Raw genomic sequence first — 56,252 nt, forward strand, 5'->3', positions numbered from 1 at the left:
CACGCCGATCAGCTTCTGCAGGCTGATGTCCTTGCGTGGCAGGCCCACCAGCCCGAAGTAGTCGATGATCAGCGAGATCAGCAACTGGCCGATGATCACCACCATGATGAAGTTCAGCGCCCCCAGGCGTGGCGCCATCAACAGGGCCACGGTGATGTAGAGCACTCCAGCCAGGCCGCCCATCCAGATCCACCAGGGGCCTTGCAGCGCGGCCATGAGATTGGGCTTGGGCACTTTAATGAACAGCAGCAGGACCCCCAGCACCAGCAGGCTGACCAGCAGGGAAACGCCGGTGGCCCACAGTGGATGCCCGAGCAGGGTGCCCAGGCGGGCGTTGGTCCCGGCCTGGAGGGGCACGGCGAAACCGGCGAGCAGGCTGAGCAGGATCGAAACGAACAAGGCCATGAAGCGACTTCCTTTTGCGGGTTTTTGCGCTGTTGTACGTTTATCCGCAGTCGGGCTCCAATTCGTTGTTTTGATGCGGGTTATTCGCCAGGCTGATTGCCGGTTGACGCTGCCAAACGCCGGGCAGATGCCCCGTGCGAAAAACTGACCCGCAGGTTTACAATCGGCCCACCTGATCAGGAGTAACACCGTGCTGACTCATCTCGATTCCCAAGGTCGCGCCAATATGGTCGACGTCACCGATAAGGCCGTGACCTTCCGCGAGGCAGTGGCCGAAGCCCGGGTGCGCATGCTCCCGCAAACCCTGCACATGATCGTCAGTGGTGGTCACCCCAAGGGCGACGTGTTTGCCGTGGCGCGCATCGCCGGAATCCAGGCGGCGAAGAAGACCAGCGACCTGATTCCCCTGTGCCATCCGTTGATGCTCACCAGCGTCAAGGTCGAGCTCAGTGCCGAAGGCGAGGACAGTGTGCGCATCGTGGCGCGTTGCAAGCTGTCGGGGCAGACCGGGGTGGAGATGGAGGCGTTGACCGCCGCCAGCGTCGCCGCGCTGACAATCTATGACATGTGCAAGGCCGTGGACCGCGGCATGACCATCGAAGGCGTGCGAGTGCTGGAGAAATCCGGCGGCAAGAGCGGCGATTACCGGGTGGCTGACGCATGAGGATCTCGGTGAAGTTCTTTGCCCGCTACCGTGAGGCCCTGGGGCTCGATGGCGTGCTTGTCGAGGGCGACTTTGCCTGTGTCGACGATGTGCGCCAGGCGCTGTTGTCCCGTGACGGGGCCGCCGTGCTCGCCGAACAGAACCTGATGTGCGCCCGCAACGAAGAGCTGTGCCAGCTGGACGAGCCCCTGGCGGACGGCGATGAAGTGGCGTTCTTCCCCACAGTGACCGGAGGCTGAGATGGCGATCCGTGTGCAATCAGCGGCCTTCGATCCCGGCGCCGAAGTCAACGCCATGCACGCCGCCGATACCGGGGTTGGCGCGGTGGTCAGCTTTGTCGGCTACGTGCGCGACTTCAATGACGGCCAGGACGTGCACGGCATGTTCCTGGAGCACTATCCGGGCATGACCGAAAAGGCCCTGGGCAAGATTGCGGCTGAAGCCGAGCAGCGCTGGCAGTTGTTGCAACTGGAGGTGCTGCACCGCATCGGCGCCCTGGAGCCGGGCGAGCCCATCGTGTTCGTCGGCGCAGCCAGTGCCCATCGCCAGGCGGCGTTCGAAGCCTGCGCCTTTGTCATGGATTATCTGAAGACCCGGGCGCCGTTCTGGAAAAAGGAAAACACCGCCGACGGCCCCCGTTGGGTAGAAGGCCGCGACAGTGATCACGCTGCGGCCGCGCGCTGGAAAGACTGAGCCCCTGATGCTGGCCGGCGGCGCCTGAGCCCGCCCCAATTCAACCTGTAATCGACTGCGACTGTTCCCGCCGACCGCTGGGGATAAGTCGCTGTGCGCGCCGTTGACGATATGTACGTAAAAGTCCAGTATGGATTTACAAGTACAAATACAGCGTCCTCCGTTTCATCCTTTCCTTCTGTCTTGCCAAACCAACAACAACCCGCGAGAGAACGAACATGAAAAAATTCCCCCTCATCAGTGGCCTGGCCTTGAGCCTGTTGGCGTGCAGCAGCCTGATGGCTGCCGAGAAAACCTTGCGCCTGGGCATCGAGGCGGCATATCCGCCGTTCGCCTTCAAGACCGCCGACGGCAAGATTGGTGGCTTCGACTACGACATCGGCAATGCCTTGTGCGCGCAGATGCAGGTCAAGTGCGAGTGGATCGAGGGCGAGTTCGACGGCCTGATTCCCTCGTTGAAAGTGAAGAAGATCGACGCCGCGCTGTCCTCCATGACCATCACCGCGGAACGGCGTAAATCCGTGGATTTCACCCACAAGTACTACTTCACTTCGTCGCGCCTGGTGATGAAGAAGGGCGCGGTGGTGGATGACCAGTACGCCAGCCTCAAGGGCAAGACCGTGGGCGTGCAGCGTTCCACCACCACCGACCGTTTCGCCACCGAGGTCTTCGAGCCCAAGGGCATCAAGGTGGTGCGCTACAGCAACAACGAAGAGATCTACATGGACCTGGCGGCCGGGCGCCTGGACGCGATCTTCGCCGACACCATTCCCCTGGAGGATTTCCTGTCGATGCCGCGGGGCGCCGACTACGCCTTTGTCGGGCCCGAGTTGAAAGATCCGAAATACGTCGGGGAAGGCGCCGGGATTGCAGTGCGCAAGGGCAACAGTGAACTGGTGGGCGAGTTGAACAAGGCCATCGATGATATTCGCGCCAATGGTGAATATCAGAAGATCCAGGCCAAGTACTTCAAGTCGGACATTTATGGGGATTGAGACGTTGCGGCGTTCTTGAGGACGCCTTCGCGAGCTCGTTCCTACGGGATATGTGTAGGGGCGAGCTCGGCAACCTTTATTGTCCCTTCAATTCCTTCAAGTGCTTGTACACCGTCGCCCGGCCCATGCTCAGTACGTTGGCCACGTAGTTGGAGGCGCTCTTGCCCTTGAAGGCACCTTCGGCGTGCAGAGCCAGTACCAGTTCGCGCTTGTGATCGCGGGTCAGCAGGTTCAGGCCCAGCTGGCGCTCGCGCAGCCAGTTGTGCAGGAAGGTGTTGATGCGTTCCTGCCAGTCGTCGCGAAACAGTGAATCGGGCTGGGGAATCAGCTTGCTGGGTGAGAGAAACAGGTCCAGCGCTGCCTTGGCATTTTCGAACAGCGAGATGTTCAGGTTGATGCACAGCACGGCCATTGGCTGGCCCTGGCTGTCGCGCAGCACGCTGCTGAGGCTGCGGATCTTCTGGCCGTCCCAGTTGAGCTTTTCATAGGGACCGATATTGCGTTCGCTGCTGTCGCCGCTGAGCAGGTCTTCCAAGGCCGCATCGTCGCCCACTTCGCGCTTGGACAGATTATTGGCGATGTAGTCGATCTTCTGGGTGCGCAGGTCGTGGAGCACCACCTCGGCATGGGGGAAGAACAGCGTGGCAATGGCGTCGGCAATCGCCCGGAAATTATCCAGGGCTGGGTCCTTTGCGGGTGAGGTCATGGGTCTTACTCCAGGCGGCTTCAGCGCCCGCCGTTAGCGGGCGCTGGGAGTGTGCCGCAATCGTTTGGGCGCGTCACCCCGCAGGCGGGTTCAACCGAGGCGGGCAGGGGAGAGCATGGCGGACTCCAGGCCGAAGCGGGTCAACTGCTCCGGCAGGGGGTGGCCACGCACCAGGGCGGCGCTGGCCTGGCCCATGGCCGGAGACGTCTGGATGCCATAGCCGCCTTGTCCGGCGACCCAGAACAGCCCGGGCACCAGTGGATCGAAACCGGCCAGCAGATCGCCGTCGCTGACGAAACTGCGCAGGCCGGCCCAGGTCCGGGTCGGACGACGAATGCTCAGGGTGGTGGCTTCTTCGATCTGGTAGATGCCCAGGGCAATGTCCAGCTCTTCGGGCTGCACATCATGGGGCTCCACCGGGTCGGCGTTGGCCGGCGAACCGAGGAACATACCGGCGTCGGGCTTCATGTAGAAGGACTCGTCCAGGCTCACCAACATCGGCCAGCGGTGAGTATCGACCCCTTCCGGACCGGCGAAGATAAAGGCCGCCCGGCGCTTGGGTTGCAGGCCCAGGGGGCGGGCACCGGCCATCGCGCCGATCTGATCGGCCCAGGCCCCGGCAGCGTTGATCAGCACCGGCGCGCTGAAGCCCTGGCCGCTGGTTTGGACCTGCCACAGCCCTTGTTCATCACGGTGCAGCCCCAGCACTTCATGGTCGGTATAGACCTGGCCCTGATGGCGGCGGATGCCCCGCAGGTAGCTCTGATGCAGGGCGTCGGTGTCGATGTCGCTGGCACTGGGGTCGTAGAGGGCGCCATGGACCTTTTCGCGACGCAGAATTGGCAGGCGAGCGCAGGCTTCGTCGGCACTGAGCAGTTGCATCTCCGGCACCGTGGCCTTGGCGCTCAGGTACTGGTTGTTCAGTTCGGCCGGATCGCCGGTGAAGTCCACGGTCATTTCCCCTCGTGGCGTCAGCAGTGGGTGGTCGCAGAAGCCCTCCGGCGGATGGTCGAAAAAGTCCCGGCTGGCCAGGGTCAGGGCCCGCACCTGGGCGGTGCCATAGGCGGCGGTGTAGAGCGCGGCAGAGCGGCCGGTGGAGTGATAGGCCGGATGGGATTCGCGCTCCAGCACGATGACGCGGCCGTGGCGCGACAGCCAGTAACCGGTGGAGGCTCCGGCGATACCGCCGCCGATGATGATGAAATCTGCCTGGATCATTCAAGGCTCCTGGAAAAGTGCAAGTGACAGGCCCTTAGTGCGGGTGCCGCAGGTGGTACAGGGCATTGGCCAGGGCGATGTCTTCCAAGCCCAGGCCGATGGAGCGGAAGAACACATGGCGCTTGGCGCTGGGACGTTGAGCCTGGTTGCTCAGCAGCTCCGGCAGGTCGCCGAGAATCGCCGCGTTGTCCCAGCCGTGCTGTTCACCGGCAATCAGCATCTCGCCGGCCGAGCCCGGGGTGGTACGGCGATAGTCACAATAGACCTGCATCTGCTGCAGTGCGGCGGGCGGCACTTCATGGGCCCGTGGCGCATTGGTGCTGATGGAGGTGATCAGCGCCGGCTTGTTGAGGGTGCGTGGGTCGATGACCGGTCCGGCGGACGAAGTGCAAAGCATGATCACGTCGGCATCTTCGACAGCCTCTTCAAGCTGCGGGACGATTTGCAGGCGCGGATCGAGGGCCTTGAGACGCGCAAGCTCCTCGGCGGATTTGCTCGCCAGGCTTGGGGAAAAGAGGCGGATGCTCTGCCAGGGGCGCAGGTCTTTCACGTAGTGCAGGTGAGCCTGGGCCACGGCGCCGCTGCCGATGATTGCCAGGTGCCGGGCCTCTGGCGTGGCCAGTGCATCGACGGCGACCGCCGTAGTGGCGGCGGTGCGTGCGGTGGTCAGTTCGGCGGCGTCGCACAGCAGCAGCGGCTGGCCGCTGTCCATGGACATCAGCAGGGTCCAGGCGGTGACCAGCGGGCCTTCGGCGCGAATGATGTAGGGCGAGGTCTTGACCCCGTAGACCCGATCTTCAGCCAGCACGCCCAGGTAGTTGATGAAGTCGCCGGCGCCCTGGGGAAACTCCACCAGCTGTTGTGGCGGTTGTGCGGCGTGTCCGGCGGCCAGGTCGCGAAACAGTTTGCGCAGGATCTGCGGGACGTCGATTTGCGCGAGCAATTGGCGGGCTTCGGTCTGGGCAATCAGGTAGGGCGTGCTGGGCATGTAGGCGTTCCCAAGGAATTAAACTTATTTGTCTATTATGGACTTTTAGTTTCCTTGAGCAACATCCAGGCGAAAAAAAACGCAGCCGGTGATGGGCTGCGTTTTTTCGGCGCGCCTGTTATCAGGCTTGCGGGCGTTTGCGCTCTACTGGGCGCAACAGCTCGGCCGGCGGCATCTCGCAGCTGATCTTGCGCCCCAGCAGGGCTTCGATCGATGGCAGCTGATAGGAGTCGTCCTCGCCGGCGAAGCTGATGGACACGCCGTCGGCACCGGCACGCCCGGTACGGCCGATGCGGTGCACGTAGTCGTCCGGCACTTCCGGCAGGGTGAAGTTGATCACGTGGCTGATGCCGTCGATGTGGATGCCGCGGCCGGCCACGTCGGTGGCCACCAGGACCCGGATCTTGCCTTCGCGGAAGCCTTCCAGGGTCTTGATCCGCTTGTGCTGGGGCACGTCGCCGGACAGCTGGGCGGCGTTCACGCCGTCGCGCACCAGGCGTTCTTCGATGCGCCGCACTTCATCCTTGCGGTTGGCGAAGACCATGACCCGTTCCCAGCCGTTGTCGGTGACCAGGTTGTACAGCAGCTTGTACTTGTCGGCCCCGGCCACGGCATAAATGTGCTGTTCGACGTTTTCGCTGGCGACGTTCTCGGCTTCGATCTCGACGATCGCCGGGTCGGTGGTCCACTGCTTGGCCAGGTTCATCACGTCTTCGGTGAAGGTGGCGGAGAACAGCAGGGTCTGGCGCTCGCTCTTGGGCGGGGTCTGGCGAATGATCTGCCGCACTTGCGGGATGAAGCCCATGTCGAGCATGCGGTCGGCTTCGTCCAGCACCATCACTTCGACCATGTCCAGGTGCACGTCACCGCGCTGGTTGAAGTCCAGCAGGCGGCCCGGGGTGGCCACCAGAATGTCGCAGTGGCGAGCTTCCAGGTGCTTGAGCTGCTTGTCGAAATCCATGCCGCCAACGAAGGTCATGACGTTGAGGCCGGTGTATTTGGTCAGGGCCGCGGCGTCCTTGGCGATCTGCACCACCAGTTCCCGGGTCGGGGCAATGATCAGTGCCCGTGGTTCGCCCATGTAGCGCTCTTTCGGCGGCGGGGTCTGCAGCAACTGGGTGATGATCGAGATCAGGAACGCGGCGGTCTTGCCGGTGCCGGTCTGGGCACGGCCGATGGCGTCTTTGCCCGCCAGGGTGAAGCCCAGTACCTGGGCCTGGATCGGCGTGCAGTAGGGAAAGCCCAGGTCCTGGATGGCGTGCATCAGTTCCGGAGCGAGCTTGAAGTCGTGGAAACGGGTCTTGCCTTCCTGGGGTGGCACCACGAAGTCTTCGAGTTTCCAGGTGCTGACCGCTGGTTTTGGCGGCCGCGGGCGCTGCGCTTGCTCAGGTTTGGGTTGCTCGGCCTTGGGCTTCTCTTGGCGCGGTGCTTTGGGAGCGGAAGGGGCGGCCGGTGTGTTCACCGGTTCTTTTTTAGCTGCGGTAGCAGGTGCGCTCCGCTCCGGCTGACGGCCGTCATTGCGGCTGCTGGAACTGGGGGAAGGGGCGCTGGGGCTTGGCGCGAGCGGCTCAGCCTCGCTTTTACCGAAGATTTTCTTGAGTGCTTTGAGCACGGTCATCTCATCAATTGGTTAAGGAATGTACGCCGGCCAGTGTAATGCAAGAAACGGGCGCGGCGTAGTCTGTTGCTTGTGGTCCTGGCGCGAGGCACTTTTTCTAGCGCAAACGCTCGCTCAGCCAGGTGCCGATATCACGGATTTCTTCCGGTAACACCTCGTGTCCCATTGGGTATTCCTGCCATGTCACGGTGACACCGTGCTGTTTCAGGTACTCGTATGCGGTGCGTCCCATGGCGTTCTGCACCACTTCGTCGTACTGGCCGTGCAGGGACAGCACCGGAATCCGCTGTTGGCTGGCGCAAAGTTGCAGTTCATCGCTGAAGGTCGGGGCATAGGTGGAGAGGGCAAGTACGCCACCCAAGGGACCCTGCCATTTGAGGAAGGCGGTGTGCAGTACCACGGCGCCACCTTGGGAGAAACCCGCGAGGAAAATGCGCGATGCGTCTATTCCGCTTGCGCGTTGCTCTTCGATCAGTCTGATGACCTCGTCAGATGATTCTTCGAGCTGTTCGCGACTGATCGCGCGAGCCGGGCTCATGGCCAAAATGTCGTACCAGCTGGGCATGGCGTATCCGCCATTGATGGTCACGGCGCGGGTCGGTGCCTGGGGCAGGACGAAGCGGGTGCTCAAGAGTTTTTCCTGCAGCATCTCGGCCACCGGCAGGAAGTCGTAACGGTCCGCTCCCAGGCCATGAAGCCAGATCACACAGGCATCTGCGGGCTTGCTGGGCTGAAGAATCAAGGGCTCGGTCATGGCTGCTCCATTTATGTGCGTGCGCGCCGATTGAGTGCGAGGTTAAGGGGCGCGCCCGGTTGATCGGTGAAGAAGATGTCGCACGGTTGAACGTTTTGCTATTGACCACTGGCTGAAACGCTTTAGCCGAAACTGTGGTACGGGCTTTGCTATGGCTCAGAAAGAGGAGCGGATGTGATAGCACGCTCTGCCGGCGGTAACACTAACAGGCTACCGCGGGCGATGGCATACCCCACCTCCTCTGATACCGGTTCGCCTACGGCCGCTACGGGCTCTGTGAACTGCAAAGGGCTAAAGCCCGTTCGGCCGATTGGTGAGATGTAGGTCCCCCATTACGTGGATTTCTCCTACTAGACTCATAGCGAAGGTCTTACGCCGCTTGACCCTATAAAAAGCCGACGCGGGTCAACAGCGCCTCATGAGGGTGCGGCAGGACTCAAGCTCCGACACAACAAGAGCAAAACTGGAGGTTTGAATGAAGATGTTGAAATCCACCCTGGCCGTCGTTACGGCGGCCACGGTACTGGCTACAAGCGGTTTCGCACAGGCGGGTGCGACCCTCGATGCAGTACAGAAGAAAGGTTTCGTACAGTGCGGCGTCAGCGATGGTCTGCCGGGCTTCTCGGTACCGGACGCTACCGGCAAGATTCTCGGCATTGACGCCGATGTCTGCCGTGCCGTGGCCGCAGCCGTATTCGGCGATGCGACCAAGGTCAAGTTCAGCCAGCTGAACGCCAAGGAGCGCTTCACTGCGCTGCAATCCGGCGAGATCGACGTGCTGTCGCGCAATACCACCTGGACCAGTTCCCGTGACGCGGGTATGGGCTTGATGTTCGCCGGCGTCACTTATTACGACGGCATTGGCTTCCTGGTGAACAACAAACTGGGTGTGAAAAGTGCCAAGGAGTTGGACGGTGCGACCATCTGTATTCAAGCCGGTACTACCACCGAGCTGAACGTGTCGGACTACTTCCGCGGCAATGGTCTGAAATACACCCCGATCACCTTCGATACTTCCGATGAAAGCGCCAAGTCCCTGGAGTCCGGTCGTTGCGACGTGCTGACCTCCGACAAGTCCCAGCTTTACGCACAGCGCAGCAAGCTGGCGACTCCGACCGAATACGTCGTACTGCCGGAAACCATCTCCAAGGAGCCTTTGGGCCCGGTGGTGCGTAAGGGCGACGAAGAGTGGTTCAGCATCGTCAAGTGGACCCTGTTCGCCATGCTCAACGCCGAAGAGGCGGGCATCACCTCGAAAAATGTCGAGGCTGAAGCCAAGTCCACCAAGAACCCTGATGTAGCACGTCTGCTGGGCGCGGACGGTGAATACGGCAAAGACCTGAAACTGCCGAAGGACTGGGTAGTACAGATCGTCAAGCAAGTAGGTAACTACGGTGAAGTGTTCGAGAAAAACCTCGGCAAGAGCACGCCACTGGCCATCGACCGCGGCCTGAACGCGCTGTGGAACAACGGCGGCATCCAATACGCACCACCTGTGCGCTGATGGTTCTATCACCCGGCGGGCCAACCGCCGGGTGATGTTCTGTTCCATTATTCCTGGGGCACTTCATGCAAAATTCAATCGGCGCACCCAAGCAGAGGCTTAGCCTCAGCGATCCGCGTGTGCGCGCCTGGCTGTTCCAGATCATCACCCTTGTGGCGGTGGTTTCGCTGGGCTGGTTTCTGTTCGACAACACGCAAACCAACCTCCAGCACCGGGGTATTACCTCGGGTTTCGACTTTCTTGAGCGCAGCGCCGGTTTCGGCATCGCTCAACACTTGATTGCCTACACCGAAGCGGACAGTTATGCCCGGGTCTTCGTCATCGGTCTGCTCAATACGCTGCTGGTGACCTTTATCGGGGTGATCCTGGCGACCTTGCTGGGGTTCATCATCGGGGTGGCGCGGCTGTCGCAGAACTGGATCATCAGCAAGCTGGCGACGGTGTATGTGGAAGTGTTCCGCAACATTCCGCCGCTGCTGCAGATCCTGTTCTGGTACTTCGCGGTGTTCCTGACCATGCCGGGGCCGCGCAACAGCCATAACTTCGGCGACACCTTCTTCGTCAGCAGTCGTGGCTTGAACATGCCGGCGGCGCAGATGGCTCCAGGGTTCTGGGCGTTCTTTGCGAGTGTGGTGCTGGCCATCGTCGCCATCGTGCTGATGTGCCGCTGGGCCAACCAGCGCTTTGAAGCCACCGGGGTGCCGTTCCACAAGTTCTGGACTGGCCTGGCGTTGTTGCTGGTGATTCCGGCGCTGTGCGCGCTGGTCTTCGGCTCGCCCGTGCATTGGGAGCTGCCGAAGCTGCAAGGCTTCAACTTCGTCGGCGGCTGGGTACTGATCCCCGAACTCTTGGCCCTGACCCTGGCCCTGACCGTCTACACCGCGGCTTTCATTGCCGAAATCGTGCGTTCCGGGATCAAGTCGGTCAGCCACGGCCAGACCGAGGCAGCCCGTTCCCTGGGCCTGCGCAACGGTCCGACCCTGCGCAAGGTGATCATTCCCCAGGCCTTGCGGGTGATCATTCCGCCATTGACCAGCCAGTATCTGAACCTGGCGAAGAACTCGTCCCTGGCCGCCGGTATCGGTTACCCGGAAATGGTTTCGCTGTTCGCCGGCACGGTGCTCAACCAGACCGGCCAGGCCATTGAGGTCATTGCCATCACCATGAGCGTGTACCTGGCAATCAGCATCAGCATTTCCCTGCTGATGAACTGGTACAACAAGCGCATTGCGCTGATCGAGCGGTGAGGAAGCGCCCATGACGACTCATACTTTCAAGCCCGATATGCCGCCGCCCAGCCGCAGTATCGGCGTGCTGGCGTGGATGCGCGCCAACATGTTCTCCAACTGGCTCAACACCCTGTTGACCCTGTTTGCCTTCTACCTGATCTACCTGGTGGTGCCGCCGATCCTGCAGTGGGCGATCCTCGACGCCAACTGGGTCGGCACCACCCGTGCCGACTGCACCAAGGACGGTGCCTGTTGGGTGTTCATCCAGCAGCGTTTCGGCCAGTTCATGTATGGCTACTACCCAGTGGAACTGCGCTGGCGGGTGGACCTGACCGTGTGGCTGGCGGTGATCGGCGTGGCTCCCTTGTTCATCTCGCGCTTCGCTCGCAAAGCGATCTACGGCCTGTGTTTCCTGGTGTGGTACCCGGTGTTGGCCTACACCCTGCTGCACGGCGGCTACCTGGGCCTGAGCACTGTCGCCACCAGCCAGTGGGGCGGCCTGATGCTGACTTTGGTGATTGCCACGGTGGGCATTGCCGGGGCCTTGCCCCTGGGCATCCTGCTGGCATTGGGGCGACGTTCCAACCTGCCGGCGATCCGCGTGGTCTGCGTGACCTTCATCGAGTTCTGGCGTGGCGTGCCGCTGATCACGGTGCTGTTCATGTCGTCGGTGATGTTGCCGCTGTTCCTGCCCGAGGGCATGAACTTCGACAAGCTGCTGCGGGCGTTGATCGGGGTGATCCTGTTCCAGTCGGCCTATGTGGCCGAGGTGGTGCGTGGCGGTTTGCAGGCCATTCCCAAGGGCCAGTACGAAGCGGCGGCCGCCATGGGCCTGGGTTACTGGCGCGCGATGGGCCTGGTGATTTTGCCGCAGGCCCTGAAGCTGGTGATCCCCGGGATCGTCAACACCTTCATCGCCCTGTTCAAGGACACGAGCCTGGTGATCATCATTGGCCTGTTCGACCTGCTCAACAGCGTCAAGCAAGCCGCCGCCGACCCCAAATGGCTGGGCATGGCCACCGAAGGCTATGTCTTCGCGGCCCTGGTGTTCTGGATTTTCTGTTTTGGTATGTCCCGCTACTCCATGCATCTGGAGCGTAAGTTGGACACAGGCCACAAGCGTTAGGAGTACCTCCATGAGTGAAGCGAACAAAAAGCCTGTGGGCCCTGAAGGCATTATTCAGATGCAGGGTGTGAACAAGTGGTATGGCCAGTTCCACGTGTTGAAGGACATTAACCTCAACGTCCAGCAGGGCGAGCGCATCGTCCTGTGCGGGCCTTCGGGCTCGGGCAAATCCACCACCATCCGCTGCCTCAACCGTCTGGAAGAGCACCAGCAGGGACGCATCGTGGTGGACGGGGTGGAGCTGACCAACGACCTCAAGCAGATCGAGGCCATTCGCCGGGAAGTGGGCATGGTGTTCCAGCACTTCAACCTGTTTCCGCACCTGACGATCCTGCAGAACTGCACCCTGGCGCCGATGTGGGTGCGCAAGATGCCCAAGCGCAAGGCCGAGGAAATTGCCATGCATTACTTGGAGCGGGTGCGGATTCCGGAGCAGGCCCACAAGTACCCGGGCCAGCTTTCCGGTGGCCAGCAGCAACGGGTGGCGATTGCCCGGGCGCTGTGCATGAAGCCCAAGATCATGCTGTTCGATGAACCCACCTCGGCCCTGGACCCGGAAATGGTCAAGGAGGTGCTGGACACCATGATCGGCCTCGCCGAAGACGGCATGACCATGCTCTGCGTGACCCATGAAATGGGTTTTGCTCGCACCGTGGCCAACCGGGTGATCTTCATGGACAAGGGCGAGATCGTCGAGCAGGCGGCACCGAATGACTTCTTCGACAACCCGCAAAATGATCGCACCAAGCTGTTCCTGAGCCAGATCCTGCATTGATCCTGATGCAGGGCCCGCGCTGACGATAAACCCGGACTGGTTCCGGGTTTATTTTTGTCCGGCGTTCAACCGCCGGCAGCGCCGAGCTGTTGTTCGGGTTGGTCGCTGGAGGCAGAAGGCGCCCGCTGTGGTGCGCTGAGTTCCAGTACGTCCTTCATCAACTGTGGGTGGCGATCCAGCAGGCGCATCAGCACGTACAGCGGTTGGGGCACGCCGACTTCGCCGCGCTCGTAACGGGAAAAGGCGTTGTGCCCGCCACCGGACAGCAGTTTGACCGCCTCTTTCTGCGAGAGGTGCAGCTGGCGGCGGATGCGCTTCATGTCGGCGGCGACGCTCTGCCGGTACTCTTCCAGCAATTGGTCGCCCGCGGCGGCGTAGCGTTGTGCACTGGCGGCGTCGAATTCGATTTCACCGCATTCCTGGCATTCCCTACCCGCCAGGCCATGAAGGTGACGCTGTAGGTGCCGGTAGTCGACGAGCTCGCTGCGCTGCTCGAACGCCAGCATGCCGGTCGGAGCGCCGCAGCTGTAGCATTGTTGTCGTTTCATGTCTCTGCCTCCTTGAAGGAGATCACGGGAGGCCCTGCACCGGGGCGGTAGGTGACCTTGATGTAGAGCGTCCAGTTAGCGATACGGGTGTAGTACACGTCCTGCCACAGCCGATGATCGCTATAGGTGGTCATCGATTTGTAGAACAGGCTGCCCTGGAGTCCGGCTACTACTCGTTGCATGGCGGCCAGGGACAATCCGAGTTCCCTGCCGCAGCGCAATGCGCTTCGAGTGAAGGCTTGTGCTCCTTGCCGAACGACCTGTGCCTTGATCAGCGACAGGTCGTAATGAGGTGTTTTCTTTTCCATGAGACACCCTTGAGGCTTGATCGAAATTACCCTTATAGGGTTTTTTGTCAAGGCCTGATTGCAATGGCGAAAGTGCCTCCTCCAGCCTAAATCGTTGAACTCTCGGAAAAGCCTGAATACCATGTCGGGCAATTCGTCCGATGATTGGATGAAAGAGTGAGTTCAATGAGCGAAATTTCCCCCCTGATCAAACGTTCCCTGGTCGACCAGGCCTTGGAACAGTTGCGCCTGCGCATCACCAAGGGCGCCTGGGCCGTCGGCCAGCGCCTGCCCACCGAGCCGGAGCTGGCCAGTGAGCTGGGCATCAGCCGCAACACCGTGCGTGAAGCCATGCGGGTGCTGGCGTTTTCCGGGTTGATCGAGATTCGCCAGGGCGATGGCAGCTACCTGCGAGCCGTGGCTGATCCCCTGGACATGCTCCAGGCCCTGTCCCAATGCTCTCTGGAGCAGGCCCGGGAAACCCGGCAGATCCTTGAAGTGGAGGCGGTTGGCCTCGCGGCCCTGCGTCGCACCGACGAGGACCTGCGCGCCTTGAGCGAAGCCTTGCAAGCCAGCGGCGGGCATTTTCATGGCGATCTGGAAAGCTACATCGCCTGCGACCTGGTGTTTCATCAGGGCCTGGTGGATGCCGCGCACAATCCGACCCTCAGCCAGCTGTACCGCTATTTCTCCAGTGTGGTGGGCGCTCAGTTGCGCCAGGCCTTGACGGTTACTCCGCGCCGCCAGGACGTCTTCGATCTCCATCAGCATCTGCTGGACGCCATCGAGCAGGGCGACCCCGAGCGGGCCAAGCACCTGTCCCGCCAGTTGATCAACGAATCCTGAATCCGAGACCTTTATGTCCAACCAGCAGTCCCCTCCGAACACCCCGTCGCCTCCCGAGTTGTTGATCGATGCCGAGGCCGATGACGAAGAAGTCCAGCAGGCCCCGCCACCTTTGCGGCGGCCCTGGCTGTTGCTGTTGGGGCTGATACTGGTGGCGTTGAACCTGCGTCCGGCGCTGTCGAGCATGGCGCCGTTGCTCAGTGACGTATCCCAGAGCCTGGGCCTGTCGGCGGCCAAGGCGGGATTGCTGACCACTTTGCCGGTGTTGTGCCTGGGGCTGTTCGCGCCTTTGGCGCCGCTGCTGGCCCGGCGTTTCGGCGCCGAACGGGTGGTGCTGGGGATTCTCCTGACCCTGGCCCTGGGCATTGTCCTGCGCAGCTCGCTCGGTGAGTTCGGGGTCTTTGCCGGGAGCATCCTGGCCGGGGCCAGCATCGGCGTGATCGGGGTGCTGCTGCCGGGCATCGTCAAGCGCGACTTCGCCCGGCATGCGGGAAGCATGACCGGGGTCTACACCATGGCCCTGTGCCTGGGGGCAGCCATGGCGGCAGGCGCGACGGTGCCCTTGAGCCACCACTTCGATGACAGCTGGGCCCTGGGCCTTGGCTTCTGGGTGGTGCCGGCGTTGATGGCAGCGCTGTTCTGGTTGCCTCAAGTGGGGCAGAAACACGGTGCCCACCATGTCGCTTTCCGTGTGCGCGGGTTGCTGCGTGATCGCCTGGCCTGGCAGGTGACCTTGTACATGGGCTTGCAATCGTCCCTGGCCTACATCGTGTTTGGCTGGTTGCCATCGATCCTGATCGGTCGTGGGCTGACTCCGACCCAGGCCGGACTGGTGCTGTCGGGTTCGGTCATCGTGCAACTGGCCAGCTCCCTGGCGGCGCCCTGGCTGGCGACTCGCGGCAAGGACCAGCGTCTGGCCATCGTGATCGTCATGTTGATGACCTTGGGCGGTCTGTTCGGTTGCCTGTATGCACCGCTTGATGGCTTGTGGGGCTGGGCCATTCTGCTGGGCCTGGGGCAAGGAGGCACTTTCAGCCTGGCCCTGACCCTGATCGTCCTGCGCTCACGGGATACCCATGTGGCCGCCAACCTGTCGAGCATGGCCCAGGGCATCGGCTACACCCTGGCGTCCATGGGGCCGTTTGCCGTGGGGCTGGTGCATGACTGGACCGGCGGCTGGAACGCCGTGGGCTGGATCTTCGCGGTGTTGGGCAGCGGGGCGATCATTGCCGGGCTGGGCGCCGGCCGCTCGCTGTATGTGCAGGCGCAAAGCGAGAGGATCTGAGGAGCGTCACTGTCGGTATTTGCACGGCAAATGCCGATAGTCTTCTCTGGGCGTGCGGATTATTGTGCTGGCATCCCTTTGTCCTTCCGGAGTCCGCCCATGAGTGATGCCCACCGCGTCCTGATCACTGAGTTCTACCAGGCCTTCCAGCGGCTCGATGCCGAGGCCATGAGCGCTTGCTATACCGAGGACGTTGTATTCAGTGATCCGGCCTTCGGCGAGTTGCGCGGACGTGACGCCGGCGACATGTGGCGCATGCTCACTTCCCGGGCCAAGGACTTTTCCCTGACCTTCGATCAGGTGCGTGCCGACGAGCGTTCGGGTGGCGCGCACTGGGTCGCCACCTACCTGTTCAGCCAGACCGGCAACACGGTGGTCAACGATATCCAGGCGCGCTTCGTGTTTCGCGATGGCAAGATCTGTGAGCACCACGACCATTTCGACCTGTGGCGTTGGGCGCGCCAGGCCCTGGGGGCCAAGGGGCTTTTGCTGGGCTGGACGCCGCTGCTGAAAAATGCCGTTCGCGCCCAGGCCCGTAAAGGCCTCAAGGCCTTCCAGAGCGGTCGCTGAAAGCCATCCTCTGCTAAGATCGCGGCTTGTTATCCACAGGCCCCGATGGTTTTTGTGAGCAGCCCCGATCCAAACCCCGTGATTGCCGGCGAACTGCCTGCGCCTGCCAGCAAACCCTGGTTTGTGTATCTGGTGCGCGCGGCCAATGGCGCCCTTTATTGCGGCATCAGCGACGACCCGGTGAAGCGCTTCGCCAAGCACCAGAGTGGCAAGGGCGCGCGTTTCTTTCTCTCCAGCCCGGCGGTGGCCCTGGTCTATACCGAAGCTTGTCGGGACAAGAGCGAGGCTCTGCGTCAGGAGCGGTTGATCAAGAAGCTCAGGAAAAGCGCCAAGGAGTGTCTGGTGGCGTCTGCCGGTGCAGCAGCATCAATCTGACTGATAGGTGCTCATCAGTCGGATCGGTAGGCCGTCCATGGATTGCGCGCTAAGCTCAGCGCTTTCCCTCTTCCGGCGGACCCCAGCATGTCAGAGTTGATCCTGCACCATTACCCGACCTCTCCCTTCGCGGAAAAAGCCCGTTTGCTCCTGGGCTTCAAGGGCCTGTCCTGGCGCTCCGTGAAGATTTCCCCGGTGATGCCCAAGCCTGATCTGACCGCCCTGACCGGTGGCTATCGCAAGACGCCGGTACTGCAGGTCGGTGCTGATATCTACTGCGACACGGCTTTGATCGCCCGGCGTCTGGAGCGGGAAAAGGCCTCGCCGGTGCTGTTCCCCGAAGGCCAGGAAATGATCAGCGCGACCTTTGCTGCCTGGGTCGACTCGGTGGTGTTCCAGCATGCGGTGACCCTGGTGTTCCAGCCCGAGTCTGCCGCAGCACGTTTCGGCAAGATGCCGCCGGAGGTAGTCAAGGCCTTCATGGCCGACCGCGCCGGGTTGTTCAGTGGCGGCAGCGCCAGTCGTCTGCCCCTGGAAGTGGCCAAGCATCAGTGGCCGACCATCATGACGCGTCTGGAGCAGCAACTGCAGCGCGAGCCGGGGGACTTCCTGTTTGGTGAGCCCTCGATTGCCGATATCGCCCTGGCGCACCCGCTGTGGTTCCTCAAGGGGACGCCGGTGACGGCGCCGCTGGTGGACGAGTATCCGGCGGTATCAGCCTGGTTGGCGCGAGTGCTGGGCTTTGGTCACGGCTCTTTCACCGAAATGAGCGCTGAAGAGGCCCTTGAGGTGTCGCGTGGTGCGACCCCGGCGCCGCTGCCGGATGAGCGGTTTGTCGATCCCAATGGCTTTGTGGCAGGGCAGCAGGTGGTGATTGCTGCGACCGACTATGGAGTCGATCCGGTGGCGGGCGAGTTGCTGTTTGCCGGTACTGAAGAGTTGATCCTGCGCCGTGAAGATCCACGTGCCGGCGTGGTCCACGTGCACTTCCCGCGGTTGGGTTTCCGTATCCAGGCGCAGTGACTCACACCTGTAGGAGCTGGCTTGCCAGCGAAGGCGTCCTCAAGATCGGTGCACGATCTGCCGGCCCCTTCGCCGGCAAGCGCCGCGTCGGCTCGCCGGTTCCTACGGTTGCAGCGCCGCCATGATGGCATCGGGATCATAGGTGCGGAGCAGGGTTCCATTCACATCCAGGATCGGAATCCCGGCACCGCCCAGAGCGGTATAGGCCTTACGCGCCTCTACGTCTTTCTCGATGTCGAACTCCCGATAGGGAATGCCCTTCTGATCGAGAAAGCGCCGGGTAGCCTTGCAGTAGCCGCACCAGTCGGTGGCGTACAGCACCACCCGGGCCTGGTTGCGGATATCTTCGCTGACCACCGCCGAAGGGTTGAACAGCCGCTCGATCTTGCCCCAGTTCTGATAGACCACAACCACCAGCAGGATCAGCAGGAACTTCTTCAGTACTCCCTGGAGCATCAGTTGCGGCGCTTGAGTTGGTCGGTCAGCTGGGTCGGCAGGCCCTTGATGATCAGGGTCCCGGCTTCTTCGTCGTACTCGATCTTCGAGCCCAGCAGGTGGGCTTCGAAGCTGATGGACAGGCCTTCGGCGCGACCGGTGAAGCGGCGGAACTGGTTGAGGGTGCGTTTATCCGCAGGAATTTCCGGCGATAGCCCGTAATCCTTGTTGCGGATGTGGTCGTAGAACGCCTTGGGGCGGTCTTCGTCGATCAGTTCCGAGAGTTCTTCCAGGCCCATGGGTTCGCCGAGCTTGGCTTGGCTGCTGGCGTAGTCCACCAGGGTCTTGGTCTTTTCCCGGGCCGACTCTTCCGGCAGGTCTTCGCTTTCGACGAAGTCGCTGAAGGCCTTGAGCAGGGTGCGGGTCTCGCCCGGACCGTCGACGCCTTCCTGGCAGCCGATGAAGTCGCGGAAGTACTCCGAGACCTTCTTGCCGTTCTTGCCCTTGATAAAGGAGATGTACTGCTTGGACTGCTTGTTGTTCTGCCACTCGGAGATGTTGATCCGCGCGGCGAGGTGCAGTTGGCCCAGGTCCAGATGGCGCGACGGGGTCACGTCCAGTTGGTCGGTCACCGCCACGCCTTCGCTGTGGTGCAGCAGGGCGATCGCCAGATAGTCGGTCATGCCCTGTTGGTAATGAGCAAACAGCACGTGGCCGCCCACCGACAGGTTGGATTCCTCCATCAGCTTCTGCAGATGCTCCACTGCCACCCGGCTGAATGCGGTGAAGTCCTGGCCGCCGTCCAGGTACTCCTTCAGCCAGCCGCTGAAGGGGAAAGCGCCGGACTCGGGATGGAACAGGCCCCAGGCTTTGCCCTGTTTGGCGTTATAGCTTTCATTGAGATCGGCGAGCATGTTCTCGATGGCCGCGGACTCTGCCAGTTCGGAGTCTCGGGCATGCAGAACTGCGGGGCTGCCGTCGGGTTTTTTGTCGATCAGGTGGACGATGCAATGACGGATCGGCATGGGCTTCTCGGCTGATTGAAGGGGGAGGGCGGACTCCCCGAAAAAGTGCCCAGTGTACCGCACCCGTTGGTTTTGGCGCGGTTTGCCAGGCGATGAACGGCCTGTCGGTAACGCTTATGCATTTTTTTACCGATTTAGAGCAATAAAGCTGACCAAATGGCTAGGTAGAGGCGGATATTTCCCCGTCTGTGTGCTAGTTTTGCCCCGTCTTACGCGATGTCTCAGCGTTAAGCGTGCATTCAGCATTTGTCGGGTCGAACCAAACCCTGATTTCGGTATCTATAACCCCGATCTGTCGTGGTTGTAACCGGGGTGCCAGATTCACAAGATCTGGCTCGATGGCTGACACTGCACTCTGCAATCCAAATGAATTTGATAGGGAAGGAACACCACAATGGCTATTACTAAAGACCAACTGATCGCTGATATCGCTGAAGCTATCGACGCGCCGAAAACCACCGCGCGTAACGCTCTGGACCAACTGGCCCAGATCGTTGCTGATCAATTGGAAAATGGCGGCGAAATCACTCTGCCAGGTATCGGCAAGCTGAAAGTGACCGAGCGTCCTGCCCGTACTGGCCGTAACCCATCGACTGGCGCTGCCATCGAAATCGCTGCCAAGAAAGTTATCAAGCTGGTTGTGGCTAAAGGCCTGACCGACGCTGTTAACAAGTAAGACTTGCAGTGAAACCGTGCTCAGAAGTACTCCGGGCACGGTTTGTGTGACACCGATTCACGCAAGGTGAATCGTCTTTGAATCTCCCGCCTCTCTAGCTCTTCCTAACCCAGCGTTCCTGACTCCAGGCCTGTTGCTGTGCCTTGTCCTTGAAGGTCCAGGCGACGAAGCGGCTCTGTTTCTGTCCCTGGGACATCTCCACCACCTGGCTTTCCAGGGCTCCGGCCTTTTTCAGCGCGCTTTCAATCGCCGGCAGGTTCGAGGCCTTTGAAACCAGGGTGCTGAACCACAGCACTTGCTGGCCGACGCCGGCGCTCTCGCTGATCAACTGGCTGACGAAACGGATCTCGCCACCCTCGCACCAGAGTTCCCGGGCCTGGCCGCCGAAATTCAGCACTGGCAGCTTGCGCTTGGGATCGGCCTTGCCCAGGGCTCGCCACTTGCGCTGGCTGCCGCGGGTGGCTTCGTCCAGGGAGGCATGGAAGGGCGGGTTGCACATCGTCAGGTCGAAACGCTCGGTGCTTTCCAGTAGACCGCTGAGGATCTGCTTGGGGTTGCCTTGCTGGCGCAGGTTGATGGCCTTATTCAAGCCGTTGGCCTGGACGATGGCCTTGGCCGCAGCCAGGGCGGTGCTGTCGATGTCCGAACCGAGGAACTGCCAGCGGTAGTCGCTGTAGCCGATCAGCGGGTAGATGCAGTTGGCGCCGACCCCGACGTCCAGCACCCGTACCGCCGCGCCACGAGGGATTTCACCCTGGTTGTGGCTGGCCAAGAGGTCAGCGAGAAAGTGCACATAGTCGGCGCGACCGGGCACGGGTGGACAGAGAAAGTCCGCCGGAATGTCCCAGTGGGCAATGCCGTAGAAGGCCTTGAGCAGGGCGCGGTTGAACACCCGCACGGCCGCCGGGTCGGCGAAGTCGATACTTTCCTTGCCGTAGGGATTGAGGATCACGAACTGCCCCAGTTCCGGGGTGCTCTTGATCAGTTGCGGGAAGTCGTAACGCCCCTGGTGACGATTGCGCGGATGCAGGCTGGCCTTTTCCCGGGGTGCGGCGTTTTTGGCCGGGGAGGCGGTTTTGGGCTTTTTGCGCGCAGGCTTTGGGGTGTTGGGGGCGGTCATGGGGGATCGATTCGGGGCTGGTTCAAAGTGGCGGGCATTGTCCCATATCTTGCGGCGTTGGGGCGGGAGGCTTCGCCGCCGGCAAGCCGGCTCCTGCCAAACCAACGCGTACCGGCAGGCGCTGGTTTGCCAGCGAAAGCGATCTGCCGCCAATAAAAAAGGGAGGCCTTTGCGGGCCTCCCTCTTTCACACTGCGCGAATCGCCGTTACAGGCTGGAGATCCGTGCGTGCTGCTCTGCCAGCTTGCCCAGAGCCTGTTCGGCCTCGGCCAGTTTGGCGCGTTCCTTCTCGATCACTTCGGCCGGAGCCTTGTCGACGAAGGAGGCGTTGGACAGCTTGCCGCCCACTCGCTGCACTTCGCCTTGCAGGCGCTGGATTTCCTTGTCCAGACGGGCCAGTTCCGCACCTTTGTCGATCAGGCCGGCCATGGGCACCAGCACTTCCATCTCGCCCACCAGGGCGGTGGCGGACAGCGGCGCTTCGTCGCCGGCACCCAGCACAGTGATGGATTCGAGTCGGGCCAGCTTCTTCAGCAAGGCTTCGTTCTCGGTCAGGCGACGCTGGTCTTCGGCGCTGACGTTCTTCAGGAACAGGGCCAGGGGCTTGCCCGGGCCGATGTTCATTTCCGCGCGAATGTTGCGAGTGCCGAGCATCAGGCCCTTGAGCCATTCGATGTCGTCTTCGGCGGCCTGGTCGATGCGGGCTTCGTTAGCCACCGGCCAAGGCTGCAGCATGATGGTCTTGCCTTCGGCGCCGGCCAACGGTGCCAGGCGCTGCCAGATTTCCTCGGTGATGAACGGCATGAATGGATGGGCCAGGCGCAGGGCCACTTCCAGCACGCGCACCAGTGTGCTACGGGTGCCGCGCTGGCGTTCAACCGGCGCGTTCTCGTCCCACAGCACCGGCTTGGACAGCTCCAGGTACCAGTCGCAGTACTGGTTCCAGATGAACTCGTACAGGGCCTGGGCGGCCAGGTCGAAACGGAACTGGTCGAGCTGACGGGTCACTTCAGCTTCGGTGCGCTGCAGTTGCGAGATGATCCAGCGATCCGCCAGGGACAGCTCATAGGCCTCGCCGTTCTGACCGCAGTCCTCGCCCTTATCCAGCACGTAGCGCGCAGCGTTCCAGATCTTGTTGCAGAAGTTGCGGTAACCCTCGACGCGGCCCATGTCGAACTTGATGTCGCGGCCGGTGGTGGCCAGGGAGCAGAAGGTGAAGCGCAGGGCGTCGGTGCCGTAGCTGGCGATGCCGTCGGCGAATTCGGCGCGGGTCTGCTTCTCGATGGCTTTCTGCAGTTTCGGCTGCATCAGGCCGGTGGTGCGCTTCTGCACCAGGGTTTCGAGGTCGATACCGTCGATGATGTCCAGCGGGTCGAGGACGTTGCCCTTGGACTTGGACATCTTCTGGCCCTGGCCGTCGCGGACCAGACCGTGCACGTACACGGTCTTGAACGGAACCTGCGGCGTGCCGTCTTCGTTCTTCACCAGGTGCATGGTGAGCATGATCATCCGGGCGACCCAGAAGAAAATGATGTCGAAGCCGGTGACCAGCACGTCGGTCGGGTGGAAGGTCTTGAGGAAGTCGGTCTGTTCCGGCCAGCCCAGGGTGGAGAAGGTCCACAGGCCCGAGCTGAACCAGGTGTCGAGTACGTCGTTGTCCTGCTGCAGGGCAACGTCCGGACCGAGGTTGTGCTTGGCTCGCACTTCGGCTTCATCGCGGCCGACATAGACCTTGCCCGATTCGTCGTACCAGGCCGGAATCCGGTGGCCCCACCACAGCTGGCGGCTGATGCACCAGTCCTGGATGTCGCGCATCCAGGAGAAGTACATGTTCTCGTACTGCTTGGGCACGAAGGCGATGCGGCCGTCTTCCACAGCAGCGATGGCAGGTTCCGCCAGCGGCTTGGTGGAGACGTACCACTGGTCGGTGAGCCACGGCTCGATGACGGTGCCGGAGCGGTCGCCCTTCGGCACTTTTAGGGCGTGGTCGTCGACGCTGACCAGCAGGCCGGCAGCGTCGAAGGCGGCCACGATCTGCTTGCGCGCCTCGAAACGATCCAGGCCCACGTACTCGGCCGGGATCTTGCCGTCGACGGTTTCGTTGAGGCTGCCGTCCAGGTTGAACACCTGGCAGGCCGGCAGCACGGCGGCGTTCTTGTCGAAGATGTTGAGCAGCGGCAGGTTGTGGCGCTTGCCGACTTCGTAGTCGTTGAAATCGTGGGCCGGGGTGATTTTCACGCAGCCGGTGCCGAATTCAGGGTCGCAGTAGTCATCGGCAATGATCGGGATGCGCCGGCCGACCAGGGGCAGTTCGACGAACTTGCCGATCAGCGCCTTGTAACGCTCGTCTTCAGGGTTCACCGCGACGGCGGAGTCGCCGAGCATGGTTTCCGGACGAGTGGTGGCGACGATCAGGTAGTCGTTGCCTTCAGCGGTCTTGGCGCCGTCGGCCAGTGGATACTTCAGGTTCCACAGGAAGCCTTTCTCGTCGTGGTTTTCCACTTCCAGATCGGAAATCGCCGTGTGCAGCTTGGTGTCCCAGTTCACCAGGCGCTTGCCGCGGTAGATCAGACCATCTTCGTGCAGGCGCACGAAGGCTTCCTTCACCGCTTCCGACAGGCCGTCGTCCATGGTGAAGCGCTCGCGGCTCCAGTCCACGGAGGAGCCCAGGCGACGGATCTGGCGGCTGATGTTGCCCCCGGATTGATCCTTCCATTCCCAGACTTTTTCGAGGAATTTTTCCCGGCCCAGATCATGGCGATTCTGGCCCTGGGCTTCGATCTGACGCTCCACCAGCATCTGTGTGGCGATACCGGCGTGGTCGGTACCCGGCTGCCACAGGGTGTTGCGACCCTGCATGCGGCGGAAGCGGATCAGGGCGTCCATGATCGCGTTGTTGAAGCCGTGGCCCATGTGCAGGCTGCCGGTGACGTTCGGCGGCGGGATCATGATGGTGTAGGAGTCGCCCGCGCCTTGCGGGGCGAAGTAGTTCTCGGACTCCCAGGTCTGGTACCAGGAAGTTTCAATGGCGTGCGGCTGGTAGGTCTTATCCATGCGCGGCGGGACCCTATTGGCATTTATTCAGGAAAAGCCGGGAAGTATAGCGGAGGGGGGCAGCAGCAAGCCACAAGCGACAAGATGGCCATGCCCGGCTTTTGCGTGTGGCTTATGGTTTGCCGTTGGTGGCTGCTGCGAGCAGGCGTTCCAGGCGGGCGTCGAGGCGGCGCTTGATTTCGGTTTCGATGTGCGGGGCGAAATCGTCGATCACGTCTTGCATGATCAGCTGGGCAGCGGCACGCAGTTCGGTATCCAGGTGCAGCAGGGCATCGGCGCTCTTGCTGGCAGGGGCGGGTTTGGCTGCGGGAGTGGTCGCTGGAGCTGGAGCAGGGGCTGGTGCCGTCACTTGAACTGGTGCCGGTGCAGCTTGCGGTTTGGCTTGCGCTGCGGGTGCAGCTTCGGTTTCGTCAGGTTGCTGGCTGCCCACCATGTCGAACAGCAGGGGGATTTGCACTTCGCCGCTCACGGTTTCGGTCAGCAGTGGCGGTTGCAGATTGTCATCGCCGAGCAGTTGACGGATCGACTCGAGGTCGTCCAGCAGATGCGCGGGCTTTTGCAGCGGGTTGGGAGTGTCCATCGGGTGCTCAGAGTCGCTGTAAACGGTGATCTTGCAGAGGATAGCCCTGTTCGCGATAGAAACGGAAACTCTCGCGGGCCGCCTGACGAATAGTCGGGTCTTCCACCACCACTTCGGCAATTCGGGCAAAGCGCGGTGCAAAGGCCGGTACTTTCAGGGCCAGGTTCACCAGCAGGTCGTTGTGTTCGCCAGGGTCCTGGCCTAAGCCAAGCACGATCAGGCCGTCGGCTTCGCTTTCTGCCGGGCCGTGGGGAACGAAGGCTTCGCCCTTGAAGCGCCACAGGCGGGCATCGAGCTCGTCCCGTTGTTGGGCGTCGCTGCAATGCAGGTAGATGCGATGGCCCATGCGCCAGGCCTTGTCGGTGAGCTTGCAGGCAAAATCCAGGCGCGCCGCAGGGTCCGCGCTGGGAAGAATGTAGAAGTCGACTTTGGTCATTGGGATTCCTGAGCCGGAAAGGGCGCCGCCTTCAAGCGACACCCTCCGCGGTCATGGTTTTCAGGCTTTGGCGCGGTCCAGCAGGTATTGGGTCAGCAGGGGTACGGGGCGGCCGGTGGCGCCCTTGTCCTTGCCGCCGCTGGTCCAGGCGGTGCCGGCGATATCCAGGTGCGCCCAGTTCAGGTTCTTGGTGAAGCGCGAGAGGAAGCACGCGGCAGTGATGGTCCCGGCCTTTGGCCCGCCAATGTTGGCGATATCGGCGAACGGGCTGTCCAGTTGTTCCTGGTACTCATCGAACAACGGCAGTTGCCAGGCGCGGTCGTCGGCTTGCTGGCCGGCGCTGAGCAGTTGGCCGATCAACTCGTCGTTGTTGCCCAGCAGGCCGGACGTATGGGCGCCCAGGGCGACCACGCAGGCACCGGTCAGGGTGGCGATGTCGATCACAGCCTGGGGCTTGAAGCGTTCGGCGTAGGTCAGGGCGTCGCACAGCACCAGACGGCCTTCGGCGTCGGTATTGAGGATTTCCACGGTCTGGCCGCTCATGGTGGTGACGATATCGCCAGGCCGTGCAGCGCCGCCGCTGGGCATGTTCTCGGCGCAGGCCAGGATGCATACCAGGTTGATCGGCAGTTGCAGTTCGAGCACGGCGCGCAGGGTGCCGAACACGCTGGCGGCGCCGCCCATGTCGTACTTCATTTCGTCCATGCCGGCGCCCGGCTTGAGGCTGATGCCGCCGGTGTCGAAGGTGATGCCCTTGCCCACCAGGGCAAACGGCTTCTCGGATTTCTTGCCGCCGTTGTATTGCATGACGATCAGGCGCGGCGGCTGGTCGCTGCCCTGGCCTACGGCATAGAACGAGCCCATGCCCAGTTCCTTGATCTTCTTCTCGTCAAGGACTTCGACTTTCAGGCCCTTGAACTCCTTGCCCAGGGCCTTAGCCTGTTCACCCAGAAACGTCGGGTGGCAAACGTTCGGCGGCAGGTTGCCCAGGTCACGGGTAAAAGCCATGCCTTTGGCGATGGCTTGGGCGTGGGTCACGCCGCGCTCGACTTCAGCCTGGGCGGCCTTGATGGTCAGCAGGGTGATTTTCTTCAGGGCGCGGGGTTCGGCTTTCTGGCTCTTGTAGCGATCGAATACGTAACCGCCGTCCACCAGGGTTTCGGCCAGCAGACGGGTCTTGCCATAGCTGTCGCGGCCTTTGACCACGACTTCGTCCAGAGCCAGCACGGCATCGCTGCCGCCCAGGCCCTTGAGGGTGGCAAGTACACCGCTGATGATCTTGCGGAACGGGCGGTCGCCCAGTTCCTCATCCTTGCCGACGCCCACCAGCAGCAGGCGTTCCGCCTTGAGCTTGGCCACGCCGTGCAGCAGCAGGCTCTGGCCGACCTTGCCGGCCAGATCGCCGCGCTTGAGTACGGCGCTGATGGCGCCGCCGCTGAGTTCGTCGAGTTGCTTGGCCACGTTGCCGAGTTTGCGGCCTTCGCCGACGGCGACCACCAGGGTGGCGGTCTTCAACGTTTCCGGGCTAGCGCTTTTTACAACCAGTTCCATGTCTGGGTCCCTGAATGAATGGTCAAAGAGCGCAGGAAAGACTCCGGCGCGGGGCTTATCTATATAGAAGAAGGCGTCGCGTGCTGCCGACGACAAAGCCGCCAGTTTGAACCTCGCCCGTTGCGGCTGACAACCCTCGTCTTGGCCAAGTTCGCTGCTTTAGAAGAGCGTCGGGTGAGCATCCTCCGTGACAGGCGCGCGCAATCACAGGATAATGCGCCATCTTTTTTTCGGCGGCCCTGTCTCTGGGGCCGGCTCGATACGTTTGCTTGTTCGGCCGCCTTAGCCTGACAACCCTGGAGTGTCTGGTTTGATCGTCTTTCGTTATCTATCCCGCGAAGTCCTGTTGACCCTGAGTGCCGTGAGTGCGGTGCTGCTGGTCATCATCATGAGCGGACGCTTCGTCAAGTTCCTCGCACAAGCCGCCTCGGGCGCCCTGGACCCGGGCTCGCTGTTCCTGATCATGGGCTTTCGTCTGCCGGGCTTTTTGCAGCTGATCCTGCCATTGGGACTGTTCCTGGGCATTCTCCTGGCTTACGGCCGGCTCTATCTCGAAAGCGAGATGACCGTGTTGTCGGCTACCGGTATGAGTCAGCAGCGTTTGCTGGGCATGACCATGATCCCGGCGGCCCTTGTGGCCCTGCTGGTGGCCTGGTTGAGCCTGAGTCTGGCGCCGCAGGGGGCCAATCAGTTCCAGTTGCTGCTGAACAAACAGGATGCGCTGACCGAGTTCGACACCCTGGTGGCCGGGCGCTTCCAGGCGCTCAATGATGGCACTCGGGTGACCTATACCGAGCAGCTTTCCGAGGACCGCACCAATCTTTCCGGAGTGTTCATCTCCGAAAAACGCCTGAGCCGGGAGAAAAAGGACCAGGGCATTTCGGTGCTGGTGGCCGAGAAGGGGCACCAGGACATTCGTCCCGATGGCAATCGCTACCTGATCCTGGAAAACGGCTATCGCTATGACGGCAATCCAGGTGAGGCCAACTACCGGGTGATCAAGTACGACACCTACGGCGTGCTGCTGGAGCGGCCTGATGTCAGCGACGAAGTCACCGATCGCGATGCCATGCCCACTGCTGATCTGATCGGCAAGGATGACCTGCGGGCCCGTGCCGAGCTGCAATGGCGCCTGTCTCTGCCATTGCTGGTGTTTATCGTGACCTTGATGGCGGTGCCGTTGTCTCGGGTCAACCCGCGCCAGGGCCGCTTCCTCAAGCTGATCCCGGCCATCCTGCTGTATATGGCGTACCTGACTATCCTGATCGCGGTACGTGGCGCCATGGAGAAAGGCAAGATCTCGCCGGCCCTGGGGCTGTGGTGGGTCCACCTGATGTTCCTGGCGATTGGTCTGGGTTTGATGTACTGGGAACCGTTGCGTTTGAAGATGGCGAGTCGTCGCAGCATGAAGGAGATGGCTCGTGGTTAAGCTCGATCGCTACATCGGTAGCAGTGTGTTCATGGCTATTCTCGCGGTCCTGGGGATCATCCTCGGGCTGGCTTCGCTGTTTGCCTTCATCGATGAGATGGGCAGTGTCAGCGATACCTACACCGTGATGGACGTGATGAGCTACGTGGCGCTCACTGCTCCGCGCCGGGTCTATGAAATGTTGCCGATGGCCGGCCTGATCGGCTGCCTGATCGGTCTTGGCTCCCTGGCCAGCAACAGCGAGCTGACCATCATGCGTGCTGCCGGCGTTTCTGTCGGTCGTATCGTCTGGGCGGTGATGAAGCCGATGCTGGTGCTGATGCTGGTGGGCGTGCTGGTGGGCGAGTACGTCGCGCCGGCCACCGAGACCCAGGCCCAGGCCAGTCGCGCCCTGGCCCAGGGTTCCGGCGATGCCCAGAGCTCCAAGCGCGGCCTGTGGCACCGCCAGGGCGAGGAGTTCATCCATATCAACGCAGTGCAGCCCAATGGCCTGCTGTATGGCGTGACTCGCTATCACTTCGATGACAGTCACCACATGTTGTCGTCGAGTTTTGCCCGTCAGGCACGGTTCCACGAGAACTACTGGCAGTTGACTGATGTCACCACCACCTATTTCCGTGACGGTCACACCGAGGTCATCAGCGTGCCCGATGAGCGTTGGGATGTGGCCCTGAGCCCGCAACTGCTGAGTACTGTGGTCATGGCGCCGGAGTCCCTGTCCATCAGCGGTCTGTGGGGCTATATCCATTATCTGGCCGACCAGGGTTTGAACAATGGCCGCTACTGGCTGGCGTTCTGGGTCAAGGTGCTGCAGCCGTTGGTGACGGCGGCCCTGGTGCTGATGGCGATTTCCTTCATTTTCGGACCGCTGCGTTCGGTGACCCTGGGGCAGCGGGTATTCACCGGCGTATTGGTGGGCTTCACCTTCCGTATCGCCCAGGACCTGCTGGGCCCTTCGAGCCTGGTGTTCGGTTTCTCGCCGCTGTTCGCGGTGCTGGTGCCGGCGGGTATCTGTGCCATTGCTGGTTTCTGGCTATTGCGCCGAGCCGGTTGATTCATTGGCTCTACCAGGCGATTAGCGCAACGCCCCGGTCCTAGAATCGGGGCGTTTTTGCATTTGACAAACGCTGATAGGCGAACGTGACGCTCGTGCCGAGTATCAGGTACAATTCCCGGCTATTTTTCGGCGGGCCCTGCCTGCAGCCTTTTTGAGTGTTCATCCGTGAGTGATTTGAGTCATATCCGCAATTTCTCCATCATCGCCCACATTGACCATGGCAAGTCGACTCTGGCCGATCGTTTTATCCAGATGTGCGGCGGCCTGGCCGATCGCGAAATGGAAGCCCAGGTTCTGGACTCCATGGACCTTGAGCGTGAGCGCGGGATCACCATCAAGGCCCACAGCGTCACCCTCTATTACAAAGCCAAAGATGGCATCACCTACCAGCTGAACTTCATCGATACCCCGGGCCACGTGGACTTCACTTATGAAGTCAGTCGCTCCCTGGCGGCCTGTGAAGGTGCTCTGCTGGTGGTGGACGCCGGTCAGGGTGTTGAGGCCCAGTCGGTAGCCAACTGCTACACCGCCATTGAGCAAGGCCTGGAAGTCATGCCGGTGCTGAACAAGATCGACCTGCCACAGGCCGATCCGGAGCGGGTCAAGGAAGAGATCGAGAAGATCATCGGTATCGATGCCACCGATGCCGTGACTTGCAGCGCCAAGACCGGCCTGGGTGTGGACGAGGTGCTTGAGCGCCTGGTAGCCACGATTCCGGCTCCTACCGGCAATATCGAAGACCCACTGCAAGCACTGATCATTGACTCCTGGTTCGACAACTACCTGGGCGTTGTGTCCCTGGTGCGTGTGCGTCACGGCCGGGTGAAGAAGGGCGACAAGATCCTGGTGAAATCCACCGGCAAGATCCACTTGGTGGACAGCGTCGGCGTCTTTAACCCGAAACACACCGCCACCACTGACCTCAAGGCCGGTGAAGTGGGCTTCATCATCGCCGGCATCAAGGACATTCACGGAGCACCGGTGGGTGACACCCTGACCTTGAGTTCGACCCCGGACGTGGAAGTACTGCCAGGCTTCAAGCGCATTCAGCCGCAGGTCTATGCCGGCCTGTTCCCGGTCAGCTCCGACGACTTCGAGGATTTCCGCGAAGCCTTGCAGAAGCTCACCCTCAACGACTCGTCGCTGCAGTATACCCCGGAAAGCTCCGACGCCCTGGGCTTCGGCTTCCGTTGCGGGTTCCTCGGCATGCTGCACATGGAGATCATCCAGGAGCGCCTGGAGCGCGAATACGACCTGGACCTGATCACCACCGCGCCGACGGTGATCTTCGAGCTGCAGTTGAAGAACGGTGAAACGATCTATGTCGACAACCCGTCCAAACTTCCGGATCTGTCGGCGATTGAAGACATGCGCGAGCCGATCGTGCGGGCCAATATTCTTGTGCCGCAAGAGCACCTGGGCAACGTCATAACCCTGTGCATCGAGAAGCGTGGCGTGCAGCACGACATGCTGTTCCTTGGTAGCCAGGTCCAGGTGACCTACGATCTGCCGATGAACGAAGTGGTACTGGACTTCTTTGACCGCCTGAAATCCACCAGTCGCGGCTATGCTTCGCTGGATTACCATTTCGATCGCTACCAGTCGGCTAATCTGGTCAAGCTGGATGTATTGATCAACGGTGAGAAAGTCGACGCCTTGGCGTTGATCGTCCACCGTGACAACGCCCACTACAAAGGGCGTGCGTTGACCGAGAAGATGAAGGAACTGATTCCTCGGCAGATGTTTGACGTGGCAATCCAGGCCGCCATTGGCGGGCAGATTGTGGCGCGGACAACCGTCAAGGCGCTCAGAAAGAACGTACTGGCCAAATGCTACGGTGGCGACGTCAGCCGTAAGCGCAAGCTGTTGGAAAAGCAGAAGGCCGGTAAGAAACGCATGAAGCAAGTGGGCAACGTGGAAATTCCACAAGAAGCCTTCCTTGCCGTGCTCAGGTTGGATAGTTAGGTCCTATGTCACTAAATTTCCCGCTGTTGCTGGTCATCGCTGTCTTTGTCTGCGGTCTCTTGGCGTTGCTCGACCTGGTGTTTCTGGCACCGCGTCGGCGCTCGGCCATCGCCAACTATCAGGGCAGCGTCAGCCAGCCGGATGGGCTGGTGGTCGAAAAGCTGAGCAAGGAACCGCTGCTGGTTGAGTACGGCAAGTCGTTCTTTCCGGTGCTGTTCATCGTCCTGGTGCTGCGTTCGTTCCTGGTGGAACCGTTCCAGATTCCGTCGGGCTCGATGAAGCCGACCCTGGATGTGGGCGACTTCATCCTGGTCAACAAGTTTTCTTACGGGATTCGCTTGCCGGTGATCGACAAGAAAGTCATCGAAGTCGGTGATCCGCAGCGCGGCGATGTGATGGTGTTCCGCTACCCAAGCGACCCGAACGTCAACTACATCAAGCGTGTGGTCGGCCTGCCGGGCGATGAAGTGCGCTACACCAGCGACAAACGCTTGTTCGTCAATGGTCAGCCGGTGGCGGAGCAGTTGGTCGGGGCTGAACCCGGCACCCTGGGCAGCGCTGAGCTGTACAAGGAAAAACTCGGTGCCGCCGAGCACTTGATCCGCAAGGAAATGAGTCGCTATCGGCCCGCTCCGGACGGGCGCTGGGTGGTTCCCGCCGGGCACTACTTCATGATGGGCGACAACCGCGACAACTCCAACGACAGTCGCTACTGGGACGATCCAAGTATTCCCAAGGATCTGCTGGGCATGGTTCCCGACAAGAATATCGTCGGCAAGGCCTTCGCAGTCTGGATGAGCTGGCCCGAACCGAAACTCAGCCACCTGCCGAATTTCTCGCGGGTTGGCCTGATCAAGTAATCACACACGGCGCTGTTGAACACAGCGCCGAATGCTTTTCTGGCTCTTGTATAAAACGCCCTTGCCCTCGGGCATCGCGTAACAGCTTTGTGACCAGAAGCATGCAGTCAACGATATTCAGGATGTGGATTTGAACACAGCGTTAATTGCCACCCGCACCTCGTGCGCGGCCCCTAGGATGGTGAGTTTCGGCAACGAAATCAGCGTGGGTAAACCGTGAGCGTTTCTTTGAGCCGTCTCGAGCGTCAGCTCGGTTATACCTTCAAGGACCAGGAACTGATGCTCCTGGCCCTCACCCATCGCAGCTTTGCCGGGCGCAACAATGAACGCCTGGAATTCCTCGGTGATGCCATCCTCAACTTCGTGGCCGGCGAGGCGTTGTTCGAGCGCTTCCCTCAGGCCCGCGAAGGCCAGCTGTCGCGTTTGCGCGCACGCCTGGTGAAAGGTGAAACACTGGCAGTACTGGCCCGTGGTTTCGACCTGGGCGAATACCTGCGCCTGGGCTCCGGCGAATTGAAGAGCGGCGGTTTCCGTCGTGAGTCGATCCTCGCCGATGCCCTGGAAGCCCTGATTGGTGCGATCTACCTGGACGCCGGCATGGAAACCGCCCGTGACCGCGTGTTGTCCTGGCTGGCCTCGGAGTTCGAGAGCCTGACCCTGGTGGACACCAACAAGGACCCCAAGACCCGGCTGCAGGAGTTCCTCCAGTCTCGCGCCTGTGAACTGCCACGTTATGAAGTGGTGGATATCCAGGGCGAACCGCACTGCCGGACATTCTTCGTTGAATGTGAAGTCACCTTATTGAATGAAAAAAGCCGAGGTCAGGGTGTGAGCCGTCGTATTGCCGAACAGGTAGCGGCCGCCGCAGCACTGATTGCCCTGGGCGTGGAGAATGGCCATGACTGATTCAACCGCAACACGCTGTGGCTATGTCGCCATCGTCGGCCGCCCCAATGTGGGCAAGTCGACGCTGCTCAACCATATCCTCGGCCAGAAGCTGGCGATCACCTCGCGCAAGCCTCAGACCACACGCCACAACATGCTCGGGATCAAGACCGAAGGCGCCATCCAGGCGATCTACGTCGACACCCCCGGCATGCACAAGAGCAACGAGAAGGCGCTGAACCGCTACATGAACAAGACCGCTTCGGCGGCCTTGAAAGACGTGGACGTGGTGATCTTCGTGGTGGACCGCACCAAGTGGACCGACGAGGACCAGTTGGTCCTTGAGCGTGTCCAGTACGTGCAGGGGCCGGTGATCTTGGCGATCAACAAGACCGACCGCATCGAGGACAAGGCCGAGCTGATGCCGCACCTGACCTGGCTGCAGGAGCAACTGCCGAATGCCGAGATCGTGCCGGTTTCCGCGCAGCAGGGGCACAACCTCGAAGCCCTGGAAGGCCTGATCGCCAAGCATCTGCCGGAGAACGACCACTTCTTCCCGGAAGACCAGATCACCGACCGCAGCTCCCGCTTCCTGGCGGCCGAACTGGTGCGCGAGAAGATCATGCGCCAGCTGGGTGCCGAGCTGCCGTACCAGATCACCGTGGAAATCGAAGAGTTCAAGCAGCAGGGCAAGACCCTGCATATCCATGCCTTGATTCTCGTCGAGCGCGACGGACAGAAGAAAATCATCATTGGCGACAAGGGTGAGCGGATCAAACGCATCGGCATGGAAGCGCGCAAGGACATGGAGCTGCTGTTCGACTCCAAGGTCATGCTCAACCTCTGGGTCAAGGTCAAGGGCGGCTGGTCCGACGACGAGCGCGCCTTGCGCTCCCTGGGCTACGGCGACCTCTGATGCCCTTCGCCGGCCAGCCGGCTCCTACACCTTCCTGTAGGAGCCGGCTGGCCGGCGAACAGCTACAACCCCTTCTTCGGACCCGGTTCCCTCTCTGCCCCTGAGATCCCTCGCAACCATGTCCAGCACCGCTCCAGTCGGCCAACTTGCCTACGTCCTGCACAGCCGCGCCTACCGCGAAAGCAGTGCATTGGTGGATTTCCTTACCCCCCAAGGTCGCCTGCGCGCTGTGCTGCGCAACGCACGGGGCAAGGCCGGTACCCTGGCGCGACCCTTTGTTCCTCTGGAAGTCGAGTTTCGCGGCCGCGGCGAGCTGAAGAACGTCGGGCGCATGGAAAGTGCCGGCATCGCATCCTGGCTCAATGGCGAAGCGCTGTTCAGTGGTCTGTATCTGAATGAACTGCTGATCCGCCTGCTGCCGGCGGAAGATCCCCATCCGGCGGTATTCGACCACTACGCCGCCACCTTGCTGGCCCTGGCCGAAGGCCGGCCCCTGGAGCCCCTGCTGCGGGCCTTTGAGTGGCGCCTGCTGGACGATCTGGGCTACGGCTTCGCCCTGGACAGCGACATCCACGGCGCGCCCATCGCTGCCGATGGGCTGTATCGCCTGCAGGTGGATGCCGGACTGGAGCAGGTGTTCCTGCTGCAACCGGGCCTGTTCAATGGCACCGAGCTGTTGGCCATGGCCGAGGCCGACTGGAGCGCTCCTGGCGCGTTGTCGGCAGCCAAGCGCCTGATGCGCCAGGCCCTGGCAGTGCATCTGGGCGGCCGGCCCCTGGTCAGTCGCGAGCTGTTTCGCAAGCCTTGAGCCTGGCTGTTGTTTGGCCGTCGGCATCGGTAGTCCATCTGGCGCCGCCATTGTGCGTTCGCGCAAATGGCAACGGACCCTGTTCTCCCCGTATGCTGTGCGCCGAATCTTCATTTACTCAGGAGCGCTTTCGTGACCACCAGCAATCGCATTCTTCTCGGCGTGAACATCGATCACGTTGCCACCCTGCGTCAGGCCCGCGGCACTCGTTACCCGGACCCGGTCAAGGCCGCGCTGGACGCTGAAGAAGCGGGCGCCGACGGCATCACCGTGCACCTGCGCGAAGACCGTCGGCATATCCAGGAGCGCGACGTGCTGCTGCTCAATGACGTGCTGCAGACCCGCATGAATTTCGAGATGGGCGTTACCGAAGAAATGATGGCTTTTGCCGAGCGCATCCGCCCGGCGCATATCTGCCTGGTGCCGGAAACCCGCCAGGAGCTGACCACTGAAGGCGGACTTGACGTGGCCGGACAGGAAGCGCGGATCAAGGCAGCGGTGGAGCGCTTGTCGAAAATCGGTGCCGAAGTGTCCCTGTTTATCGACGCTGACGAGCGTCAGATCGAGGCCTCCAAGCGCGTTGGCGCGCCGGCCATCGAGTTGCACACAGGGCGTTATGCCGATGCCCAGACCCCGAGTGAAGTGGCCGATGAGCTGCAGCGTATCGTCGACGGGGTTGCCGTAGGTTTGGCCCAGGGGCTGATCGTCAATGCCGGCCATGGCCTGCATTACCACAACGTTGAAGCGGTGGCGGCGATCAAGGGCATCAATGAGCTGAACATCGGCCATGCCCTGGTGGCTCATGCCCTGTTCGTCGGTTTCAAGGGCGCGGTAGCCGAGATGAAGGCGCTGATCCTGGCGGCTGCAGCCAAGGCCTGAGTGCTCTTTGCTGGCAAGCTGATTCCTGCAACCTCTGTAGGAGCCGGCTTGCCGGCGAAGGCTTTCAGAGCGGCGGATTGTCTTCCGTCGGCTTGGTCTTGTTGACCCCGGGGACGTGCAGGTTGCCCTCGGCGACCTGATCGCCTTCCAGCTGCGGCTGGGTCACCCAGGTCAGGATGTCGTAGTAGCGCCGTATGTTGGCCACGAAATGCACCGGCTCGCCGCCTCGGGCATAGCCATAGCGGGTCTTGCTGTACCACTGCTTCTGCGACAGCCGCGGCAGCATCTTCTTCACATCCAGCCACTTGTTCGGGTTCAGGTCTTCCCGTTCCGCCAGCTTGCGGGCGTCGTCCAGGTGGCCGGTGCCGACGTTGTAGGCGGCGAGAGCGAACCAGGTACGGTCCGGCTCCTCGATCTTGTCGTCCAGTTGTTGCTTGATGTAGGCCAGGTACTTGGCGCCGCCGCTGATGCTCTGCTTGGGGTCCAGGCGGTTGGACACGCCCATGGCCTGGGCGGTGTTCTGGGTCAGCATCATCAGTCCGCGCACGCCGGTCTTGGAGGTGACCTCGGCCTGCCACATGGATTCCTGGTAACCCACGGCCGCCAGGAGTCGCCAGTCGACCTTTTCCTGTTTGGCCGAGGCCTTGAAGTGCTTCTCGTACTTGGGCAGGCGCTGCTGCAGGTGCTGGGCGAAGGTGTAGGCGCCGACATAGCCGAGCACGTCCACGTGACCGTAATAGCGGTCCTTGAGGCGTTGCAGGGTGCCGTTCTTCTCGACTTTGTCGAGGAAGCTGTTGATTTCGTTGAGCAGGCTATTGTCGTCACCGGCGGCCACGGCCCAACTCTGGCTGCGGGCGTCGCCGAGGTCGAAGGCCACCCGCACCTTGGGGAAGTACACCTGGTTCATCGCCAGTTCGTTGGAGTCCACCAGGGTCAGGTCGATCTGTCCCTCGTCCACCATGCGCAGCAGGTCCACGACTTCCACGGCGTCGGACTCTTCGTATTCGATCCCGGGGTACTTGAGCTTGAGCTCCGCCAGTTGCTCTGCGTGACTGCTGCCCTTGAGCACCATGATGCGCTTGCCCACCAGGTTCTGTGCGCTGGTGGGCCGGGACTGGCCATTGCGATAGATGACTTGCGGGGTGACTTCCAGATACGGATGGGAAAACCGGACTTGCTGCTTGCGCTTTTCGCTGCCGACCAGGCCGGCGGCGGCCAGTACCGGGCCCTTGGGTTGACCCAGCTGGTTGAACAGATCGTCGAGGTTGTCGGCGGTCTCGATCTTCAGCTCCACCCCCAGATCATCGGCGAAGCGCTTCACCAGCTCGTACTCGAAGCCGGTTTCGCCGTTGCGGTCCTGAAAGTAGGTGGCGGGGCTGTTACGGGTGATCACCCGCAGCACGCCATCCTCCTTTACGCGCTCAAGGGTGCTGGGTTTCTCAACACAGGCGCCGAGCATCAGGAAGAGTCCGGTTACGATGAGCCACTTGGCGCAGCGCGGACGTAAAGCCATAGGGGAAAACATTGGCGCAGTATACGCAAAGGATAACGGCCGCCATATCTCGACAGCGAAGGGCTTGTCTGCTAGCGCCGGGTGGCCTGGGCTGGAGGCCTCAAGAATGGGGCTTCGGCCGTCTATATGACGATTAAAATAACCTACGGCAATGACCTTGATGAGCCTTTGTTATAGGCCGTCGGGTCTGGGCCGACGTCCGGGGGCACCCCGGTTTGCGTTTCGAGTGCCGATGCCAACGGTTTACGTTAGAATGCACGGCCTCAAAGCACACCCCCCTTCCCGAGGCTGTCCCGAAGATGTTGATCCTGCGCGGCGCTCCTGCCCTTTCTGCCTTTCGCCACAGCAAACTCCTTGAGCAACTGAGCCAGAAGGTTCCGGCTGTCAGTGGCTTGTATGCTGAATTCGCTCACTTCGCCGAAGTCACCGGCGTCCTGACCGGCGACGAACAGCAGGTGCTTGCGCGCCTTCTGAAGTACGGCCCAAGTGTTCCGGTACAAGAGCCGACCGGCCGTCTGTTCCTGGTCCTGCCGCGTTTCGGCACCATCTCGCCCTGGTCGAGCAAGGCCAGCGACATCGCCCGTAACTGTGGCCTGGCGAAGATCCAGCGCCTGGAACGTGGTATCGCTTTCTACGTCGCCGGTGAGTTCAGCGACGCTGATGCGCAGTTGATCGCCGAAGCGCTGCACGATCGCATGACTCAGATCGTCGTGGGTAACCTGGAGCAGGCTGCCGGCTTGTTCAGCCACGCCGAACCCAAGCCGCTGACGGCCATCGACATTCTCGGCGGTGGTCGCGCCGCGTTGGAAAAAGCCAACAGCGAACTGGGCCTGGCCCTGGCCGAAGACGAAATCGATTACCTGATGAACGCCTTCCAGGGCCTCAAGCGTAATCCCCACGACATCGAACTGATGATGTTCGCCCAGGCCAACTCCGAGCACTGTCGCCACAAGATTTTCAACGCCAGTTGGGACATCGACGGCCAGAGCCAGGAAAAAAGCCTGTTCGGCATGATCAAGAACACCTATCAGATGCACAGCGAAGGTGTGCTTTCTGCTTATAAGGACAACGCGGCGGTAATCGTCGGTTCCGTTGCCGGGCGTTTCTACCCGAACCCTGATACCCGCCAATACGGTGCGGTGCAGGAGCCGGTGCACATCCTGATGAAGGTCGAGACCCACAACCACCCGACTGCCATTGCTCCATTCCCTGGCGCCTCCACCGGTTCCGGCGGCGAAATCCGTGACGAAGGCGCTACCGGTCGCGGCGCCAAGCCGAAAGCCGGCCTCACCGGTTTTACCGTGTCCAACCTGCAAATCCCGGGCTTCGAGCAGCCGTGGGAAGTGCCGTATGGCAAGCCAGAGCGCATCGTCACCGCCCTCGACATCATGATCGAAGGCCCGCTGGGCGGCGCTGCGTTCAACAACGAATTCGGCCGTCCGGCCCTGACCGGTTATTTCCGTACCTTCGAGCAATCCATTACCACGCCTCGTGGCGATGAAGTTCGTGGTTACCACAAGCCGATCATGCTGGCAGGCGGCATGGGCAATATCCGTGACGAACACGTGCAGAAAGGCGAGATCACCGTCGGCTCCAAGCTGATCGTCCTCGGCGGCCCGGCCATGCTCATCGGCCTGGGCGGCGGCGCGGCATCCTCCATGGCCACTGGCACCAGCTCGGCGGACCTGGATTTTGCTTCGGTACAACGTGAAAACCCGGAAATGGAACGCCGTTGCCAGGAAGTCATCGACCGTTGCTGGCAGCTGGGGGACAACAACCCCATCAGCTTCATCCACGACGTGGGTGCCGGCGGCCTGTCCAACGCCTTCCCGGAACTGGTCAACGACGGCGGCCGTGGCGGTCGCTTCGAACTGCGCAACATCCCCAACGACGAGCCGGGCATGGCCCCGCACGAAATCTGGTCCAACGAATCCCAGGAGCGTTATGTCCTGGCGGTGGGCGCAGCAGACTTCGAGCGCTTCAAGGCCATCTGCGAGCGTGAGCGTTGCCCATTCGCGGTGGTCGGCGAAGCCACTGCCGAGCCACAGCTGACCGTGACCGACAGCCACTTCGGCAACAGCCCGGTGGACATGCCGCTGGAAGTGCTGCTGGGCAAGGCCCCGCGCATGCACCGTTCGGCGGTTCGGGAAACCGAGTTGGGTGATGATTTCGATCCAAGCACCCTGGATATCGCCGAGAGCATCGAGCGCGTCCTGCACCACCCGGCCGTGGCCAGCAAGAGCTTCCTGATCACCATCGGTGACCGCACCATCACCGGCCTCGTGGCTCGCGACCAGATGGTCGGCCCATGGCAGGTGCCGGTGGCCGACGTGGCCGTGACCGCCACCAGTTTCGACGTCTACACCGGTGAAGCCATGGCCATGGGCGAGCGCACTCCGCTGGCCCTGCTGGATGCCCCGGCGTCCGGCCGCATGGCCATCGGCGAGACCCTGACCAACATCGCGGCGTCGCGGATCAACAAGATCAGCGACATCAAGCTCTCCGCCAACTGGATGTCGGCTGCCGGCCACCCGGGCGAAGATGCGCGTCTGTACGACACCGTCAAGGCGGTGGGCATGGAGCTGTGCCCAGAGCTGGGCATCACCATCCCGGTGGGCAAGGACTCCATGTCCATGGCCACCCGCTGGAATGAAGACGGCCAGGACAAGAGCGTCACCTCGCCGCTGTCGCTGATCGTCACTGGCTTCGCACCGGTCGCGGACATTCGTCAGACCCTGACCCCGCAACTGCGCATGGACAAGGGCACCACCGACCTGATCCTGATCGACCTCGGTCGCGGTCAGAACCGCATGGGCGCCTCGATCCTGGCCCAGACCCACGGCAAGCTCGGCAAGCAAGCGCCGGACGTCGATGACGCCGAAGACCTGAAAGCCTTCTTCGCGGTGATCCAGGGCCTCAACGCCGACGGTCACCTGCTGGCCTACCACGACCGTTCCGATGGCGGTCTGCTGGTCACTGCCGTGGAAATGGCCTTCGCCGGTCACTGCGGCCTGAACCTGAGCCTCGACGCTGTCGCGGAAAACGCTGCGGAAATCCCCGCCATCCTGTTCAACGAAGAACTGGGTGCGGTGATCCAGGTGCGTCAGGACGCGACCCCGGACGTGCTGGCCCAGTTCAGCGCTGCCGGCCTGGGCGACTGCGTGGCCGTGATCGGCCAGCCGATCAACAACGGTGAAGTGAGCATCTCCTACAACGGCGAAAGCGTATTCACCGGCCAGCGTCGTCTGCTGCAGCGTCAGTGGGCAGAAACCAGCTACCAGATCCAGCGCCTGCGGGACAACGCCGAGTGCGCCGAGCAGGAATTCGACGTCCTGCTGGAAGAAGACAACCCGGGCCTGAGCGTCAAGCTGGGCTTCGACGTCAACCAGGACATCGCCGCGCCGTACATCAAGAAAGGCGTGCGTCCCCAGGTGGCGGTGCTGCGTGAGCAGGGCGTCAACGGCCAGGTGGAAATGGCCGCGGCTTTCGACCGCGCCGGCTTCAACGCTATCGACGTGCACATGAGCGACATCCTCGCCGGTCGTGTCGACCTCAACGACTTCAAGGGCATGGTTGCCTGCGGCGGCTTCTCCTACGGCGACGTACTGGGTGCCGGTGAAGGCTGGGCCAAGTCGGCGCTGTTCAACAGCCGCGCGCGGGATGCCTTCCAGGGCTTCTTCGAACGTACCGACAGCTTCACCCTGGGTGTGTGCAACGGTTGCCAGATGATGTCCAACCTGCACGAGCTGATCCCGGGCAGCGAGTTCTGGCCGCACTTCGTGCGCAACCGCTCCGAGCAGTTCGAAGCCCGGGTGGCCATGGTCCAGGTCCAGGAGTCGAACTCGATCTTCCTGCAGGGCATGGCCGGTTCGCGGATGCCGATTGCCATCGCCCACGGTGAAGGTCATGCGGAGTTCGAAAGCGAAGAGGCGCTGCTGGAAGCCGATCTGTCCGGTTGCGTGGCCCTGCGCTTCGTCGACAACCATGGCAAGGTCACCGAGCGTTACCCGGCCAACCCGAACGGCTCGCCGCGCGGGATCACCGGCCTCACCAGCCGCGACGGTCGCGTCACCATCATGATGCCGCACCCTGAGCGGGTGTTCCGTGCCGTGCAGAACTCCTGGCGTCCGGATGACTGGAACGAAGACGCGGCGTGGATGCGCATGTTCCGCAACGCTCGCGCCTGGGTGAACTGAGGCTGATGTACAAGCTCAGCTTCTTCGTGCCTCCCAGCCATGTGGAGTTGGTCAAGAGTGCCGTGTTTGCCGCCGGTGGCGGACGTATCGGCGCCTATGACCAGTGCGCCTGGCAGGTGCTCGGCCAGGGCCAGTTTCGCCCGTTGGACGGCAGCCAGCCGTTTCTCGGGCAGACCGGGCAGGTGGAGCGAGTGGAGGAATGGAAAGTCGAGCTGGTGGTGGCCGATGAACTGATTGCTGATGCAGTGGCGGCTCTCAAGCAGAGCCATCCCTACGAGACGCCGGCCTATGAAGTCTGGCGTCTGGAAGCGTTCTAAGGTTATCCACCGATAAAAAGCCCGCTGCACCGGAGACGGTCAGCGGGTTTTTTTGTGGGCCTTTTCAGGCAAGCCGGCACCTGTAGGAGCGGTGTAGGTGCCGGCTTGCCGGCGAAGACGGCTTCAGGCGCTCGCCTCCACCTTCTTGTGCAGCAGCGTTTGCAGAGCGGCCTGCAATCCTTCGGCCTTCTCGCCAATCAGCACGTGCCAGACATCCCCCTCCAGGCGCCGCGTACCCTGGCAGCCCAGGGCATTGAGCGCCGACTCCGACAGGCTGCGGCTGTCACTGAGTTGCACCCGCAACCGGGTCAGGGCCACGCAATCCATCTGCAACAGATTTTCCCGACCACCCAGAGCGCTGAGCCACTGCTGGGCTTCCTGGTTGGAAATGTCGATCTGCTGTGCGGCTTCTACAGGCGTCGGCGTCACCCTGACAGTGGCCGAGGTTGGCAGCGCCAGGCGGATCTGGTCGGCAATGCTGTCGGCCATCGGTCCCACCACCACCTGCAAACTGCCGCCCTTGCCGGGGCGTACCACAGCCATGGCGCCCAAGGTTTTCAGTTCGGCGTCCATAGCCAGGCTGCGATCCGCCAGTTCCAGGCGCAGGCGCGTGGTGCAAGCGCCGACAGTGATCAGGTTGCTCGCGCCGCCTAGGGCCTTGATGTAGGCCGCGGCACGCTGATCGGCGTTAAGTTCGGATTTCTCGCCGGAGGGGCTGTCTTCGCGTCCCGGTGTCTTCAGGTTGAAGCGGCGGATGCAGAAGTCGAACACCAGGTAGTACACCACCGCATACAGCAGCCCCACAGGAAACACCTTCCAGCCATTGGTGGAGCGGCCCCAGCCCAGGGCCATGTCGATGGCGCCACCGGAGAAGGTGAAGCCCAGGTGGATGTTCAGCAGATTGGTCAGGGCCATGGCCACGCCCGTCAGCAGTGCATGCACCAGATACAACAGGGGCGCGAGGAACATGAAGGCGAATTCGATGGGCTCGGTGACCCCGGTCAGAAAGGAGGTCAGGGCCATGGACAGGAAGATCCCGCCCATCACTTTGCGCCGCTCCGGCCGGGTGTTGCGGTACATCGCCAGGCAGGCGGCGGGCAGGCCGAACAGCATCACCGGGAACATCCCGGTCATGAACTGGCCGCCTTTGGGGTCGCCGGCGAAATAGCGGGTCAGGTCGCCAGTGACCACCGCGCCGGTGCTCGGGTCGGTGAAACTGCCAAAGATGAACCAGGCCATGTTGTTGAGGATGTGGTGCAGGCCGGTGACGATCAGCAGGCGATTGAACACACCGAAGACGAAGGCGCCGAAGCTGCCGCTTTCCAGCAGCAATTGGCCAAAGCTGTTGATGCCTTGCTGGATTGGCGGCCAGATCAGACCGAACGCCACCCCCAGGCCCACGGCGGTAAAGCCGGTGGCGATGGGCACGAAGCGCCGACCGCCGAAGAACGCCAGGTACTCCGGCAGTTTGATGTCCTTGAAGCGGTTGTACAGCGCGCCGGCCATCAGCCCGCTGATGATCCCGGCGAGCATGCCCATGTTGATGCTGGCGTCCAGCACCTTGAGGGTCGAGATCATCACCAGGTAGCCAATGGCCCCGGCGAGTCCGGCGGTGCCGTTGTTGTCCTTGGCAAAGCCCACGGCGATGCCGATGGCGAAGATCAGCGCCAGGTTGCCGAAGATCGACTGTCCGGCATCGTGGATGATGGGAATGTTCAGCAGATCGGTGTCACCCAGGCGCAGCAGCAGGCCGGCAATCGGCAGGATGGCAATGGGTAGCATCAGCGCCCGGCCGAGGCGTTGCAGGCCCTCGATGAAATACTGGTACATGGCGTCTCTCCTGGAATTCTTGTTATGAGTGCAGAGGCCAAAGCCGTTCGCAGGCCTGACGGACTGCGGTGGCGCCGGGCAGGTTGAGCAGCGGTTGGCTGAGGTGGCGGCATTGGCCGGCGTCCAGTTGGCGAACCCGGTCCTTGATCTCGCCGACCTGAGGCGGGCTGACCGACAGCTCGCTGACCCCCAGGCCAATCAGGACGGGGGTGGCCAGCGGATCGGAAGCCAGTGCGCCGCAAACCCCGACCCAGCGTCCGTGGCGCTCGGCGCCGGCACAGGTCTGAGCGATCAGCCGCAGCAGGGCGGGGTGCAGGGCATCGACCCGGGCTGCCAGGCCAGCGTGGTCGCGGTCCATGGCCAGGGTGTACTGGGACAGGTCGTTGGTGCCGATGGACAGGAAGTCGGCGTGTTCCGCCAGTTGCTCGGCCATCAGCGCGGCAGCCGGTACTTCGATCATCACCCCCAGCTCCGGGCGCTGGCTCAGTCCCAGCTCCACCGCGAGCCGATCCAGGCGCTGACGGATATGCAGCAGTTCGGCCACTTCGGTAACCATTGGCAGCATGATCCGGCAGCGCTGCACTGGGCTGACCTGGAGCAGCGCCCGCAGTTGCTGGTCCAGCAGTTCCGGGCGGGCCTGAGCCAGGCGGATGCCGCGCAGGCCCAGCACCGGGTTGGCTTCCACTGGCAGAGGCAGGTAGTCCAGTTGCTTGTCGCCGCCAACATCAATGGTGCGGATGATCACCGGCTTGTCGCCCATGGCATCCAGCACCGCCTGATAGGCCTTTAGCTGCTCGGCTTCATCCGGAGCGGTCAGGCGATCGACGAACAGGAACTCGGTGCGCAGCAGGCCGACGCCATCGGCGCCCCCCAGGTGGGCGTCCCGGGCTTCATTGCTGGAAGCCACGTTGGCTGCCACCTCGATCTGCTGGCCGTCCTGGGTCAGGGCGGACTCATGGGCTTTTTGCTGTTGCAGTGCACGGCGCTGGCGTAGGGTTTCACCAGCCTGTTGCACCTGTGCGATGCGCTGCGGGCCGGGTGCCAGTTCCAGGCGCCCGCCGTCGGCATCCAGCACCACCTGGCGGTCGCCGTCCAGGCCCAGCACTTCTGGACCCATGGCCACCAGACAGGGCAGGCCTTTGCCGCGGGCGAGGATCGCCACATGGGAGGTGGCGCCGCCGGCGGCCATGCACAGCCCGGCCACGCCCTGGGCGCTGAGTTGCAGCAGGTCGGAAGGGGTCAACTCCTCGGCGGCGACGATCGCTCCGGGTGGCAGGTCGTAGTGCCAGGCTTCGCCCAGCAAGGCCCGCAGAACGCGTTGCTGCAGGTCCCGCAGGTCGTTGGCGCGTTCGGCCAGCAGTGCACTGCCCAGTTGCTGCAGGATCTGGCATTGCTCGGCAATCGCTGCGCTCCAGGCATGGGTGGCTGCGCGGCCCTGGGCAATGGCGGCTTCGGCGGCGTCCAGCAGGGTCGGGTCTTCGAGCAGGGCCAGGTGGGCGCTGAAGATGTCCTGTTCCTGCTGGTCGCGGCGTTGCCGGGCCTGCTCCAGGGTGTGGCGGATTTCTCCGCGCACCTGCTCCAGGGCAGCACTCAATGCTTGCCGTTGGGGCTCGGGCGGATGCTGGTCATGATCCTCTGCCAGGACCATGGCGTTGAGCCGCACCAATGGCCCGCACACCAGGCCCGGTGCGGCGCAGACGCCCGGCAGCACGCCCTCTTCCACGGGGCGTTTGGCGACCGGTGCCGGTGCCGGGGTTTCGCCATGGGCATCCGCGGCCATGGCGGTACCGAGGGTCAGCAGCATCGCCTGCAAGGCGTCCTGGCAATCAGCGCCCTGGCAATTGACCAGCACTTCATCCTGTTCACCGATACCCAGGCTCATCAGGGCGATCAGGCTGGTGCAGGGGGCGCTCTTGTCCTTGAAGGTCAGTTGCGAATGGCTGTTGAAACCCAGGGCGGTCTGGCGCACCAGGGCGGCTGGGCGGGCATGCAGGCCGCCGCGATGGGCTACCTTGATCCGGGCGCTGGCCTGCTGTTCGGATGGCTCTTGCGCCAGCGGTTGCGGGCCAGCGTTGGCGCGTCGGCTGATGTGCAGCAAGGGCTCGCCCACCTTGACCGCGGACAGGGGCAGGGGGCGCAGGTCGAAGCTCTCGCCGTTGGTCAGGATCAACAGGCTGATCAGGCTTCGGCAATGCTGCGCCACATGGTCCAGGTCAACCCGCAGCAGGGGCTGGCCGGCGCTGACCTGCTGGCCTTGCTCCACCAGCAGGGCAAACCCTTCACCTTGCAGTTCGACCGTGTCCAGGCCCAGGTGCAGCAGCAGTTCGGCACCATTGGCTGCCCGCAGGGTCACGGCGTGCCCGGTGCGCGCCACTTGGATTACTTCACCGGCGCAAGGGGCGTGCAGGGTGTCGTTGAGCGGGTCGATGGCAATCCCGTCACCCATGGCGCCACTGGCGAATACCGGGTCGGGGACGCTGTGTAGCGGCAGGACAGGCCCGCTGAGGGGGGCACTGAGCGTCAGGTCGTTATTGTTGTTGTGCATGGCGCAGTACTCATCGATCAAAAGGGCTTAGTGCGTGCGGGTCACTTTGCTCAGGTGACGCGGCTGGTCGGGGTCCATGCTGCGGGCTTCGGCCAGGCCGGCGGCCATCACATAGAAACTCTGGATCGCCAGGATCGGGTCCAGCGCCGGGTGTTCCGCGCGGCTCAGGGTCAGGTCCCGTTCGCCGATGTCATCCGGTGCCGCCAGCAGCACCTTGGCGCCGCGCTGGCGCATGTCGGCGGCCAGGCTCAGCAAGCCGCCCTGTTCGGCGCCACGTGGGGCGAACACCAACAACGGGTAGTCCTGGTCGATCAATGCCATCGGGCCGTGTCGGACTTCGGCGCTGCTGAAGGCTTCGGCCTGGATCGCCGAGGTCTCCTTGAGCTTGAGCGCGGCCTCCTGGGCGATGGCGAAGCCGGCACCGCGGCCGATGACCATCAGCCGCTGGCAATCGCGCAGGGTGTTGACCGCCAGGTCCCAGTCCTGGGTCGCGGCCTGCTGCAAGCCTTCGGGCAGCGCCAGGCCGGCTTCCAGCAGGTGGTTGTCCTCGTTCCAGTGACCGATCAGGCGGGCGCTGGCGCTGAGGGTGGCAATGAAACTCTTGGTAGCGGCCACGCTCTGTTCGGCACCGGCGTACAGCGGCAGGGAGAATTCGCTGGCGGCCTCCAGAGGGCTGTTTTGCGCATTGACCATGGCCACGCTCAGGGCACCGCGCTTGCGCAGCAGGCGCACGCTGTTCACCAGGTCTGGGCTCTGGCCCGATTGCGAGAAGGCGAACACCGCCTGGCCGCTGACCCGCAGGGGGGCCTGTTGCATGGTCACCACGGACATCGGCAATGAGGCCACCGGGATGCCCACCTGTTGCATGGTCAGGTAGGCGAAGTAGCTGGCGGCATGGTCCGAACTGCCCCGGGCCACGGTCATGGCCACTTGTGGCGGCTGGCGACGCAGGCGGCCGGCGACTTCGAGCAGCGACGCATCCAGCTGCTGCAGTTGACTGCTTACGGCAGCGTGCGAGGACAGGGCCTCTTCAAGCATTTTTGAAGTCAATGTCTTCTCCTTCGACCATGACGGCGGTCAGTGTGAGTGCGCGGTCCAGGCGCACGCTGTCGGCCCAGCTGCCAGGTTGCAGACGGCCGCGTTCAGGGATGCCGAGGTAGTCGGCGGGAAATTGCGACAGGCGTTGGGAAGCGTCCGCCAGGGGCAGGCCGATCTTCACCAGATTGCGCAGGGCCTGGTCCATGGTCAGGGTGCTGCCGGCCAGGGTGCCGTCCGGCAGGCGCACGCCGCCCAGGCACTTGGTCACGGTGTGGCTGCCCAGCTTGTACTCACCGTCGGGCATGCCGGCGGCCGCGGTGGAGTCGGTGACGCAATACAGACAGGGGATCGAGCGCAGGGCCACGCGCATGGCACCGGGGTGCACGTGCAGCAGGTCGGGGATCAGCTCGGCGTACTGGGCGTGGGCCAGGGCCGCACCGACGATGCCGGGTTCGCGGTGATGCAGCGGGCTCATGGCGTTGTACAGGTGAGTGAAGCTGGTGGCGCCGGCGGCGAGGGCGGCCACGCCTTCTTCGTAGCTGCCCAGGGTGTGGCCGATCTGCATGCGCACGCCACGCGCGCTGAGGGCACGGATCAGGGCGTCGTGGCCGGCGATTTCCGGGGCAATGGTGATCACCCGGATGGGCGCCAGTTGCAGGTACTTCTCCACTTCCGCCATGAGCGCGGTGTGGGCGAAGTTGGGTTGTGCACCGAGCTTGCCGGGATTGATGTACGGGCCTTCCAGGTGCACGCCGAGGACCCGGGCACAGCCCTGGGGGCGCTGCTCGGCGTAGGTTCCAAGCTCAGCCAGAACCTGGCTGATTTCTTCGCTGGGGGCGGTCATGGTGGTGGCCAGCAGCGAGGTGGTGCCGAAACGCACATGGGTACGGGTGATGGTCTCGAAGGCTGTGCGGCCTTGCATGACGTCCTTGCCGCCACCGCCGTGGACGTGCAGGTCGATAAAGCCCGGCAGCAGGTAGGGCAGGTCGTTGTCCGCCGGGTCGCAGGGGCTGCCTTCGATGGCGACGACTTTGCCGTGCTCATGGATCAGGCGGCCGCGGACCCAGCCTTGGGGCGTGAGGATGTTCTCTTCGGACATGGGCGTTTCTCTGGCTCCAGGGGGCGGATTCAGCGTCGCAGTTCGGCGACGAAGTCGTAGTAGTCGTTGCGGCAATAGGTGTCGGTGACTTCGATCGGTGTGTTGTCTTCCAGGTAGCCGACCCGGGTCATCAGCAGCATCGCGGTGCCGGGGGCGATGCCCACCAGGGCGGCGAATTCGTCCGACGCGTTGATCGCCTGGATGTGCTGCAGGGCCCGGACCACGGGACGGCCGATGCTGTCGAGGTACTCGTAGAGCGAGTCGCCGACGGCCTCGGGCTGGGCAATGATGCTGGCCGGCAAGGTGCTCATCTCGATCGCCATGACCGCATCGTCGGCTTTGCGCAGGCGCTTGAGGCGCGCCACCTTGTCGTTGGGCGACAGGCCGAGGCGGATCAGCTCTTCGTGGGTCGGCGGGGTCAGTGTGCGTTCCAGCCATTGCGAACCGGGGACGAAACCTTTGAGGCGCAGCATTTCGCTGAACCCGGAAAGGCGCGACAGCGGTTGCTCAAGGCGCGGGGTAATGAAAGTGCCCGAGCCCTGGCTGCGTCGGATCAGGCCCCGTTCGAAGAGGACTTCCAGGGCCTTGCGCGCAGTCACCCGGGAGATGCCCAGCAGTTCGCTGAGGTTGCGTTCCGAAGGCAGCGCCTGCTCGGCTTTCCATTGGCCGGAGTGAATCGCCGCTTCCAGGTTGCGAGCCAGTTGCAGGTACAGCGGGGTCGGCTGAGAGTCGTCGGGACGCAGGGTCAGGAGGTGATTCATCTGTAGGTTTTCCGATGCGGTTATGAGGTTGTTGTCGCCCGGTAATGCCGAAAAACTAATACCACTTAAATACCATGTCAACGCCACCTATCAGGTGGAGGTGCAGTAGATCGGGCGCTTTCTGGGTGCTTAGGAGGATAAAGGATTGAAGTGGTATTAGGCAGGTCTGGCCGCGAAGGCTATAGCTCGAGGTGGCGACCCGGGGCGGGTCGCCAAGTGGTATGCGCGCCGGGGGAGGGCGGCGGGGAGGAAAATATTTTTTGTGCTGTAGGGATTAAGGGCGAATTTCGATCAGGGTGCCGTCTTTGACCAGACTCCAGACTTCGCGCATGTCGACATTGCGCATGGCGATGCAGCCGTCGGTCCAGTCCAGGGTGTGGAAGTACTGCTCGGGAAACTCTTCGGTGTCTGGAGTGCCATGGATCATGATCATGCCGCCGGGATTGACCCCTTCGCGACGCGAGCGGGCGGCATCGGTGATGTTCGGGTAGGAGATGTGCATGGCCAGGTTGTAGCGGTCGCTGGTCTTGCGCCAGTCGAGCCAGTAGAGGCCTTCGGGGGTGCGTTTATCGCCTTCCATGAGCTTGGGCCCCTTGGGCTTCTTGCCCAGGGAAATCCGATAGGTTTTCAGTGGCTTGCCGCCATTGATCAACTGCAGTTGATGGGCGGACTTGAGCACCAGGACCTTTTCGATGACCTTGCCGTCCAGGGTTTCCACCGTGGAGGCCTGAGACAGAGTGACGACGGAACAGCACAGCAGGGCAAGCAACCAGCGCATTGACACCATATCCCCAGGCGCGCACAGAGTCCGTGCACGTTTTTATTGTTTAACTGATGGCAGGCTGAGAGAGCGGCGGAATGGATTCGGAGCGCACGGCAAATGCCTGTGCCCGCCGGTCAGCGAAGAAGCATTCTAAGGTACGACCGACGGTGCGGAAAGCCAGCTCGGACCAAGGGATATCGGCTTCGTCGAACAGTTGCACCTCCAGGCTCTCGGGACCGGCGGCGAAGTCCAGGTCGGCCAGTTCGGCGCGAAAGAACACATGCACCTGGCTGATGTGCGGCACGTCGATCAAGGTGTAGAGGTTCAGGTTGCGTACCCGGGCACAGGCTTCCTCGTAGGTTTCGCGGATGGCCGCCTGTTCCACGGTCTCGCCGTTCTCCATGAAACCCGCCGGTAGGGTCCAGTAGCCCAGGCGCGGTTCGATGGCGCGACGGCAGAGCAATACCTTGCCCTCCCAGGTGGCCAGGCAGCCGGCGACGATGTTGGGGTTCTGGTAGTGGATGGTCTGGCAGTGATCGCAGACGAAGCGCAGGCGCGAGTCGCCTTCGGGAATGCGCTGGATCACCGGGTTGCCGCACTGGCTGCAAAATTTCATGTGGGGTATCCGAAAAGGCTGGGGCTATCTTGGCGCGCCGCCCGATTGTCGGCAAGTTGTCGTTAAGCGACATGCCCGAGAGCAGGGGTTGGGCCACCGATTGGATTGGTGCATGATGCACGGTAGCCAACAGATCGAGATGCCTCATGCTGGACGAGCTACTTCATCGGGTAAGCCATTACACGCCAAGAACGCTGGAGACCGACCGACGTTTTCCCGAGGCTGCGGTGCTGGTGCCGATCACCCGCAGCGATGAACCGGAGCTGGTGCTGACCCTGCGCGCCAGCGGGCTTTCGACCCATGGTGGTGAAGTGGCCTTCCCCGGTGGCCGGCGCGATCCGGAAGACCCGGACCTGATCTTCACCGCGCTACGGGAGGCCGAAGAAGAAATCGGCCTGCCGCCGGGACTGGTGGAAGTCATCGGCCCCTTGAGCCCACTGATTTCCCTGCACGGGATCAAGGTCACACCCTACGTCGGGGTGATTCCCGACTATGTCGAATACCAGGCCAATGATGCCGAGATCGCTGCCGTTTTCAGCGTTCCTCTGGAGTTCTTTCGCCAGGACCCCCGTGAACACACCCACCGCATCGACTATCAGGGCCGCAGTTGGTACGTCCCCAGCTACCGCTTCGGCGAGTACAAGATCTGGGGTCTGACCGCGATCATGGTGGTCGAACTGGTCAACCTGCTGTACGACGCCAAGATCAGCCTGCATCACCCGCCGAAAACCTTTATCGACACCTGAAGCCATGGCTTGGCATGGCATAAACCCGCGGCTGCCTGAACCATAAGGACAACAAGATGAAATACCGCCTGGGCGACGCCCGAGTCGACACCCATCCACAGAGCTGGGTGGCCCCGAACGCCACCTTGGTGGGTAAGGTCAAGCTGGAAGAGGGGGCCAGTGTGTGGTTCAACGCCGTGCTGCGTGGCGACAACGAACTGATCCTGATCGGCAAGCACAGCAACGTCCAGGACGGCGCCGTGATGCACACCGACATGGGCTTTCCACTGACCCTGGGCACCGGCGTGACCATCGGCCATAACGCCATGCTGCATGGCTGCACCGTGGGCGATTACAGCCTGATTGGTATCAACGCGGTCATTCTCAATGGCGCGAAGATCGGCAAGAACTGCATCATCGGCGCCAATTCGCTGATCGGCGAAGGCAAGGAAATACCTGACGGTTCGCTGGTCATGGGCTCGCCGGGCAAAGTGGTTCGCGAACTGACCGAGGCGCAGAAGAAAATGCTCGAAGCCAGCGCCGCCCACTACGTTCATAATGCTCAACGTTATGCCCGAGACCTGGTTGAGCAAGAACAATGACCGCCCCTGAAAGACCCGTCGCCTCGCCTTGCGTGAGCATCTGTGCCCTGGATGAGCAGGACATCTGCACCGGCTGTCAGCGCACGGTGGATGAAATCACTCGCTGGAGTCGCATGGACAACAGCGAGCGCCGCGCAGTCCTGGCCCTGTGCCATGAGCGGGCCAAATCCAGTGGCTTGCTGTGGATGATCGGCTCCAGCTCGGCGAGCTGATCCGCCCGTTCGCCGGCAAGCCAGCTCCCGCAGGCGATGCGTAGGAGCCAGCTGCCGGCGCAAGGGTTTCTTGGCCCAACCCCGGGCCTGCAGTAACCTGTGCTCCTTCCCGATAGGTACCCTTGGCCCCCATGCTTTTCCTGATCGCCTATATCAGCAGCGTCGTGCTGATCAATTACGCCTTTTCCGTCGCGCCGCAACTGGATATCGTCTGGTCGGCCTGGGGCGGGCTGGTGTTTGTCCTGCGGGACATGGTGCAGACTCGCTTCGGCCATGGCGCCATCGTCGCCATGCTGGCGGCCCTGGTGTTGTCCTATGTCACCTCCGACCCGACCATTGCTCTGGCCAGTGCCACGGCATTCGCCGTCTCGGAATGCATCGACTGGCTGGTGTTCAGCATCACCAAGCGGCCCCTGCATGATCGCCTGTGGATCAGTTCGGCCCTGAGCATTCCCCTGGATACCTTCATCTTCTACGGCATGATCGATGCGCTGACCCCCGGGGTTGTGCTGACCGCCCTGGGGTCGAAGTTCGCCGGGGTCACCGTGGTCTGGCTGGCGATGGCCTGGCGTTTGCGCAAAGCGGCGTGCGCCGGCTGAGTCAAACCCCGCGGTTCATGTAAAATGCCGCGCTCTTTCCCCATGGGTCGCCCGCCTGGCGCTCGGCCCTCGATGATCCGCTCCTTTGAGGACCTTCAGATGACTCGTATCGGAACTCCATTGTCGCCAACCGCGACCCGCGTCTTGCTTTGTGGCTGTGGTGAGTTGGGCAAGGAAGTGGTGATCGAGCTGCAACGCCTGGGTGTCGAGGTGATTGCCGTGGACCGCTACGCCAATGCGCCGGCGATGCAGGTGGCCCATCGCAGCCACGTGATCAACATGCTCGACGGTGCGGCCCTGCGGGCGGTGATCGAGGCTGAGAAGCCGCACTTCATCGTTCCGGAAATCGAAGCCATCGCTACCGCGACCCTGGTGGAACTGGAAGCTGAAGGCTTCACCGTAATCCCCACCGCCCGGGCCACTTCGCTGACCATGAACCGTGAAGGCATTCGTCGTCTGGCGGCTGAGGAGCTGGACCTGCCGACCTCGCCTTACCATTTCGCCGATACCTTCGAAGACTATTCCAAGGCGGTGCAAGACCTGGGTTTCCCTTGCGTGGTCAAGCCGGTGATGAGCTCCTCGGGCAAGGGCCAGAGCCTGCTGCGCAGTGTCGATGACGTACAGAAAGCCTGGGACTACGCCCAGGAAGGCGGGCGTGCCGGCAAGGGCCGGGTGATCATCGAGGGCTTCATCGATTTTGACTACGAGATCACCCTGCTGACCGTGCGCCACGTAGGCGGCACCACTTTCTGTGCGCCAGTTGGTCATCGTCAGGAAAAGGGCGACTACCAGGAATCCTGGCAGCCTCAGGCCATGAGCCCCAAAGCCCTGGCCGAATCCGAGCGTGTGGCCAAGGCAGTGACCGAAGCCCTGGGCGGCCGCGGCCTGTTCGGCGTGGAGCTGTTCATCAAGGGCGATCAGGTGTGGTTCAGCGAAGTGTCGCCGCGTCCCCATGACACCGGCCTGGTGACCCTGATTTCCCAGGATCTGTCGCAGTTCGCCCTGCATGCGCGGGCGATCCTCGGCTTGCCGATTCCGCTGATCCGTCAGTTCGGTCCATCGGCTTCGGCAGTGATTCTGGTAGAAGGCAAATCCACCCAGACCGCGTTCGCCAACCTCGGCGTCGCCCTGAGCGAGCCGGACACTGCGCTGCGCCTGTTCGGCAAGCCTGAGGTCAACGGCCAGCGCCGCATGGGCGTGGCTCTGGCTCGTGATGAGTCGATCGAGGCCGCCCGGGCCAAGGCGACCCGCGCTGCGCAAGCGGTAGTGGTCGAACTCTGAGAAACATCGCGAGCAAGCTGGCTTCCACAAGGTTTGCATTGAACCTGTAGGAGCGAGCTTGCTCGCGAAGCGGTCGCTCAGACGACCCGATTCAGATCGTTATTGCGCGTTTCCTTCAAGCACAGCACCGCGATCAAGCTCAGGATCGCCGCCCCCGACACATACCCGCCTACCCAGCTCAACCCACCCATCGCCACCAGCTTCTGGGCGAAGAAGGGTGCGGCCGAAGCACCGACAATGCCCCCCAGGTTGTAAGCCGCCGATGCGCCGGTATAGCGCACATGGGTCGGAAACAGTTCCGGCAGCAGCGCGCCCATCGGGGCGAAGGTCACCCCCATCAGGAACAGCTCAATGCACAGAAACAGCGCCACACCGGCGGTGGAGCCCTGAGTCAGCAAGGGTTCCATGGTGAAGCCGGAGAGAATAGCCAGCACGGCACCGACAATCAGCACGGGCTTGCGCCCGAAACGGTCGCTGGCCCAGGCCGACAGGGGCGTGGCCGCGGCCATGAACAGCACTGCGAAACACAGCAGGCCGAGGAAGGTTTCCCGGCTGTAGCCCAGGGTGGCGACGCCGTAGCTCAGGGAAAATACCGTGGAAATGTAAAACAGCGCGTAGCACACCACCATCGACGCGGCGCCCAGCAGTACTGGCAGCCAGTACTGGCTGAAGAGCTCCACCAGTGGCATTTTCACCCGTTCCTGGCGTGCCACGGCGTTGGCGAACACCGGGGTTTCGTGCAGCTTCAGGCGCACATACAGGCCCACCATCACCAGCGCCGCGCTGAGCAGAAACGGAATGCGCCAGCCCCAGGAGCGGAACTGTTCGTCATCCAGGCCCATGGCCAGGGCCAGGAACAGGCCGTTGGCGGCGAGAAAACCGATGGGGGGGCCCAGTTGCGGGAACATGCCGAACCAGGCGCGTTTGCCTTGCGGGGCGTTTTCCGTGGCCAGCAGGGCTGCGCCACCCCATTCGCCTCCCAGCCCCAGCCCTTGGCCGAAGCGCAATACGCAAAGCAGGATCGGTGCCCAGGCTCCGATGCTGGCATAGCCCGGCAGCACGCCGATCAGGGTGGTGCACACCCCCATCAGCAGCAGGGAGGCGACCAGGGTCGATTTGCGTCCGATACGGTCGCCAAAGTGGCCGAACAGCGCCGAGCCCAGGGGGCGGGCGAGGAAGGCAATGCCAAAGGTCAGAAAGGCCGAGAGCATCTGGGCGGTGCCGGACGTCTGGGGGAAGAATACCGGCCCGATCACCAGCGCAGCGGCGGTGGCGTAGACGTAGAAGTCGTAGAACTCGATGGCGGTGCCGATAAAGCTGGCGGTGGCCACCCGGGTGGTGGAATTGCTCGGTTGAGCGGGCGCGCAGGCGCTGTAGGCGGTGTTGGTCGTCATGCGGATATCCCTGACAGTCTGTGCTCCAGTGGAGCGAATTATTATGGTCGAGCACCCAGGGATGTGGGTTTGGCGCGGTCGTCACTCGGGATGGGAGTGACGTCGAACAGTGGCGGGTGATGCATGCAGGATCGCTCTCGGTGCGGGTAGCACGCGGATCTGCGGGGCTTGGGTAAGCAGCGCGATTATAGAAAGGCTGCTAACGATCCAACAAGGGTTGTGGTCGTTGGTGGTTTTGCATGACTGCGCCAGGCCCCGAAACTCCGTTGCAGAGGTTCAAGGCGCAGGCATCAGCATCGAGTCAGGTCCGGGCGGGAACGCTGCTGGTGTGCCAGAGCAGTACGCGGCTGACACGGTTTTCCTCGGTTTCGAGGATTTCCAGGCGGTAGCGGCCGATCTTCAGGCACACGGCGCTGTCGGGAATGGTTTCCAGGGCTTCGGTGACCAGGCCGTTGAGGGTCTTGGGGCCGTCGCTGGGCAGGTGCCAGCCCAGGCTCTTGTTCAGTTCACGGATCGATGCCGCGCCCTCCACCACATAACGGCCATCGGCCTGTGGGTGGATATGGGGGTTGTCCAGGCTGTGCTCGTTTTCGAACTCGCCGACGATTTCTTCGAGGATGTCTTCCAGTGTGACGATGCCCAGCACTTCGCCGTATTCGTCCACCACCATGCCCAGGCGCCGCTGCTGCTTGTGGAAATTGAGCAGCTGTAACTGCAACGGGGTGCTTTCGGGGACGAAGTAGGGTTCGTGGCAGGCGGCCAGCAGGGTTTCCTTGGTCAGGCTGGCGTCTGGCAGCAGGTGGCGGATCTGGCGGGTATTAAGGACAGCCTCCACCTGGTTGATATCGCTGTGGAACACCGGTAGGCGCGTGCGTTTGTTCAGGCGCAGTTGGGCGATGATCTCGTCGATGGAGTCGTCCAGGTTGATGCCGTCCACTTCGCTGCGAGGCACCAGGATGTCATTGACCGTGATCTTGTCCAGGGCGTGGATGCCGGACAGGGCGTGGTGTTCCTGGGGTGCGGGCTCATCGTCCAGCCGTGCTGGATCGTCTTCGCTGTGCTTGACCGCGCTGGCCTTGGCGGCGAACGGGCGCAACAGCAACTGGCCGATGGCCTGCAGCAGCCAGGCCAGGGGATAGACAAGCTTCATGGGGATGGCCAGCAGGCTGTTGCCAAAGCTCAGAGTGCTTTCCGGGTAGCGTAAAGCCAGGGTGCGGGGCAAGTACTCGGCCAGCACCAGCAAGCCGCTGGTGCTGATCAGGCAGGCCAGCCAGGGGCCGTTTTCCGCCCAGTAGAACAGCGCCAGCAAGGTGCTGATGATCACCGCCAGGACTCGGCACAGGGTGTTGCACAGGATCAGGCTTTCCTTGGGGAAGGCCAGCTGTGCCGTCGGTTTGTCGCCTAAGCGTGAGCCGTTGCGTTGGGTCAGCAGGTGCTGCTGGGCGGCATCGATGGCAGTGAACAGCCCCGACCAGAC

The 56,252-nt window shown here is 62.4% G+C and carries 54 protein-coding genes (2 of these 54 only partly in view); 29 read left to right on the top strand and 25 right to left on the bottom strand.

From position 1 onward, the window contains the following. On the bottom strand, positions 1-405 hold the 5' portion of the coding sequence (locus PQT43_RS01565; RefSeq protein ID WP_102878460.1) for a DMT family transporter. It extends 42 nt beyond the left edge of the window; the window shows 405 of its 447 coding nt (coding positions 1-405); its start codon is at positions 403-405; its stop codon lies beyond the left edge, outside the window. Positions 406-595: 190 nt separating this feature from the next. Here PQT43_RS01565 and moaC point away from each other — a divergent pair, with 190 nt between their 5' ends. The 4 genes from moaC to PQT43_RS01585 all read left to right on the top strand — a co-directional run bounded on the left by moaC (position 596) and on the right by PQT43_RS01585 (position 2,757). Beyond that, positions 596-1,069 (top strand): cyclic pyranopterin monophosphate synthase MoaC, encoded by a 474-nt coding sequence (gene moaC / locus PQT43_RS01570; protein WP_102878461.1) that lies wholly within the window; start codon positions 596-598, stop codon positions 1,067-1,069. Continuing rightward, positions 1,066-1,308, top strand: coding sequence for a MoaD/ThiS family protein (locus tag PQT43_RS01575; RefSeq protein WP_103740995.1), 243 nt, complete (start codon positions 1,066-1,068; stop codon positions 1,306-1,308). Before moaC ends, PQT43_RS01575 begins: the two co-directional genes overlap by 4 nt. 1 nt (position 1,309) lies before the next feature. After that, the gene (moaE, locus tag PQT43_RS01580; protein ID WP_272753425.1) at positions 1,310-1,762 is read left to right on the top strand and encodes a molybdopterin synthase catalytic subunit MoaE; all 453 of its coding nucleotides are present in this window, start codon (positions 1,310-1,312) and stop codon (positions 1,760-1,762) included. A 218-nt stretch (positions 1,763-1,980) separates the two neighbouring features. Beyond that, the gene (locus PQT43_RS01585; RefSeq protein ID WP_102878464.1) at positions 1,981-2,757 is read left to right on the top strand and encodes an ABC transporter substrate-binding protein; all 777 of its coding nucleotides are present in this window, start codon (positions 1,981-1,983) and stop codon (positions 2,755-2,757) included. Positions 2,758-2,833: 76 nt separating this feature from the next. Here PQT43_RS01585 and PQT43_RS01590 read toward each other — a convergent pair whose 3' ends face one another. From PQT43_RS01590 to PQT43_RS01610, 5 genes are all read right to left on the bottom strand, one after another. Next, positions 2,834-3,463, bottom strand: a complete 630-nt coding sequence (locus PQT43_RS01590; protein WP_253083710.1) for a helix-turn-helix transcriptional regulator — start codon at positions 3,461-3,463, stop codon at positions 2,834-2,836. A gap of 90 nt (positions 3,464-3,553) precedes the next feature. Then, positions 3,554-4,681, bottom strand: coding sequence for an NAD(P)/FAD-dependent oxidoreductase (locus tag PQT43_RS01595; protein ID WP_272753426.1), 1,128 nt, complete (start codon positions 4,679-4,681; stop codon positions 3,554-3,556). A 34-nt stretch (positions 4,682-4,715) separates the two neighbouring features. Further along, positions 4,716-5,669: an ornithine cyclodeaminase family protein gene (locus PQT43_RS01600; RefSeq protein ID WP_267269419.1), complete on the bottom strand. Its 954-nt coding sequence runs from the start codon at positions 5,667-5,669 to the stop codon at positions 4,716-4,718. Between the two features lie 121 nt (positions 5,670-5,790). After that, entirely contained in the window at positions 5,791-7,287 is a 1,497-nt protein-coding gene (gene rhlB / locus PQT43_RS01605; RefSeq protein ID WP_267269420.1) for an ATP-dependent RNA helicase RhlB, read from the bottom strand. Positions 7,288-7,384: 97 nt separating this feature from the next. Beyond that, positions 7,385-8,041, bottom strand: coding sequence for an alpha/beta hydrolase (locus PQT43_RS01610; protein WP_102878469.1), 657 nt, complete (start codon positions 8,039-8,041; stop codon positions 7,385-7,387). Between the two features lie 475 nt (positions 8,042-8,516). On the opposite strand from PQT43_RS01610, the gene PQT43_RS01615 reads away from it, so the two are divergent. The 4 genes from PQT43_RS01615 (at position 8,517) to PQT43_RS01630 (ending at position 12,675) form a co-directional block, all read left to right on the top strand. Then, complete coding sequence (locus PQT43_RS01615) at positions 8,517-9,545, top strand: amino acid ABC transporter substrate-binding protein (RefSeq protein WP_102878470.1); 1,029 nt, start codon at positions 8,517-8,519, stop codon at positions 9,543-9,545. Between the two features lie 65 nt (positions 9,546-9,610). Continuing rightward, positions 9,611-10,792, top strand: coding sequence for an amino acid ABC transporter permease (locus PQT43_RS01620; protein WP_272753427.1), 1,182 nt, complete (start codon positions 9,611-9,613; stop codon positions 10,790-10,792). Between the two features lie 10 nt (positions 10,793-10,802). Continuing rightward, positions 10,803-11,900: an amino acid ABC transporter permease gene (locus PQT43_RS01625; RefSeq protein ID WP_102861261.1), complete on the top strand. Its 1,098-nt coding sequence runs from the start codon at positions 10,803-10,805 to the stop codon at positions 11,898-11,900. A 10-nt stretch (positions 11,901-11,910) separates the two neighbouring features. After that, on the top strand, positions 11,911-12,675 hold the full coding sequence (locus PQT43_RS01630) for an amino acid ABC transporter ATP-binding protein (protein ID WP_102878472.1): 765 nt from the start codon (positions 11,911-11,913) through the stop codon (positions 12,673-12,675). 65 nt (positions 12,676-12,740) lie between these two features. Here the strand turns inward: PQT43_RS01630 and PQT43_RS01635 are convergent, their stop codons facing one another. Beyond that, the gene (locus PQT43_RS01635; RefSeq protein WP_272753428.1) at positions 12,741-13,223 is read right to left on the bottom strand and encodes a type II toxin-antitoxin system MqsA family antitoxin; all 483 of its coding nucleotides are present in this window, start codon (positions 13,221-13,223) and stop codon (positions 12,741-12,743) included. Further along, the gene (locus PQT43_RS01640; RefSeq protein ID WP_102879072.1) at positions 13,220-13,531 is read right to left on the bottom strand and encodes a type II toxin-antitoxin system MqsR family toxin; all 312 of its coding nucleotides are present in this window, start codon (positions 13,529-13,531) and stop codon (positions 13,220-13,222) included. The genes PQT43_RS01635 and PQT43_RS01640 overlap by 4 nt, the downstream gene beginning before the upstream one ends. Before the next feature lie 165 nt (positions 13,532-13,696). Between PQT43_RS01640 and PQT43_RS01645 the strand changes: the two genes are divergently transcribed. The 5 genes from PQT43_RS01645 (at position 13,697) to PQT43_RS01665 (ending at position 17,609) form a co-directional block, all read left to right on the top strand. After that, positions 13,697-14,356, top strand: a complete 660-nt coding sequence (locus tag PQT43_RS01645) for a FadR/GntR family transcriptional regulator (protein ID WP_170001109.1) — start codon at positions 13,697-13,699, stop codon at positions 14,354-14,356. A 13-nt stretch (positions 14,357-14,369) separates the two neighbouring features. Continuing rightward, positions 14,370-15,641: a CynX/NimT family MFS transporter gene (locus tag PQT43_RS01650; RefSeq protein WP_170001108.1), complete on the top strand. Its 1,272-nt coding sequence runs from the start codon at positions 14,370-14,372 to the stop codon at positions 15,639-15,641. A 99-nt stretch (positions 15,642-15,740) separates the two neighbouring features. Then, complete coding sequence (locus tag PQT43_RS01655; protein WP_102878476.1) at positions 15,741-16,211, top strand: nuclear transport factor 2 family protein; 471 nt, start codon at positions 15,741-15,743, stop codon at positions 16,209-16,211. 54 nt (positions 16,212-16,265) lie between these two features. After that, on the top strand, positions 16,266-16,586 hold the full coding sequence (locus PQT43_RS01660; protein WP_102861714.1) for a GIY-YIG nuclease family protein: 321 nt from the start codon (positions 16,266-16,268) through the stop codon (positions 16,584-16,586). An 87-nt stretch (positions 16,587-16,673) separates the two neighbouring features. Beyond that, positions 16,674-17,609: a glutathione S-transferase family protein gene (locus PQT43_RS01665; RefSeq protein WP_267269423.1), complete on the top strand. Its 936-nt coding sequence runs from the start codon at positions 16,674-16,676 to the stop codon at positions 17,607-17,609. Positions 17,610-17,711: 102 nt separating this feature from the next. On the opposite strand, the gene PQT43_RS01670 is transcribed toward PQT43_RS01665, so the two are convergent. Both PQT43_RS01670 and yejK read right to left on the bottom strand, forming a co-directional pair. Continuing rightward, positions 17,712-18,065 (bottom strand): glutaredoxin family protein, encoded by a 354-nt coding sequence (locus tag PQT43_RS01670; RefSeq protein ID WP_267269424.1) that lies wholly within the window; start codon positions 18,063-18,065, stop codon positions 17,712-17,714. Next, entirely contained in the window at positions 18,065-19,069 is a 1,005-nt protein-coding gene (gene yejK, locus PQT43_RS01675) for a nucleoid-associated protein YejK (protein ID WP_060837659.1), read from the bottom strand. Before yejK ends, PQT43_RS01670 begins: the two co-directional genes overlap by 1 nt. A 394-nt stretch (positions 19,070-19,463) precedes the next feature. Here yejK and PQT43_RS01680 point away from each other — a divergent pair, with 394 nt between their 5' ends. Then, positions 19,464-19,745: an HU family DNA-binding protein gene (locus PQT43_RS01680; RefSeq protein WP_003440137.1), complete on the top strand. Its 282-nt coding sequence runs from the start codon at positions 19,464-19,466 to the stop codon at positions 19,743-19,745. Positions 19,746-19,839: 94 nt separating this feature from the next. On the opposite strand, the gene rlmF is transcribed toward PQT43_RS01680, so the two are convergent. The 5 genes from rlmF to PQT43_RS01705 all read right to left on the bottom strand — a co-directional run bounded on the left by rlmF (position 19,840) and on the right by PQT43_RS01705 (position 26,485). Then, positions 19,840-20,865 (bottom strand): 23S rRNA (adenine(1618)-N(6))-methyltransferase RlmF, encoded by a 1,026-nt coding sequence (gene rlmF, locus PQT43_RS01685; protein WP_253083713.1) that lies wholly within the window; start codon positions 20,863-20,865, stop codon positions 19,840-19,842. 206 nt (positions 20,866-21,071) lie between these two features. Further along, complete coding sequence (locus tag PQT43_RS01690) at positions 21,072-23,918, bottom strand: valine--tRNA ligase (protein ID WP_272753429.1); 2,847 nt, start codon at positions 23,916-23,918, stop codon at positions 21,072-21,074. A gap of 112 nt (positions 23,919-24,030) precedes the next feature. After that, the gene (locus tag PQT43_RS01695; RefSeq protein ID WP_267269427.1) at positions 24,031-24,498 is read right to left on the bottom strand and encodes a DNA polymerase III subunit chi; all 468 of its coding nucleotides are present in this window, start codon (positions 24,496-24,498) and stop codon (positions 24,031-24,033) included. A gap of 7 nt (positions 24,499-24,505) precedes the next feature. Continuing rightward, positions 24,506-24,934 (bottom strand): DNA polymerase III subunit chi, encoded by a 429-nt coding sequence (locus PQT43_RS01700; RefSeq protein ID WP_123393652.1) that lies wholly within the window; start codon positions 24,932-24,934, stop codon positions 24,506-24,508. 60 nt (positions 24,935-24,994) lie between these two features. Continuing rightward, on the bottom strand, positions 24,995-26,485 hold the full coding sequence (locus PQT43_RS01705; RefSeq protein ID WP_102861273.1) for a leucyl aminopeptidase: 1,491 nt from the start codon (positions 26,483-26,485) through the stop codon (positions 24,995-24,997). Positions 26,486-26,795: 310 nt separating this feature from the next. On the opposite strand from PQT43_RS01705, the gene lptF reads away from it, so the two are divergent. The 8 genes from lptF to pdxJ all read left to right on the top strand — a co-directional run bounded on the left by lptF (position 26,796) and on the right by pdxJ (position 35,284). Beyond that, positions 26,796-27,914 (top strand): LPS export ABC transporter permease LptF, encoded by a 1,119-nt coding sequence (lptF, locus tag PQT43_RS01710; protein ID WP_102861274.1) that lies wholly within the window; start codon positions 26,796-26,798, stop codon positions 27,912-27,914. Next, positions 27,907-28,968, top strand: coding sequence for an LPS export ABC transporter permease LptG (gene lptG / locus PQT43_RS01715; protein ID WP_102861275.1), 1,062 nt, complete (start codon positions 27,907-27,909; stop codon positions 28,966-28,968). Before lptF ends, lptG begins: the two co-directional genes overlap by 8 nt. A gap of 168 nt (positions 28,969-29,136) precedes the next feature. Beyond that, on the top strand, positions 29,137-30,936 hold the full coding sequence (gene lepA, locus PQT43_RS01720) for a translation elongation factor 4 (protein ID WP_102861276.1): 1,800 nt from the start codon (positions 29,137-29,139) through the stop codon (positions 30,934-30,936). A 5-nt stretch (positions 30,937-30,941) separates the two neighbouring features. Then, on the top strand, positions 30,942-31,796 hold the full coding sequence (gene lepB, locus PQT43_RS01725; protein ID WP_102861277.1) for a signal peptidase I: 855 nt from the start codon (positions 30,942-30,944) through the stop codon (positions 31,794-31,796). A 216-nt stretch (positions 31,797-32,012) separates the two neighbouring features. Then, entirely contained in the window at positions 32,013-32,702 is a 690-nt protein-coding gene (gene rnc, locus PQT43_RS01730; protein ID WP_102861278.1) for a ribonuclease III, read from the top strand. Next, a complete protein-coding gene (gene era / locus PQT43_RS01735; protein ID WP_019094760.1) occupies positions 32,695-33,597 on the top strand; it encodes a GTPase Era in 903 nt (300 codons plus the stop codon). The genes rnc and era overlap by 8 nt, the downstream gene beginning before the upstream one ends. A 118-nt stretch (positions 33,598-33,715) precedes the next feature. After that, the gene (gene recO, locus PQT43_RS01740; RefSeq protein ID WP_102861279.1) at positions 33,716-34,405 is read left to right on the top strand and encodes a DNA repair protein RecO; all 690 of its coding nucleotides are present in this window, start codon (positions 33,716-33,718) and stop codon (positions 34,403-34,405) included. 132 nt (positions 34,406-34,537) lie between these two features. Beyond that, positions 34,538-35,284 (top strand): pyridoxine 5'-phosphate synthase, encoded by a 747-nt coding sequence (gene pdxJ, locus PQT43_RS01745; RefSeq protein ID WP_123393649.1) that lies wholly within the window; start codon positions 34,538-34,540, stop codon positions 35,282-35,284. 64 nt (positions 35,285-35,348) lie between these two features. On the opposite strand, the gene mltF is transcribed toward pdxJ, so the two are convergent. Next, positions 35,349-36,809 carry a membrane-bound lytic murein transglycosylase MltF gene (mltF, locus tag PQT43_RS01750; RefSeq protein ID WP_272753430.1) on the bottom strand — a complete coding sequence of 487 codons (1,461 nt, stop codon included), beginning with the start codon at positions 36,807-36,809 and terminating at the stop codon, positions 35,349-35,351. A gap of 287 nt (positions 36,810-37,096) precedes the next feature. On the opposite strand from mltF, the gene purL reads away from it, so the two are divergent. Together purL and PQT43_RS01760 are read left to right on the top strand one after the other, a co-directional pair. Continuing rightward, positions 37,097-40,993 carry a phosphoribosylformylglycinamidine synthase gene (gene purL / locus PQT43_RS01755; RefSeq protein ID WP_102878485.1) on the top strand — a complete coding sequence of 1,299 codons (3,897 nt, stop codon included), beginning with the start codon at positions 37,097-37,099 and terminating at the stop codon, positions 40,991-40,993. Positions 40,994-40,998: 5 nt separating this feature from the next. After that, positions 40,999-41,310 carry a Nif3-like dinuclear metal center hexameric protein gene (locus tag PQT43_RS01760; protein ID WP_016967836.1) on the top strand — a complete coding sequence of 104 codons (312 nt, stop codon included), beginning with the start codon at positions 40,999-41,001 and terminating at the stop codon, positions 41,308-41,310. A gap of 123 nt (positions 41,311-41,433) precedes the next feature. Here PQT43_RS01760 and nagE read toward each other — a convergent pair whose 3' ends face one another. The 7 genes from nagE to PQT43_RS01795 form a co-directional block, all read right to left on the bottom strand. Beyond that, positions 41,434-43,140 carry an N-acetylglucosamine-specific PTS transporter subunit IIBC gene (nagE, locus tag PQT43_RS01765; RefSeq protein ID WP_272753432.1) on the bottom strand — a complete coding sequence of 569 codons (1,707 nt, stop codon included), beginning with the start codon at positions 43,138-43,140 and terminating at the stop codon, positions 41,434-41,436. A gap of 22 nt (positions 43,141-43,162) precedes the next feature. Continuing rightward, on the bottom strand, positions 43,163-45,685 hold the full coding sequence (gene ptsP / locus PQT43_RS01770) for a phosphoenolpyruvate--protein phosphotransferase (protein WP_272753436.1): 2,523 nt from the start codon (positions 45,683-45,685) through the stop codon (positions 43,163-43,165). A 27-nt stretch (positions 45,686-45,712) separates the two neighbouring features. Continuing rightward, positions 45,713-46,735, bottom strand: a complete 1,023-nt coding sequence (locus PQT43_RS01775) for an SIS domain-containing protein (protein ID WP_272753437.1) — start codon at positions 46,733-46,735, stop codon at positions 45,713-45,715. Next, on the bottom strand, positions 46,716-47,822 hold the full coding sequence (gene nagA / locus PQT43_RS01780) for an N-acetylglucosamine-6-phosphate deacetylase (protein ID WP_102878489.1): 1,107 nt from the start codon (positions 47,820-47,822) through the stop codon (positions 46,716-46,718). Before nagA ends, PQT43_RS01775 begins: the two co-directional genes overlap by 20 nt. Before the next feature lie 29 nt (positions 47,823-47,851). Beyond that, positions 47,852-48,583, bottom strand: a complete 732-nt coding sequence (locus PQT43_RS01785) for a GntR family transcriptional regulator (RefSeq protein WP_253083722.1) — start codon at positions 48,581-48,583, stop codon at positions 47,852-47,854. A gap of 274 nt (positions 48,584-48,857) precedes the next feature. Continuing rightward, entirely contained in the window at positions 48,858-49,361 is a 504-nt protein-coding gene (locus tag PQT43_RS01790; protein ID WP_102861288.1) for a L,D-transpeptidase family protein, read from the bottom strand. Positions 49,362-49,410: 49 nt separating this feature from the next. Next, positions 49,411-49,962, bottom strand: a complete 552-nt coding sequence (locus PQT43_RS01795; RefSeq protein WP_102878491.1) for an NUDIX hydrolase — start codon at positions 49,960-49,962, stop codon at positions 49,411-49,413. Positions 49,963-50,108: 146 nt separating this feature from the next. Between PQT43_RS01795 and PQT43_RS01800 the strand changes: the two genes are divergently transcribed. The 5 genes from PQT43_RS01800 to purT all read left to right on the top strand — a co-directional run bounded on the left by PQT43_RS01800 (position 50,109) and on the right by purT (position 53,381). Continuing rightward, entirely contained in the window at positions 50,109-50,708 is a 600-nt protein-coding gene (locus PQT43_RS01800; protein ID WP_102878492.1) for a CoA pyrophosphatase, read from the top strand. 56 nt (positions 50,709-50,764) lie between these two features. Further along, positions 50,765-51,289: a gamma carbonic anhydrase family protein gene (locus PQT43_RS01805; RefSeq protein ID WP_102878493.1), complete on the top strand. Its 525-nt coding sequence runs from the start codon at positions 50,765-50,767 to the stop codon at positions 51,287-51,289. Next, positions 51,286-51,501 (top strand): DUF1289 domain-containing protein, encoded by a 216-nt coding sequence (locus tag PQT43_RS01810; RefSeq protein ID WP_102861292.1) that lies wholly within the window; start codon positions 51,286-51,288, stop codon positions 51,499-51,501. The genes PQT43_RS01805 and PQT43_RS01810 overlap by 4 nt, the downstream gene beginning before the upstream one ends. 131 nt (positions 51,502-51,632) lie before the next feature. Beyond that, positions 51,633-52,100 (top strand): VUT family protein, encoded by a 468-nt coding sequence (locus PQT43_RS01815; protein WP_102878494.1) that lies wholly within the window; start codon positions 51,633-51,635, stop codon positions 52,098-52,100. A gap of 99 nt (positions 52,101-52,199) precedes the next feature. Beyond that, the gene (gene purT, locus PQT43_RS01820; protein WP_102878495.1) at positions 52,200-53,381 is read left to right on the top strand and encodes a formate-dependent phosphoribosylglycinamide formyltransferase; all 1,182 of its coding nucleotides are present in this window, start codon (positions 52,200-52,202) and stop codon (positions 53,379-53,381) included. A 77-nt stretch (positions 53,382-53,458) separates the two neighbouring features. On the opposite strand, the gene PQT43_RS01825 is transcribed toward purT, so the two are convergent. Continuing rightward, positions 53,459-54,775 (bottom strand): MFS transporter, encoded by a 1,317-nt coding sequence (locus PQT43_RS01825; RefSeq protein WP_272753438.1) that lies wholly within the window; start codon positions 54,773-54,775, stop codon positions 53,459-53,461. A gap of 301 nt (positions 54,776-55,076) precedes the next feature. Beyond that, positions 55,077-56,252: the 3' portion of an HlyC/CorC family transporter gene (locus PQT43_RS01830; RefSeq protein WP_102878497.1), read on the bottom strand. The gene runs 54 nt beyond the window's last position; only the last 1,176 of its 1,230 coding nucleotides appear in the window; its start codon lies beyond the right edge, outside the window; its stop codon occupies positions 55,077-55,079.

It is taken from the genome of Pseudomonas sp. BLCC-B112, from assembly GCF_028550695.1.
Taxonomy (GTDB): Bacteria; Pseudomonadota; Gammaproteobacteria; order Pseudomonadales; family Pseudomonadaceae; genus Aquipseudomonas; species Aquipseudomonas danubii.

Excerpts from the sequence above, each read along its gene's own strand:
- PQT43_RS01575 (WP_103740995.1), top strand. The coding sequence starts at position 1,066 with ATGAGGATCTCGGTGAAGTTCTTTGCCCGCTACCGTGAGGCCCTGGGG.
- moaE (WP_272753425.1), top strand. The coding sequence starts at position 1,310 with ATGGCGATCCGTGTGCAATCAGCGGCCTTCGATCCCGGCGCCGAAGTC.
- PQT43_RS01585 (WP_102878464.1), top strand. The coding sequence starts at position 1,981 with ATGAAAAAATTCCCCCTCATCAGTGGCCTGGCCTTGAGCCTGTTGGCG.
- PQT43_RS01590 (WP_253083710.1), bottom strand. The coding sequence starts at position 3,463 with ATGACCTCACCCGCAAAGGACCCAGCCCTGGATAATTTCCGGGCGATT.
- PQT43_RS01595 (WP_272753426.1), bottom strand. The coding sequence starts at position 4,681 with ATGATCCAGGCAGATTTCATCATCATCGGCGGCGGTATCGCCGGAGCC.
- PQT43_RS01600 (WP_267269419.1), bottom strand. The coding sequence starts at position 5,669 with ATGCCCAGCACGCCCTACCTGATTGCCCAGACCGAAGCCCGCCAATTG.
- rhlB (WP_267269420.1), bottom strand. The coding sequence starts at position 7,287 with ATGACCGTGCTCAAAGCACTCAAGAAAATCTTCGGTAAAAGCGAGGCT.
- PQT43_RS01610 (WP_102878469.1), bottom strand. The coding sequence starts at position 8,041 with ATGACCGAGCCCTTGATTCTTCAGCCCAGCAAGCCCGCAGATGCCTGT.
- PQT43_RS01615 (WP_102878470.1), top strand. The coding sequence starts at position 8,517 with ATGAAGATGTTGAAATCCACCCTGGCCGTCGTTACGGCGGCCACGGTA.
- PQT43_RS01620 (WP_272753427.1), top strand. The coding sequence starts at position 9,611 with ATGCAAAATTCAATCGGCGCACCCAAGCAGAGGCTTAGCCTCAGCGAT.
- PQT43_RS01625 (WP_102861261.1), top strand. The coding sequence starts at position 10,803 with ATGACGACTCATACTTTCAAGCCCGATATGCCGCCGCCCAGCCGCAGT.
- PQT43_RS01630 (WP_102878472.1), top strand. The coding sequence starts at position 11,911 with ATGAGTGAAGCGAACAAAAAGCCTGTGGGCCCTGAAGGCATTATTCAG.
- PQT43_RS01635 (WP_272753428.1), bottom strand. The coding sequence starts at position 13,223 with ATGAAACGACAACAATGCTACAGCTGCGGCGCTCCGACCGGCATGCTG.
- PQT43_RS01640 (WP_102879072.1), bottom strand. The coding sequence starts at position 13,531 with ATGGAAAAGAAAACACCTCATTACGACCTGTCGCTGATCAAGGCACAG.
- PQT43_RS01645 (WP_170001109.1), top strand. The coding sequence starts at position 13,697 with ATGAGCGAAATTTCCCCCCTGATCAAACGTTCCCTGGTCGACCAGGCC.
- PQT43_RS01650 (WP_170001108.1), top strand. The coding sequence starts at position 14,370 with ATGTCCAACCAGCAGTCCCCTCCGAACACCCCGTCGCCTCCCGAGTTG.
- PQT43_RS01655 (WP_102878476.1), top strand. The coding sequence starts at position 15,741 with ATGAGTGATGCCCACCGCGTCCTGATCACTGAGTTCTACCAGGCCTTC.
- PQT43_RS01665 (WP_267269423.1), top strand. The coding sequence starts at position 16,674 with ATGTCAGAGTTGATCCTGCACCATTACCCGACCTCTCCCTTCGCGGAA.
- PQT43_RS01670 (WP_267269424.1), bottom strand. The coding sequence starts at position 18,065 with ATGCTCCAGGGAGTACTGAAGAAGTTCCTGCTGATCCTGCTGGTGGTT.
- yejK (WP_060837659.1), bottom strand. The coding sequence starts at position 19,069 with ATGCCGATCCGTCATTGCATCGTCCACCTGATCGACAAAAAACCCGAC.
- PQT43_RS01680 (WP_003440137.1), top strand. The coding sequence starts at position 19,464 with ATGGCTATTACTAAAGACCAACTGATCGCTGATATCGCTGAAGCTATC.
- rlmF (WP_253083713.1), bottom strand. The coding sequence starts at position 20,865 with ATGACCGCCCCCAACACCCCAAAGCCTGCGCGCAAAAAGCCCAAAACC.
- PQT43_RS01690 (WP_272753429.1), bottom strand. The coding sequence starts at position 23,918 with ATGGATAAGACCTACCAGCCGCACGCCATTGAAACTTCCTGGTACCAG.
- PQT43_RS01695 (WP_267269427.1), bottom strand. The coding sequence starts at position 24,498 with ATGGACACTCCCAACCCGCTGCAAAAGCCCGCGCATCTGCTGGACGAC.
- PQT43_RS01700 (WP_123393652.1), bottom strand. The coding sequence starts at position 24,934 with ATGACCAAAGTCGACTTCTACATTCTTCCCAGCGCGGACCCTGCGGCG.
- PQT43_RS01705 (WP_102861273.1), bottom strand. The coding sequence starts at position 26,485 with ATGGAACTGGTTGTAAAAAGCGCTAGCCCGGAAACGTTGAAGACCGCC.
- lepB (WP_102861277.1), top strand. The coding sequence starts at position 30,942 with ATGTCACTAAATTTCCCGCTGTTGCTGGTCATCGCTGTCTTTGTCTGC.
- era (WP_019094760.1), top strand. The coding sequence starts at position 32,695 with ATGACTGATTCAACCGCAACACGCTGTGGCTATGTCGCCATCGTCGGC.
- recO (WP_102861279.1), top strand. The coding sequence starts at position 33,716 with ATGTCCAGCACCGCTCCAGTCGGCCAACTTGCCTACGTCCTGCACAGC.
- mltF (WP_272753430.1), bottom strand. The coding sequence starts at position 36,809 with ATGTTTTCCCCTATGGCTTTACGTCCGCGCTGCGCCAAGTGGCTCATC.
- purL (WP_102878485.1), top strand. The coding sequence starts at position 37,097 with ATGTTGATCCTGCGCGGCGCTCCTGCCCTTTCTGCCTTTCGCCACAGC.
- PQT43_RS01760 (WP_016967836.1), top strand. The coding sequence starts at position 40,999 with ATGTACAAGCTCAGCTTCTTCGTGCCTCCCAGCCATGTGGAGTTGGTC.
- nagE (WP_272753432.1), bottom strand. The coding sequence starts at position 43,140 with ATGTACCAGTATTTCATCGAGGGCCTGCAACGCCTCGGCCGGGCGCTG.
- ptsP (WP_272753436.1), bottom strand. The coding sequence starts at position 45,685 with ATGCACAACAACAATAACGACCTGACGCTCAGTGCCCCCCTCAGCGGG.
- nagA (WP_102878489.1), bottom strand. The coding sequence starts at position 47,822 with ATGTCCGAAGAGAACATCCTCACGCCCCAAGGCTGGGTCCGCGGCCGC.
- PQT43_RS01785 (WP_253083722.1), bottom strand. The coding sequence starts at position 48,583 with ATGAATCACCTCCTGACCCTGCGTCCCGACGACTCTCAGCCGACCCCG.
- PQT43_RS01790 (WP_102861288.1), bottom strand. The coding sequence starts at position 49,361 with ATGCGCTGGTTGCTTGCCCTGCTGTGCTGTTCCGTCGTCACTCTGTCT.
- PQT43_RS01795 (WP_102878491.1), bottom strand. The coding sequence starts at position 49,962 with ATGAAATTTTGCAGCCAGTGCGGCAACCCGGTGATCCAGCGCATTCCC.
- PQT43_RS01800 (WP_102878492.1), top strand. The coding sequence starts at position 50,109 with ATGCTGGACGAGCTACTTCATCGGGTAAGCCATTACACGCCAAGAACG.
- PQT43_RS01805 (WP_102878493.1), top strand. The coding sequence starts at position 50,765 with ATGAAATACCGCCTGGGCGACGCCCGAGTCGACACCCATCCACAGAGC.
- PQT43_RS01810 (WP_102861292.1), top strand. The coding sequence starts at position 51,286 with ATGACCGCCCCTGAAAGACCCGTCGCCTCGCCTTGCGTGAGCATCTGT.
- PQT43_RS01815 (WP_102878494.1), top strand. The coding sequence starts at position 51,633 with ATGCTTTTCCTGATCGCCTATATCAGCAGCGTCGTGCTGATCAATTAC.
- purT (WP_102878495.1), top strand. The coding sequence starts at position 52,200 with ATGACTCGTATCGGAACTCCATTGTCGCCAACCGCGACCCGCGTCTTG.
- PQT43_RS01825 (WP_272753438.1), bottom strand. The coding sequence starts at position 54,775 with ATGACGACCAACACCGCCTACAGCGCCTGCGCGCCCGCTCAACCGAGC.